The sequence below is a fragment of the Cellulomonas sp. ICMP 17802 genome, from assembly GCF_041295535.1.
Classification (GTDB): Bacteria; Actinomycetota; Actinomycetes; order Actinomycetales; family Cellulomonadaceae; genus Cellulomonas.
In genome coordinates, this window is the sequence record NZ_JBGFQZ010000006.1 from 57218 (window position 1) to 113528 (window position 56311).

57 protein-coding genes (2 of these 57 cut by a window edge) are annotated in these 56311 nt (G+C 73.2%); 25 read left to right on the forward strand and 32 right to left on the reverse strand.

The features are described 5' to 3' along the window. Positions 1-99: the final stretch of a septation protein SepH gene (gene sepH, locus AB5970_RS07965; protein ID WP_370503392.1), read on the forward strand. The gene continues 945 nt to the left of window position 1, outside the view; 99 of the gene's 1044 nt are visible here — the last part of the coding sequence; its start codon lies beyond the left edge, outside the window; its stop codon occupies positions 97-99. 14 nt (positions 100-113) lie between these two features. Here the strand turns inward: sepH and AB5970_RS07970 are convergent, their stop codons facing one another. The 4 genes from AB5970_RS07970 to AB5970_RS07985 are packed head-to-tail and all read right to left on the reverse strand — an operon-like array spanning position 114 to position 5305. Beyond that, positions 114-773 (reverse strand): thymidine kinase, encoded by a 660-nt coding sequence (locus AB5970_RS07970; RefSeq protein WP_370503393.1) that lies wholly within the window; start codon positions 771-773, stop codon positions 114-116. Continuing rightward, complete coding sequence (locus tag AB5970_RS07975; RefSeq protein WP_370503394.1) at positions 773-1957, reverse strand: alkaline phosphatase family protein; 1185 nt, start codon at positions 1955-1957, stop codon at positions 773-775. The genes AB5970_RS07970 and AB5970_RS07975 overlap by 1 nt, the downstream gene beginning before the upstream one ends. After that, on the reverse strand, positions 1954-2529 hold the full coding sequence (locus tag AB5970_RS07980) for a DUF5998 family protein (RefSeq protein WP_370503395.1): 576 nt from the start codon (positions 2527-2529) through the stop codon (positions 1954-1956). The genes AB5970_RS07975 and AB5970_RS07980 overlap by 4 nt, the downstream gene beginning before the upstream one ends. A 49-nt stretch (positions 2530-2578) precedes the next feature. Further along, positions 2579-5305, reverse strand: a complete 2727-nt coding sequence (locus AB5970_RS07985; RefSeq protein ID WP_370503396.1) for a GNAT family N-acetyltransferase — start codon at positions 5303-5305, stop codon at positions 2579-2581. A 127-nt stretch (positions 5306-5432) separates the two neighbouring features. On the opposite strand from AB5970_RS07985, the gene AB5970_RS07990 reads away from it, so the two are divergent. Then, positions 5433-7907 (forward strand): DNA gyrase/topoisomerase IV subunit A, encoded by a 2475-nt coding sequence (locus AB5970_RS07990; protein WP_370503397.1) that lies wholly within the window; start codon positions 5433-5435, stop codon positions 7905-7907. A 1-nt stretch (position 7908) separates the two neighbouring features. On the opposite strand, the gene AB5970_RS07995 is transcribed toward AB5970_RS07990, so the two are convergent. Together AB5970_RS07995 and AB5970_RS08000 are read right to left on the reverse strand one after the other, a co-directional pair. Then, complete coding sequence (locus AB5970_RS07995) at positions 7909-8655, reverse strand: lysoplasmalogenase (protein ID WP_370503398.1); 747 nt, start codon at positions 8653-8655, stop codon at positions 7909-7911. Between the two features lie 119 nt (positions 8656-8774). Then, positions 8775-9806: a GNAT family N-acetyltransferase gene (locus AB5970_RS08000; protein WP_370503399.1), complete on the reverse strand. Its 1032-nt coding sequence runs from the start codon at positions 9804-9806 to the stop codon at positions 8775-8777. Positions 9807-9867: 61 nt separating this feature from the next. Between AB5970_RS08000 and AB5970_RS08005 the strand changes: the two genes are divergently transcribed. Further along, a complete protein-coding gene (locus tag AB5970_RS08005; protein ID WP_370503400.1) occupies positions 9868-10347 on the forward strand; it encodes an AAA family ATPase in 480 nt (159 codons plus the stop codon). A gap of 7 nt (positions 10348-10354) precedes the next feature. On the opposite strand, the gene AB5970_RS08010 is transcribed toward AB5970_RS08005, so the two are convergent. Continuing rightward, positions 10355-12481 (reverse strand): DNA gyrase/topoisomerase IV subunit B, encoded by a 2127-nt coding sequence (locus tag AB5970_RS08010; RefSeq protein WP_370503401.1) that lies wholly within the window; start codon positions 12479-12481, stop codon positions 10355-10357. Positions 12482-12643: 162 nt separating this feature from the next. Here AB5970_RS08010 and AB5970_RS08015 point away from each other — a divergent pair, with 162 nt between their 5' ends. After that, positions 12644-12853: a DUF7455 domain-containing protein gene (locus AB5970_RS08015; protein WP_315096168.1), complete on the forward strand. Its 210-nt coding sequence runs from the start codon at positions 12644-12646 to the stop codon at positions 12851-12853. 78 nt (positions 12854-12931) lie between these two features. Here the strand turns inward: AB5970_RS08015 and AB5970_RS08020 are convergent, their stop codons facing one another. The 8 genes from AB5970_RS08020 to AB5970_RS08055 form a co-directional block, all read right to left on the reverse strand. Beyond that, complete coding sequence (locus AB5970_RS08020; RefSeq protein ID WP_370503402.1) at positions 12932-13210, reverse strand: YciI family protein; 279 nt, start codon at positions 13208-13210, stop codon at positions 12932-12934. Further along, positions 13207-13701: an SRPBCC domain-containing protein gene (locus AB5970_RS08025; RefSeq protein WP_370503403.1), complete on the reverse strand. Its 495-nt coding sequence runs from the start codon at positions 13699-13701 to the stop codon at positions 13207-13209. Before AB5970_RS08025 ends, AB5970_RS08020 begins: the two co-directional genes overlap by 4 nt. Further along, positions 13688-14041: an ArsR/SmtB family transcription factor gene (locus tag AB5970_RS08030; RefSeq protein ID WP_370503404.1), complete on the reverse strand. Its 354-nt coding sequence runs from the start codon at positions 14039-14041 to the stop codon at positions 13688-13690. Before AB5970_RS08030 ends, AB5970_RS08025 begins: the two co-directional genes overlap by 14 nt. Then, the gene (locus AB5970_RS08035; RefSeq protein ID WP_370503405.1) at positions 14038-14397 is read right to left on the reverse strand and encodes a VOC family protein; all 360 of its coding nucleotides are present in this window, start codon (positions 14395-14397) and stop codon (positions 14038-14040) included. The genes AB5970_RS08030 and AB5970_RS08035 overlap by 4 nt, the downstream gene beginning before the upstream one ends. A gap of 72 nt (positions 14398-14469) precedes the next feature. Beyond that, entirely contained in the window at positions 14470-16506 is a 2037-nt protein-coding gene (locus tag AB5970_RS08040; protein ID WP_370503406.1) for a DUF1524 domain-containing protein, read from the reverse strand. Positions 16507-16696: 190 nt separating this feature from the next. Further along, positions 16697-18286, reverse strand: coding sequence for an RNA polymerase sigma factor (locus AB5970_RS08045; protein ID WP_370503407.1), 1590 nt, complete (start codon positions 18284-18286; stop codon positions 16697-16699). Between the two features lie 218 nt (positions 18287-18504). Then, positions 18505-18900, reverse strand: coding sequence for a universal stress protein (locus AB5970_RS08050; RefSeq protein ID WP_370503408.1), 396 nt, complete (start codon positions 18898-18900; stop codon positions 18505-18507). Positions 18901-18997: 97 nt separating this feature from the next. Beyond that, a complete protein-coding gene (locus tag AB5970_RS08055) occupies positions 18998-20116 on the reverse strand; it encodes a DUF4192 domain-containing protein (protein ID WP_370503409.1) in 1119 nt (372 codons plus the stop codon). A gap of 122 nt (positions 20117-20238) precedes the next feature. Between AB5970_RS08055 and AB5970_RS08060 the strand changes: the two genes are divergently transcribed. Beyond that, on the forward strand, positions 20239-20793 hold the full coding sequence (locus AB5970_RS08060; protein ID WP_370503410.1) for a hypothetical protein: 555 nt from the start codon (positions 20239-20241) through the stop codon (positions 20791-20793). A gap of 9 nt (positions 20794-20802) precedes the next feature. Continuing rightward, positions 20803-21924, forward strand: a complete 1122-nt coding sequence (locus tag AB5970_RS08065; protein WP_370503411.1) for a polyprenyl synthetase family protein — start codon at positions 20803-20805, stop codon at positions 21922-21924. Between the two features lie 6 nt (positions 21925-21930). Here the strand turns inward: AB5970_RS08065 and AB5970_RS08070 are convergent, their stop codons facing one another. Continuing rightward, entirely contained in the window at positions 21931-22344 is a 414-nt protein-coding gene (locus AB5970_RS08070; protein WP_370503412.1) for an Rv2175c family DNA-binding protein, read from the reverse strand. Between the two features lie 144 nt (positions 22345-22488). Here AB5970_RS08070 and AB5970_RS08075 point away from each other — a divergent pair, with 144 nt between their 5' ends. Together AB5970_RS08075 and pknB are read left to right on the forward strand one after the other, a co-directional pair. Next, positions 22489-23640: a LysM peptidoglycan-binding domain-containing protein gene (locus AB5970_RS08075; RefSeq protein WP_370503413.1), complete on the forward strand. Its 1152-nt coding sequence runs from the start codon at positions 22489-22491 to the stop codon at positions 23638-23640. Between the two features lie 48 nt (positions 23641-23688). Then, positions 23689-25716, forward strand: coding sequence for a Stk1 family PASTA domain-containing Ser/Thr kinase (gene pknB / locus AB5970_RS08080; protein WP_370503414.1), 2028 nt, complete (start codon positions 23689-23691; stop codon positions 25714-25716). Positions 25717-25770: 54 nt separating this feature from the next. Here pknB and AB5970_RS08085 read toward each other — a convergent pair whose 3' ends face one another. The 3 genes from AB5970_RS08085 to AB5970_RS08095 all read right to left on the reverse strand — a co-directional run bounded on the left by AB5970_RS08085 (position 25771) and on the right by AB5970_RS08095 (position 29220). Beyond that, positions 25771-27123: a class II 3-deoxy-7-phosphoheptulonate synthase gene (locus tag AB5970_RS08085; RefSeq protein ID WP_370503415.1), complete on the reverse strand. Its 1353-nt coding sequence runs from the start codon at positions 27121-27123 to the stop codon at positions 25771-25773. Next, positions 27120-28340: a pyrophosphate--fructose-6-phosphate 1-phosphotransferase gene (locus AB5970_RS08090; protein ID WP_370503416.1), complete on the reverse strand. Its 1221-nt coding sequence runs from the start codon at positions 28338-28340 to the stop codon at positions 27120-27122. The genes AB5970_RS08085 and AB5970_RS08090 overlap by 4 nt, the downstream gene beginning before the upstream one ends. Before the next feature lie 79 nt (positions 28341-28419). Further along, positions 28420-29220, reverse strand: coding sequence for a lysophospholipid acyltransferase family protein (locus tag AB5970_RS08095; RefSeq protein ID WP_370503417.1), 801 nt, complete (start codon positions 29218-29220; stop codon positions 28420-28422). A gap of 133 nt (positions 29221-29353) precedes the next feature. Between AB5970_RS08095 and AB5970_RS08100 the strand changes: the two genes are divergently transcribed. Next, the gene (locus tag AB5970_RS08100) at positions 29354-29962 is read left to right on the forward strand and encodes a hypothetical protein (RefSeq protein WP_370503418.1); all 609 of its coding nucleotides are present in this window, start codon (positions 29354-29356) and stop codon (positions 29960-29962) included. A gap of 33 nt (positions 29963-29995) precedes the next feature. Here the strand turns inward: AB5970_RS08100 and AB5970_RS08105 are convergent, their stop codons facing one another. Beyond that, positions 29996-30943: an ROK family glucokinase gene (locus AB5970_RS08105; RefSeq protein ID WP_370503419.1), complete on the reverse strand. Its 948-nt coding sequence runs from the start codon at positions 30941-30943 to the stop codon at positions 29996-29998. 210 nt (positions 30944-31153) lie between these two features. On the opposite strand from AB5970_RS08105, the gene AB5970_RS08110 reads away from it, so the two are divergent. Further along, positions 31154-32968, forward strand: coding sequence for an AMP-dependent synthetase/ligase (locus tag AB5970_RS08110; protein ID WP_370503420.1), 1815 nt, complete (start codon positions 31154-31156; stop codon positions 32966-32968). Between the two features lie 4 nt (positions 32969-32972). Here AB5970_RS08110 and AB5970_RS08115 read toward each other — a convergent pair whose 3' ends face one another. Both AB5970_RS08115 and AB5970_RS08120 read right to left on the reverse strand, forming a co-directional pair. After that, positions 32973-33212 carry a hypothetical protein gene (locus tag AB5970_RS08115; protein WP_370503421.1) on the reverse strand — a complete coding sequence of 80 codons (240 nt, stop codon included), beginning with the start codon at positions 33210-33212 and terminating at the stop codon, positions 32973-32975. A 36-nt stretch (positions 33213-33248) separates the two neighbouring features. Beyond that, positions 33249-34538 (reverse strand): NYN domain-containing protein, encoded by a 1290-nt coding sequence (locus tag AB5970_RS08120; RefSeq protein ID WP_370503422.1) that lies wholly within the window; start codon positions 34536-34538, stop codon positions 33249-33251. Positions 34539-34643: 105 nt separating this feature from the next. Between AB5970_RS08120 and AB5970_RS08125 the strand changes: the two genes are divergently transcribed. Then, positions 34644-36557: a DEDD exonuclease domain-containing protein gene (locus AB5970_RS08125; RefSeq protein WP_370503423.1), complete on the forward strand. Its 1914-nt coding sequence runs from the start codon at positions 34644-34646 to the stop codon at positions 36555-36557. 8 nt (positions 36558-36565) lie between these two features. Continuing rightward, positions 36566-36847 (forward strand): Lrp/AsnC family transcriptional regulator, encoded by a 282-nt coding sequence (locus tag AB5970_RS08130; protein ID WP_370503424.1) that lies wholly within the window; start codon positions 36566-36568, stop codon positions 36845-36847. A 19-nt stretch (positions 36848-36866) separates the two neighbouring features. Here the strand turns inward: AB5970_RS08130 and trpD are convergent, their stop codons facing one another. Together trpD and AB5970_RS08140 are read right to left on the reverse strand one after the other, a co-directional pair. After that, on the reverse strand, positions 36867-37925 hold the full coding sequence (trpD, locus tag AB5970_RS08135; RefSeq protein WP_370503425.1) for an anthranilate phosphoribosyltransferase: 1059 nt from the start codon (positions 37923-37925) through the stop codon (positions 36867-36869). Continuing rightward, entirely contained in the window at positions 37922-38347 is a 426-nt protein-coding gene (locus tag AB5970_RS08140) for a hypothetical protein (protein WP_370503459.1), read from the reverse strand. Before AB5970_RS08140 ends, trpD begins: the two co-directional genes overlap by 4 nt. Before the next feature lie 322 nt (positions 38348-38669). Here AB5970_RS08140 and ctaE point away from each other — a divergent pair, with 322 nt between their 5' ends. From ctaE to AB5970_RS08165, 5 genes are all read left to right on the forward strand, one after another. After that, a complete protein-coding gene (gene ctaE / locus AB5970_RS08145) occupies positions 38670-39317 on the forward strand; it encodes an aa3-type cytochrome oxidase subunit III (protein WP_370503426.1) in 648 nt (215 codons plus the stop codon). Between the two features lie 70 nt (positions 39318-39387). Then, complete coding sequence (qcrC, locus tag AB5970_RS08150) at positions 39388-40173, forward strand: cytochrome bc1 complex diheme cytochrome c subunit (RefSeq protein WP_370503427.1); 786 nt, start codon at positions 39388-39390, stop codon at positions 40171-40173. Further along, the gene (gene qcrA / locus AB5970_RS08155; protein ID WP_370503428.1) at positions 40170-41210 is read left to right on the forward strand and encodes a cytochrome bc1 complex Rieske iron-sulfur subunit; all 1041 of its coding nucleotides are present in this window, start codon (positions 40170-40172) and stop codon (positions 41208-41210) included. Before qcrC ends, qcrA begins: the two co-directional genes overlap by 4 nt. Beyond that, positions 41207-42943, forward strand: coding sequence for a cytochrome bc1 complex cytochrome b subunit (qcrB, locus tag AB5970_RS08160; protein ID WP_370503429.1), 1737 nt, complete (start codon positions 41207-41209; stop codon positions 42941-42943). Before qcrA ends, qcrB begins: the two co-directional genes overlap by 4 nt. 122 nt (positions 42944-43065) lie before the next feature. Beyond that, entirely contained in the window at positions 43066-43692 is a 627-nt protein-coding gene (locus AB5970_RS08165; protein WP_370503430.1) for a superoxide dismutase, read from the forward strand. A 65-nt stretch (positions 43693-43757) separates the two neighbouring features. Here AB5970_RS08165 and AB5970_RS08170 read toward each other — a convergent pair whose 3' ends face one another. The 5 genes from AB5970_RS08170 to ctaC form a co-directional block, all read right to left on the reverse strand. Next, on the reverse strand, positions 43758-44147 hold the full coding sequence (locus tag AB5970_RS08170) for an META domain-containing protein (protein ID WP_370503431.1): 390 nt from the start codon (positions 44145-44147) through the stop codon (positions 43758-43760). Continuing rightward, positions 44144-44551 (reverse strand): META domain-containing protein, encoded by a 408-nt coding sequence (locus AB5970_RS08175; RefSeq protein ID WP_370503432.1) that lies wholly within the window; start codon positions 44549-44551, stop codon positions 44144-44146. The genes AB5970_RS08170 and AB5970_RS08175 overlap by 4 nt, the downstream gene beginning before the upstream one ends. 75 nt (positions 44552-44626) lie before the next feature. Further along, positions 44627-45025: a cytochrome c oxidase subunit 4 gene (locus AB5970_RS08180; RefSeq protein WP_370503433.1), complete on the reverse strand. Its 399-nt coding sequence runs from the start codon at positions 45023-45025 to the stop codon at positions 44627-44629. Continuing rightward, positions 45022-46830, reverse strand: a complete 1809-nt coding sequence (gene ctaD, locus AB5970_RS08185) for an aa3-type cytochrome oxidase subunit I (protein ID WP_370503434.1) — start codon at positions 46828-46830, stop codon at positions 45022-45024. Before ctaD ends, AB5970_RS08180 begins: the two co-directional genes overlap by 4 nt. Beyond that, positions 46830-47711, reverse strand: coding sequence for an aa3-type cytochrome oxidase subunit II (ctaC, locus tag AB5970_RS08190; protein ID WP_370503435.1), 882 nt, complete (start codon positions 47709-47711; stop codon positions 46830-46832). The genes ctaD and ctaC overlap by 1 nt, the downstream gene beginning before the upstream one ends. Before the next feature lie 247 nt (positions 47712-47958). Between ctaC and AB5970_RS08195 the strand changes: the two genes are divergently transcribed. Then, the gene (locus AB5970_RS08195; RefSeq protein ID WP_370503436.1) at positions 47959-49152 is read left to right on the forward strand and encodes a cysteine desulfurase family protein; all 1194 of its coding nucleotides are present in this window, start codon (positions 47959-47961) and stop codon (positions 49150-49152) included. Beyond that, complete coding sequence (locus AB5970_RS08200) at positions 49149-49370, forward strand: sulfurtransferase TusA family protein (RefSeq protein ID WP_370503437.1); 222 nt, start codon at positions 49149-49151, stop codon at positions 49368-49370. The genes AB5970_RS08195 and AB5970_RS08200 overlap by 4 nt, the downstream gene beginning before the upstream one ends. 45 nt (positions 49371-49415) lie before the next feature. Here the strand turns inward: AB5970_RS08200 and erpA are convergent, their stop codons facing one another. Together erpA and AB5970_RS08210 are read right to left on the reverse strand one after the other, a co-directional pair. Beyond that, a complete protein-coding gene (gene erpA / locus AB5970_RS08205) occupies positions 49416-49778 on the reverse strand; it encodes an iron-sulfur cluster insertion protein ErpA (RefSeq protein WP_370503438.1) in 363 nt (120 codons plus the stop codon). A gap of 112 nt (positions 49779-49890) precedes the next feature. Beyond that, complete coding sequence (locus AB5970_RS08210; protein ID WP_370503460.1) at positions 49891-51081, reverse strand: glycerate kinase family protein; 1191 nt, start codon at positions 51079-51081, stop codon at positions 49891-49893. 55 nt (positions 51082-51136) lie between these two features. Here AB5970_RS08210 and nadA point away from each other — a divergent pair, with 55 nt between their 5' ends. From nadA to AB5970_RS08235, 5 genes are read left to right on the forward strand one after another with little or no spacing between them, the layout of a single operon-like run. Further along, the gene (gene nadA / locus AB5970_RS08215; protein WP_370503439.1) at positions 51137-52327 is read left to right on the forward strand and encodes a quinolinate synthase NadA; all 1191 of its coding nucleotides are present in this window, start codon (positions 51137-51139) and stop codon (positions 52325-52327) included. 2 nt (positions 52328-52329) lie between these two features. Further along, positions 52330-52929, forward strand: coding sequence for a DJ-1/PfpI family protein (locus tag AB5970_RS08220; RefSeq protein WP_370503440.1), 600 nt, complete (start codon positions 52330-52332; stop codon positions 52927-52929). Continuing rightward, entirely contained in the window at positions 52926-53255 is a 330-nt protein-coding gene (locus AB5970_RS08225; protein WP_370503441.1) for an antibiotic biosynthesis monooxygenase family protein, read from the forward strand. The genes AB5970_RS08220 and AB5970_RS08225 overlap by 4 nt, the downstream gene beginning before the upstream one ends. 18 nt (positions 53256-53273) lie before the next feature. Beyond that, positions 53274-53792: an acyl-CoA thioesterase gene (locus AB5970_RS08230; protein WP_370503461.1), complete on the forward strand. Its 519-nt coding sequence runs from the start codon at positions 53274-53276 to the stop codon at positions 53790-53792. Positions 53793-53833: 41 nt separating this feature from the next. Continuing rightward, complete coding sequence (locus AB5970_RS08235; protein ID WP_370503442.1) at positions 53834-54757, forward strand: phosphotransferase family protein; 924 nt, start codon at positions 53834-53836, stop codon at positions 54755-54757. A gap of 3 nt (positions 54758-54760) precedes the next feature. Here AB5970_RS08235 and AB5970_RS08240 read toward each other — a convergent pair whose 3' ends face one another. Next, entirely contained in the window at positions 54761-56146 is a 1386-nt protein-coding gene (locus AB5970_RS08240) for a dipeptidase (RefSeq protein WP_370503443.1), read from the reverse strand. 26 nt (positions 56147-56172) lie between these two features. Here AB5970_RS08240 and AB5970_RS08245 point away from each other — a divergent pair, with 26 nt between their 5' ends. Next, a protein-coding gene (locus AB5970_RS08245; RefSeq protein ID WP_370503444.1) for a DUF3043 domain-containing protein crosses the window boundary here: on the forward strand, positions 56173-56311 show its start. The gene runs 446 nt beyond the window's last position; only the first 139 of its 585 coding nucleotides appear in the window; the start codon lies at positions 56173-56175; its stop codon lies beyond the right edge, outside the window.

The window sequence follows — 56311 nt, forward strand, 5'->3', positions numbered from 1 at the left end:
GCCGTCGAGCACGACGAGGCCGAGCGGCCCCGCAGCCGGCGCGGCCGGGCCAAGGTGCCGAGCTGGGACGAGATCGTGTTCGGGGCGAAGCCAGAATGACCAGAGGTCGGTAGCTAGAGGCTCAGCTCGTCGACCGACGCGAGCGTCTGGGCGCTGGTGGACGAGGCGCGCGCGGCGGCGGCGGTCATCCGGCGCATGTGGTGCCGGCGGCACAGCACCTCGTAGGCGACCTCGTCGGCACCCGCCTGGACGTCGCCGACCACCACCTGGGCGCCCTCGACGACCATGATCCCGCCGACGGTCCGGGCGTTGTGCGTGGCCCGCGCGCCGCACCAGCACAGCGCACGCACCTGCAGGATCTCCACGCGGTCGGCCAGCTCGACCAGCCGGGCGGCGCCCGGGAAGAGCCGGGCGCGGAAGTCCGTCGAGATGCCGAAGACGTAGACGTCCACCGCCAGCTCGTCCACCACGCGCGCCAGCTGCTCCACCTGCTCCGCGGTGTAGAACTGCGCCTCGTCGCCGATGAGGTAGTCGACGGGCCGCCCGTGCGTCCGGCGCGCGATGACGTCCGCCCAGAAGTCCGTGGAGTCGTCGACCTCGTGCGCGCGCTGGGTCAGGCCGAGCCGGGACGAGATGGTCGCGGCGCCGGCGCGGTCGTGCCGCGTGAACAGCACGCCGTCGCGACCGCGGGCCGCGTGGTTGTGGTGCATCTGGAGCGCGAGCGTCGACTTGCCGCTGTCCATCGTGCCGGAGAAGAAGACGAGCTCGGCCATCAGGCGACCACCACGCACGGGACGAGCATCTCGTGGGGGGTCAGCGACCCGTGCACACCGATGAGGTCGAGCGACCCGGGCGTCTGCGTGCGCGAGTCGACGACCGTCGCCCGGCCGGTCATGGCGACCACCACGTCGCCGATCACGGGCAGCACGTGCTCGGAGATCTCCCCGAACCAGGAGTCCGCCGCGGCCTCGGAGCGCGTCGCGACGACCGCCGACGCGCCGAGCACCTCGCGCCACCGGTCCGCCACGACGGTCGGCTCGGCGTCGGCCGCCAGGTGCAGGTGCAGCGCGCGGGGCTCCCCCGCGACCAGCTCGACGCCGGCGGACAGGGCGGGATCCGTCGCGACGTCCCACCGGGCCGCACGGTCCACGTCCACCATGCCGTGGTCGGCGGTCACCAGCAGGAGCGTGTCGCGCGGGAGCAGGCGCGCCAGCCGGCCGAGCTCTGCGTCGAGCTCGGCGAGGGCGTCGCCCCACTGCCACGAGCCCCAGCCGTGGTGGTGCCCGGCCTTGTCGACGTCGCCCCAGTACAGGTACGCCACGCCGGGCGCCCGCAGCGCGTCGACGGTGGCGTCCACGCGCGCCGCCAGCGACTCCGCGGCGCGGTACGTCGGACCGCGCAGCGCCGCCTCGGTGAGGCCCGAGCCGGAGAACCGCGCCGGGCCGATGCTCGTGACGGTGGTCCCCGCCGCGACCAGCTGCTCGAAGACCGTGAGCTCGCGCTGCCACTCGCGCGCGGGCGGCAGCCCGGTCCAGCTGACGAGGTTGCCCAGCTGCCCGGTCGCGGGGTCGCGGACCGTGTAGCCCAGCATCCCCGTGCGCCCGGGCGGCAGCGCGACCCCGAAGGTCCCCATCGCGGTCGCGGTCGTCGACGGGAACGTGCTGGTCAGCGGCGCGGAGTCACCCAGCCGGCGCCGCAGGAAGGGCGCGTGCCCGGCCCGCTCGGCCAGGTTGGTGTGGCCCAGGCCGTCCACCAGCACCACGCAGACGCGTGACGCCGAGGGCAGCCCGAGCAGCGCCTGCGAGCTCGCCGCGTCCGCGACCGTGTCCACCCCGATCGCCCCCGCCACCCCGGGCAGCACGCGACCGAGGCACGGGTAGCCGACGCCCGGAGCCACCAGGTCGGCGGACAGCAGCCCGGACGGTGCGGCGGTCGTCGGCACCTCGAGGTCGGTCATCGGACCCGTGCGCTGGCCGCCGACAGCTGGCGCGCGAACGCGGTCGCCGCGCGCACCGAGTCGACGCCCTCGGCCGCGGAGCTCACGCGGACCACGACGTCGTCGGGCGCGAGCGTGCCGGTCAGGCCGTGGTCGGCGTCGCAGCTCGGGTCGCCGCACGTGGCCGGCTCGAGGTCCACGCGGGAGACCGCGCCCCAGCCGATCACGAGCGTGAGCTCCTGCGCCGGCTGGCCGGGCACGTGCTTCTCGGGCAGCGGCACCACGTGGGTGAGCGCGACGGACGTCAGCTCGGCCAGCGGCACCGCCTCGGTCGTCGCGGACGCGGACGCCGACGGGTGCTCGGAGTCGGCCGGGTGGTCGTCGACGTGGGCGACCACCAGGCGCGTCGGGGTCAGGACCAGCACGGTGACGTGGCGGCGCACCTCGGCGGCGTCGAACGTCGTCTCGGGGTGGACCAGGTGAGCCACGACCTCCTCGTCGGCGAGGGCCACGTCGAGCACGTCGACGACGAGCTCCGGGTAGTAGCCGGCACGGTGGAGGTCATGGTGCAGGGCGGGAGCAGCAGCGGGCACCCGCCCATCCTCCCACCTCGGCGACCGTGTCCGGCGAGCGCGCACCCGGTCACACCCTCGACAGGCGACGGGTGGCGTCGGCCCGGTCCGCGCGCGAGACGGCCACGCGGGCGCCGAGCACGACCGCGCCGTGCTCCGAGACCACCACGGGGTTGAGCTCGAGCGAGCGCAGCTCGGGCAGGTCGTCGGCCAGCACCGCGATGCGCGCGATGACGTCCTCGAGGGCGGCGACGTCGAGCGCGGGCAGCCCGCGGTAGCCGAAGAGCCGGGGGGCCGCCCTCGCCGTGCGGATCAGCTCGGCCACGTCGACGTCCGTCAGGGGCGGGATGCCGTACGCGACGTCGCCCAGCAGGTCCGAGGCGTCGCCGGCGAGCCCGAAGCTGATGATCGGTCCGAACAGCGGGTCCTCCACGGACCGCACCACGCAGGCCGAGCCGTGCGGGGCCATCGCCTGCACCTCGAGCGGCTCGTCGCCGTCCGCGGCCTCGAGCCCCGCCGCGAGGGCGAGCACCTGGGCCACGTCGGCGCGCAGCTCGACCTCGTCGGCGACGTCGAGCCGCACGCCGCCGAGGTCGGCACGGTGCCGTAGGGCCGACGCCGTCGTCTTGAGCGCGACCGGCCAGCCGAGGCGCTCCGCGGCGGCCACGGCCTCGTCGGCGTCGCGCACCCGGAGCGACGGCAGCACGCTCAAGCCCACCGTCGCGAGCAGCTCCGCGGTCCGCTCGCTGTCGAGCTCGAGCGCCGCCTCGCCGGAACCCTCCGCGGCCAGCCAGCCGGCCACGAGCCGCCGCGCCGCGCGCGTCTGCGCGCCGGGAGGGTGCAGCGGTCGCCCGCGGTCCCCGGCGCGCCACTGCGCGTACCGCGCGGCGTGCCCGAGCGCCAGAGCCGCGTCCTCAGGCGTGCTGTAGGCCGGCACGGTCCAGGGCCGGCCGGCCTCGTCGGCCGCCGTGAGCTCGGGGGTGAGCCCGTGCAGGTCGTACATGCAGGCGACCGTGGTCCTCCCCGACCGGGCCGCGGCCTGCGCGACGGCCTCGTGCAGCACCGCGTCGGGTCCCCCGACGGTCGGGATCCGCACGACGACGACGACGTCGCTGTCCGGGTCGGCGTAGAGCTCGTCGACGGCCGCGCGGACGCGTTCGGGGTCGGCGTCCTCGGGCAGCAGCTGCACGTGCCCGCTGACCACCAGGCCGGCGGCCGCCGTCGCCTCGGCGACGAGCGCCGCCACCGACGCCGAGCTGGCCAGGATCGCGGTGCGTCGACCCGCGGGCAGGGGCTGGTGCGCGAGCACCTGCGCGACGTCGAGCATCTGGTGGGTGTTCTCCACGCGGACCACGCCGGACTGCCGCAGCACCTCGGCCAGCGTCCGGGGCGGCGCGTGGGTGGGCCGCACCGCGTGGCCCGGCGGCACCACCTGCCCGGACCGGCCAGCCGTCACCACGATCACGGGCTTGGTCAGGGACAGCCGCCGGGCGACGCGCGAGAACTTGCGCGGGTTGCCCAGCGACTCCAGGTACAGCCCGACCACGTCCGTGCCGTCGTCGTCGGCCCAGAACTGCATGAGGTCGTTGCCGGACACGTCCGCCCGGTGCCCGGCCGAGACGAACTGCGACAGGCCGATCCCCCGGCGCCCGACGGCCGCCAGCAGGGCCACCGCGAGCGGCGCGGACTGGCAGAACAGGCCGATCCGGCCGGGCGCGGGGGGCGTGTGCGCCAGCGAGGCGTTGAGCTGGAGGCCGCCCTCGCGAGTCGCGACGATCCCGTACGAGCCCGGTCCCACCAGCCGCATGCCCGCCCCGTGCGCCGCCCGGAGCAGCGCGCGCTGCCGGTCGAGCCCCTCGGGACCCTGCTCGGCGAAGCCCGAGGTGAGCATGACGACCCCCCGGACGCCCAGCCGGGCCAGGCCGCGCACCACGTCCGTGGCCTCGCCCGCGGGCACGGCGAGCACCGCCAGCTCGACCGGGGCGGGCACGTCGGCCAGCGTCAGGTGCGGGTCGGCGCCGGGTACCGCGACCGCGTGCACCACCACGGACGGGTCCCCCGCCCGCAGGTCGGCGAGCACCCGGGCGGCCAGCCGGCCCGCGAGCGTCTCCCCCTGGTCCGCGCCGGGACCGACCACCACGACCGACGCCGCGTGCAGGAGGTCGCGCATCGACCGGGCCTCCGCGCGGTGCTCCCGGTCCGCCATCACCGCGAGGGACCGGTCCGTGGGGTCGATGTCGAACCCCACCGCGACGATCCCGTCCTCGGTGACCTGGCGGACCACGTAGCCGGCGTCCCGGAACACGCTGATCATGCGGCCGTTCTGCGGCAGCACCTCGGCGACGAACCGCCGGACGCCCCGCTCGCGGGCCGCCGCCGCGAGGTGCTCGAGCAGCACCGACCCGAGCCCACGGCCCTGGTGGGCGTCGGCGATGTTGAAGGCCACCTCGGCCTCGTCGTCGTCGATGCGGTCGTAGCGCGCGACGCCGATGATCTGCTCGACGTCGTCGGGGTCCGCGCCGCTGGACACGGCGACCAGCGCGACGCGATCGGCGTGGTCGACGTTCACCAGCCGCTCGAGGTCGCGCTCGGGGAGCCGCTCGAGCGGGGCGAAGAACCGCAGGTAGGTCGAGCGCTCCGACTGGGCGACGTGGAACGCCTGCAGCGCGTCGGCGTCGGTGGGTCGCATCGGGCGCACGTGCGTCGTGGAGCCGTCGTGCAGCACGACGTCCGCCTCCCACGCGGACGGGTACGCGGGTACCGGTCGCGCGCGGTCGTCAGCCTCGACGTCTGCCATGTCGGCCACGGTAGTGCGGGCGACCGCCCACTGTGGCTTCGGGATCAGCGCGCCGCGGCCCGTCTGCCCCGCCGCACGGTCCACAATGGTCGCCGCACCGCAGTCCCGCCCCCGAGGAGCAGCACCCATGGCGCGTCGCCCCGCGACCCCCGACCTCCCGCCCGAGGACCTCGTCGAGCGCATCGTCGACATCGACGTCGCCGCCGAGATGGAGGGCTCGTTCCTCGAGTACGCCTACTCGGTCATCTACTCGCGCGCCCTGCCCGACGCCCGCGACGGCCTCAAGCCCGTGCAGCGCCGCATCCTCTTCCAGATGTCCGACATGGGCCTGCGCCCCGACCGCCCCTACGTGAAGTCGGCGCGCGTCGTCGGCGAGGTCATGGGCAAGCTGCACCCGCACGGCGACGCGGCGATCTACGACGCCATGGTCCGCCTGGCCCAGCCGTTCTCGCTGCGCCTGCCCCTGGTCGACGGCCACGGCAACTTCGGCTCGCTCGATGACGGCCCGGCCGCCCCGCGGTACACCGAGGCGCGCATGGCGCCCGCGGCGCTGGCCATGACCACGGGGCTCGACGAGGACGTCGTCGACTTCGTGCCCAACTACGACAACAAGCTCACCCAGCCCGAGGTCCTGCCCGCGGCGATCCCGAACCTGCTGGTCAACGGCGCGGCCGGCATCGCCGTCGGCATGGCGACCAACATGGCGCCGCACAACCTGGTCGAGGTCGTCGCCGCCGCCCGCCACCTGGTGCTGCACCCGGACGCCACGCTCGAGGACCTGCTGCGGTTCGTGCCCGGGCCCGACCTGCCGTCGGGCGGCAAGATCGTCGGGCTCGACGGCGTGCGCGAGGCGTACCGGACGGGCCGCGGCGCGTTCCGCACCCGGGCGACCGCGCGGATCGAGAACGTCACGGCGAAGCGCAAGGGCATCGTCATCACGGAGCTGCCCTACACGGTGGGCCCCGAGAAGGTCATCGAGAAGATCAAGGAGGGGGTGCAGAGCAAGAAGCTCTCGGGCATCTCCGACGCGGTCGACCTGACGGACCGCCAGCACGGCCTGCGCCTGGTCATCGAGATCAAGACCGGCTTCCACCCCGAGGCCGTGCTCGAGCAGCTCTATCGCTACACCCCGCTCGAGGACTCGTTCTCCATCAACAACGTCGCGCTGGTCGACGGCCAGCCCCGCACCCTCGGCCTGCGCGAGCTGCTCGTGGTCTGGGTCGAGCACCGGCTGGTCGTGGTGCGCCGCCGCTCCGAGTTCCGGCTGGCCAAGCGGCTCGAGCGCCTGCACCTGGTCGAGGGCCTGCTCGTCGCCATCCTCGACATCGACGAGGTCATCCAGGTCATCCGGACGTCCGACGACGCCGACACGGCCCGCGCCCGCCTGCGCAGCGTGTTCGACCTGTCCGAGCCCCAGGCCGAGTACATCCTCGAGCTGCGGCTGCGCCGGCTCACCCGGTTCTCCCGCATCGAGCTGGAGAAGGAGCAGCAGCAGCTGGCCGAGGAGATCGCGGAGCTGCGCGAGATCCTCGGGGATGACGCCCGCCTGCGCGCTCTCGTGTCGCAGGAGATGGCCGAGGTCGCCGCGACGTACGGCACGCCCCGCCGCACGATCCTGCTCGAGTCGGCCGGCGGCACGTCGGTCACCGGTGCCCCGGCGGCCCGCGGCACCGCCGCGCCCCTGGAGATCGCCGACACCCCGTGCTGGGTGCTGATGTCCGGCACCGGGCTGCTCGCGCGGACCGCCTCGGAGGAGCTGCCTGCCCGCGTCGAGGGTGCGCGCCGTGCCAAGCACGACGTGGTGTCGGCCGCGGTGCCCACCACGGCGCGCGCCGAGATCGGCGTGGTGACGTCGCAGGGCCGCGTGGTGCGCGTCTCGGTGCTGGACCTGCCGGGGCTCCCCCCGACCGACGGCGCCCCGTCCCTGTCCGGCGGCGTGCCGCTCGGCGAGGTGGTGACGCTGCTGCCGCGCGAGCGCGTGGTGGGTCTGACCTCGCTCGCGGCGGACGCCCCGACCCTCGCCCTCGCCACCGTGCAGGGGACGATCAAGCGCGTGACCTCAGGCGACGTCCCCGGCAACCGCGACGCCTGGGAGGCGATCTCGCTGAAGGACGGCGACGAGGTGGTCGGCGTCGCCGCCGTGGCCGACTCCGACGAGCTGGTGCTCGTGGCCTCCGACGCCTCGCTGCTGCACTTCCCGGCCTCCGCGGTGCGACCGCAGGGCCGCGCCGCGGGCGGCATGGCCGGCATCAAGCTCGCTGCTGGCCAGCGGGTGGTCGCGTTCGGCGCGGTCCGCGCCGACCAGGTGGCCGGCGCCGTCGTCGTGACCGTCGCCGGCGCCTCGGGCGCGCTGCCCGGCACGCAGGCCGGCTCCGCCAAGGTCACTCCGTTCGAGGCCTACCCGGGCAAGGGGCGCGCGACGGGCGGGGTCCGGGCGCACCGGTTCCTGCGCAACGAGGACGCGCTCATCCTCGCGTGGGTGGGTGCCGCCCCCGCGTGGGCGACCGGCTCGGCCGGCCAGCCGGTCGACCTGCCGCCGCTCGACCCTCGTCGGGACATGTCCGGCACCGCCCTGACGGCGCCGGTCCACGCGATCGGCTGACTCAGACCAGCGCCACCACGTTGTCGGGGACCGGGGGACGCTGGGCGGGCGCGCGGACCGGTCGCAGCTGGGGCGCGCGACGCTCGGTGGCGTTGCGGACCACCACCGCCGACGCCAGCAGACCCTGGCCGACGACGTACGTCAGCATCACCCAGAAGCCCTGGCCGGCGAGGTCCCACGACGGCACGAACGCGTCGAGGGCGATGAGGCTGTCGCTCACCAGGAACACCGCGCCGCCGACGGCCGCGAGCCGGCCGAGCCCCGTGGCCAGCACCGCCATCGCCGTCAGCACGCCCCCGTACACGGCCACGGGTACCAGCAGGGCGCCCGCGCCCGGCGCGCACACGGCGACCAGCCCGACGAGCACCGCGGCGTACGGCAGCAGCAGCACCGGGCGGCGCCGGAGCACCGAGCGCCCGGCGTGCGGGGCGAACGCCACGACGTAGGCCACCTGCGCGAGCAGGAAGAAGCCGACCATCACCAGGAAGGACGCGTCGTCGCCGACCAGCGACGGGACCAGGTCGCCCAGCCACGAGAACCCGAGCGCCACCAGCACCCACGTCACCAGGTGCCCACGCGGCCACCGGGTGGCGGACGCCACGACCGCGGCGAGCACCGGCATGAGGAGCCACTGGCTCACCCGCGCGAGGTCCTCGGCCCCGGTCGCCTCCGCCGTGAGCTGCACGACGACCACAGCGACGAAGACCGCGACCCACGTGCGCGCGGCGATGGACAGCGAACGTCCCACGGCGACCTCCTCGAGGCCGGACGACGTCGTCCGGCGACAGAAACGGCCGGACCTCGTCGTCCCGCCGCGCCGATGCTAACCCGCGCGGGGGCGGCCGCGAGGACGGTTCGCCGCGCGGCTCAGAGCTCGATCGAGAACAGCGTCGAGCTGTGGAACACCGCGTAGCCCAGACCTTCGTACAGGCGGTGCGCGCCGGACTGGTTCGCGGTGTCGACGCCCAGCTCGGCCATGTCCATCCCGTCTGCCCGGTAGGCGGCCATCACCGTCGCCAGCAGCGCGGGCGCCAGGCGACGGCCCCGCCACGCGCGCCGGACGCCGAGCAGGTCGGTGTACCCCGCCTTGTAGCCGATGACGGGCCAGTCGTGCTCGAACCGGCCCGACATCAGGTACCCGGCCACCTCGCCCGTGGCGTCGTCGACGGCGACGAAGCTCCAGGTCGGGGCGAACATGCTGCGCCCCTGCGACCAGTCCTCGGCCGTGCGCGGCTCGCTCCCCCAGTGGTCGGCGAAGGCCTCGTTGTGGGCCAGGCGCACCTGCTCGTCCAGGTCCGGGCGCCAGGGCACGATGCTCAGACCGGCCGGCACGTCGATCGCGGGTAGCTCGACGTCCAGGGGTCGCCGCATCTCGGCGTAGTACCGCGCCGGCGTGAAGCCGCCGGCGCGGAGCAGCCGGACCGTGGCCTCGGCGTTGTCGTCCGTGAACGCCGCGAGCCGGGCGGGCAGGTCCTTGCCGGACGCGGCGAGCAGCTGGCGCCCGCGCGCCTCCTCCCACGCCAGCAGCTGCCGCCCGATCCCCCGCCCGCGCCACTGCGGGTCGACGGCGCCGTCGAGGAAGGCTCGCACCACCCGGGCGTCGCCCGGCGGCTGGTTCACCCGCGCGTACGCCCGGATCACGCCGTCGGCGTCGACACCGGCCAGCGTGTCGCGGGCGTGGTCCTTCCAGGCGCCGTCGAACTCCTCGTCGATCTCCTCCTGCGACATCCGGTAGGGCGCGCCGTCGGCCTCCTCGACCGCGGTCACCAGCCGGGTGAGCGCCGGCACGTCCTCGCGGGTGAGCGGACGCCAGTCGAGGCCGGGCGTCCTGGTGGGCATCGGGAGCTCGGCGGGCGCGGCGGCGCGTTCGGCGATGGGCGCGAGGTCGGTGGCGGTCACGACGACCACCCTCCCCGGCGCCGCCCGGTCACGGCAACCGAAAAGGCGGCACGATGATCGCGTGCCGCCGCCACCCGCCCGCCTGGTGCTCATCTGCGGCCTGCCCGCCTCGGGCAAGTCCACGCTCGCACGACGGCTGGCCGCGCAGCTGCCCGCGATCCGGCTGGACAAGGACGCGTGGGTGACGCGGCTCGGCGGCGACGTGTGGGACCCCGAGCTCCGGGACCGCGTCGAGGGGCTGCTGTGGGACCTCACGCAGGAGCTGCTCGGCCTCGGGCAGAGCGTCATCCTCGAGTGGGGTCACTGGGCACGGGCCGAGCGGGACCAGAAGCGGCTCGGGGCGCGCGCCCTCGGGGTCGCGGTGGAGCTGCACTACGTCTCCGCACCGGTGGACGAGCTCGTCCGGCGGTCCGAGCGGCGCACCGCGACGGGCGAGTGGACGGCCGCGCCGATCACGCGCGAGCACTTCGACACGTGGGCGCCGCTCTTCCAGCCGCCCGACGAGGAGGAGCTGCGGCTGTTCGACGACCCCCTGCTCTAGCCCGGGCTCAGGCGTCGATGCGGCTGCGGTCCAGGCCGTCGGCGCCCGCGACGATGAAGTCCTTGCGCGGCGCCACGTCCGAGCCCATGAGCAGCTCGAAGACCTCCTCGGCCCGCTGGGCGCCCTCGACGGTCACCCGGCGCAGCGTGCGCTGGCGCGGGTCCATGGTCGTCTCGGCCAGCTGGTCGGCGTCCATCTCCCCCAGGCCCTTGTAGCGCTGGATGTCGTCCTTGTAGCGCTTGCCGGCGCGGTCGAGCTTCTTCAGCGTGGCCGCGAGCTCGGCCTCGGAGTAGGTGTAGACGTACTCGTTCTTGCGGCCGCCACCGCCGATGACCTCGATGCGGTGCAGCGGCGGCACGGCGGCGTAGACGCGCCCGGCCTCGACCAGCGGGCGCATGTACCGGAACAGCAGCGTGAGCAGCAGGGTCCGGATGTGCGCGCCGTCGACGTCAGCATCCGTCATCAGCACGATCTTCCCGTAGCGCGCGGCCTCGAGGTCGAACGAGCGGCCCGACCCGGCGCCGACCACCTGGATGATCGCCGCGCACTCGGCGTTCTTGAGCATGTCCGTGATGGACGCCTTCTGGACGTTGAGGATCTTGCCGCGGATGGGCAGCAGCGCCTGGAAGTCCGAGCTGCGCGCGAGCTTGGCCGTGCCCAGCGCGCTGTCGCCCTCGACGATGAACAGCTCGCTGCGCTCGACGTCGTCGCTGCGGCAGTCGGCCAGCTTGGCGGGCAGCGACGAGGTCTCCAGCGCGTTCTTGCGGCGCGAGATCTCCTTCTGCTTGCGCGCCGAGAGCCGCGCGCGCATCTCGCCCACGACCTTGTCGAGCAGCAGGGAGGACTGCGCCTTGTGGTCGCGCTTGGGCGACACGAAGATCGCGCCGAGCTCGGTGTCCAGCACCTTGGCGACGATGGCGCGGACCGGTCCGGTGCCCAGCACCTCCTTGGTCTGGCCCTCGAACTGCGGCTCGGCCAGCCGGACGGTGACCACCGCGGTCATGCCGGCGAGGACGTCCTCCTTCTCGATGCGCTCCGAGGTGTCGCGCGCCGAGATCTTGAGCCGCCGCGCGTTGGCGTCGACCGCCTTGCGCATCGTGCGCAGCAGCCCGGCCTCGAACCCGGCCAGGTGCGTGCCGCCCTTGGGCGTCGAGATGATGTTGACGAAGCTGCGGACCTCGGTGTCGTACCCCGTGCCCCAGCGCAGCGCGATGTCGACGTCGCAGGTGCGCGACACCTCCTGCGCCGTCATGTGGCCGCGGTCGTCGAGCACCGGGACCGTCTCGGTGAACGAGCCCGTGCCGGTGAGGTGCCACGTGTCGGTCACCGCGGTGTCGGGCGCCAGGTGGTCGACGAAGTCCAGGACGCCGCCGCTGTGCAGGAACGTCTCCTCGTGCGGGCCGTCCGCGCCCGGCGTGCCGGGGATCCCGCGCTCGTCGCGCACCGCCAGGGTGAGCCCGGGCACCAGGAAGCTGGTCTGCCGCGCACGCGTGACCAGCTCGTCGTAGGCGAAGACGGCCGTCTTGGGGAAGATCTGCGGGTCGGCCCAGTACCGGACTCGCGTGCCGGTGCGCGCCCGCGCGACCTTGCCGCCGATGGCCAGCTCGGAGCCGGAGACGAACGGCTCGAAGGGGTTGTCCGGGCTGAGGCCGCCGCGGTCGTCGAACGTGCCCGGCTCGCCGCGGTGGAACGTCATGCGGTGCGTGCGGCCGCCGCGGTCGACCTCGACGTCCAGCCGAGCCGACAGCGCGTTGACCACCGAGGCGCCGACCCCGTGCAGCCCACCCGACGCCCCGTACGAGCCCCCGCCGAACTTGCCGCCGGCGTGCAGCTTGGTGAACACGACCTCGACGCCCGTCAGGCCCGTCTTGGGCTCGATGTCCACCGGGATGCCGCGGCCGTTGTCGCGCACCTCCACCGAGGAGTCGGCGTGCAGGATGATCTCGATCCGGTCGCCGTGCCCGCCCAGCGCCTCGTCCACCGAGTTGTCGATGATCTCCCACAGGCAGTGCATGAGCCCGCGGCTGTCGGTGGTGCCGATGTACATGCCGGGGCGCTTGCGGACCGCCTCGAGCCCTTCCAGCACGGACAGGTGCCGGGCGGTGTAGCCGGACTGCGAGGAGGTCGTCGTCACGGGCCGATGGTAGTCGCCGGTGCCCACAGCCTCACGGCACCATGCCGCCGGCAACGGCCGTGTTGCGGGCTGGTTACAGTCCACTACGCGGTGAGCGAACCACCCGCCCCGGGTGCCATCGATCCGCGAGCGGGATGGTTCTATGTATTCGTGACCGGGACCATGACGCATCCACTGACCGCGGCCGACCGCTGCGACCGCTGCGGCGCACAGGCCTATGTCCGAGTTGTCCTCCCCGTGGGAGAGCTGCTCTTCTGCGCGCACCACGCGCGCGAGCACGCGCCGAAGTTCGCCGAGCTGGCGACGCACGTGCAGGACGAGACCGACCGCCTGCTGGCCGAGCACGGAGCCGGAGCCGGCGCCGCGAGCTGACGCAGCTCACCCCGACCTGACGACGCGAGGCCCGGACCTGATGGTCCGGGCCTCGTGGTCTGTCTGCGCCCTCCGACGTCAGGCGAGCACGTCCGTCCAGGCGTGCACCCGGTAGCTCCGGACGACGCCGTGCACGACGAACGGGTCGGTCGCCGCGAACTCCTCCGCCGCCTCGCGGGTGGTCAGCACACACATCGAGCCGTTCACCTCGGGCTGCTCGAACGTCCCGATGGCCACCAGCAGCCCCCGCGCGGCGTAGTCCTCGTAGTGCTCCGAGTGGGCCGCCATGTGCACGGGCGCCAGCGCGAGCACGTCGGGCCCGGACTCATAGAGCACGACGTACTTGACCTGGCTCACTCCGCGCCCGCCTCGACGTGGGCGACGAGGCGGTCGAAGATCATGCCCCAGCCGCGCACGTACGACCCGCCGCGGTAGCCCTCGGGCAGCGCGCAGGCCCCGCCCAGCTGCTCCTCGGTCATGCGCTCCCAGCCGCGGTGCTCCACCGAGACCCGCGTGAGCGCCGCGCCGAGCGGACGGAAGGTCAGCTCGACCTCCGTCGGCTCGGGGGTGAGCAGCCACGACATGGTGAACCCGTGCGGCGGGTCCCACGCGACCAGCTCGCCCCAGACCCGGGTGGTGCCGTCGTCCCAGGTCTCGACGACGCTCCCGCCGAGCCGGCCGTCCATGCTCACGTCGCGGACGCGGTCGCCGCCCGACGAGAACGGCTCGACCGGCCACCAGACGCCGATCTCCCGCACGAAGACGTCGAAGGTCCGGTGCACGTCGGCGCGGACGGTCGTGGCCTGGTGCACCGGCGGGGCGGCCAGCGCGAGCTCAGGCCGTCGCACGGTCGTCCCTCTCGGTGCCGTCCGCGTCGAGCACCCCGACCTCGACCTCGACCAGCCGCCGGGCCGCGTCGAGCGAGGCCGCCCACGTCTGGTCGAGGTAGGCGCGCAACCCCGCGAGCCCCTCGGGTCGCGAGCGGTAGAAGTTCCGCGTGCCCTCGGTCCGCCTCGTCACCAGCCCCGCGTCCTCGAGCACCTTGAGGTGCTGGCTCACCGCGCTGCGCGTCACGTCGAACTCCTCGGCCAGCCGGCCGACGGGCACCTCGTCGCGCGCGAGCAGCGTGAGGATCTGGCGGCGCCGCGGCTCCGCGAGAGCCTTGAGCACGGTGTCGGTCTGGCTCACGCCCACAGTCCTACCGCATGCCCGTCGGGGTCGGCGAGGATCGCGACGCTGCCGTTCTCGCCGGGCAGCTTCATGGGCTCCAGCAGGGTGGATCCTCCGAGCTCGGCCGCCTTGGTCAGAGTCGCGGCGAGGTCGTCCACCCGGACGTACAGCAGGATGCCCGGCGGGAGGCCGTCGGGGTCCGCGGCGCCGATCCCGCCCCCGATCGTCTCGGCCGGCGCTCCCGTCTCGATGAGGTTGTACCCGCCGAGCTCCGGGGGCGCCTCGCTGCTCCAGTCGAAGAGCTTGGTGTAGAAGTCGCGTGCTCGGTCCGGGTTCGTGCTGGTGATCTCGAACCACATGACGGCGTTGCCCATGTCCCACCTCCGGTCGGTGCGCTGATCGGTCTATCGTCAGCCTTCACTAACCGTTAGTCAACACTGACGGTGTCAGCAGGTCGCGAGCATCGTGCCGAGCGCGTCGAGCTCGGCCGCGGTGACGGTCAGCGCCCCGGCCTTCTTGATCCTGGTCCAGGCGGTGGCGTACGCGCACCACTCGCCGACCGCGGGCGGCTTCCACTCGTCGGGGCCGCGAGACCCCTTCGACTGGTTCAGGGCGTCCTCCACCGCGACGAGCGCGTCCGGGTCGGACAGGTTGTTGGCGTATGCCTGCTTCTGCGCCGCGTCCCAGGTCCAGGCGCCCGAGTCGTGCGCGTTCTTCAGCGGGACCAGGTGGTCGATGTCCAGGTCAGAGGCCTGCGTCCAGGTCACACCCGTGTACGGGTCGATCCAGGTGCCCGAGACGACGACGCATCCGGCGGGGTCGAGGACGACCGGGGTGATCGACTCGGCGATCAGCACCTCGGCCCGGGTGTCCTGGCAGTCGCCGTCGGCGTCGACCCAGTGCCGCCACGTGGCGCGGTCGTAGGCCACCGCGGGCTCGCCCGCCGGGCGGACCTGCAGCCCGGCCGGCTCCCCCGTGGGCGTGGGCGAGCCGTCGGTGAAGTACCCGAGCACGTCGATCAGCACGTGAGTGCTGGTGGGCGTGTACAGCGTCACCCGCCCGCCCGAGCCCAGCGTGCCGAGCGCGGCGTTGGCGATGGTCTGACCCGCACCCGTGAAGTTGACGCTCGACGAGCTCCCCGGTGTTCCCTGCTGCTCGGGGAAGAGCTGCAGGTAGCCCGCCGCCGCCGTCTGGGTCGCGGTGGCATTCACGAACACCGCCGACACGCCGGTCGACGGCACCCCGACCCGTCCCAGCGGAGCGACCGCGGTCTGCGACCCGGCCGCGAGGGCGGCGCCCTGGCGGCTGTCGACGAGCCGTCCCGGCGTGACCGGCACGAACAGGCCGGCGGAGCTCGACTGCGCGGCGTCGTCGGTGAAGTACCCGACGACGTCCACGACGACGTGCGCGCCGCTCGAGGTGTAGAAGGAGACCTTCCCGTCCACGCCGACGGGGACGATCACCAGGTTGGCGACCGTCTGCCCGGCGCCGGTGAGGTTGATGTTCGACGTCGTGCCGAGCGCGGTGGCGCCGCCCGTCGGCACCACCTGCACGAAGCCCGCCGACCGCGACTGGGTGGCCGTCACCGTCATGGCGACCGACGAGACGCCGCTGGCCGGCACGCCACCGCGGCCGGTGAGCCCGACGGTGAGCGACTCGCCCGCGGCCGGCATCGGGTGCGGGTCGAAGGGCGGCGGACCCGGCGGGGGCGGCGGGGGCTGAGGGGTCGACGGATGGCCGGGCAGTGCCTGGCACGGGATCAGGTCGTTGTCGCCGTCCAGCCGGGCGACGTCGCCGTAGTACGGGTAGTACGTCCAGAACCAGGAGTTGGCGTCCGCCCAGGTGCCGAAGTCGCCGCAGTTGCGGACGTCCCCGGGGTTCGCGGGTGCGGTCGGCCCGCTCGGCGGTGTCAGCGCGGGCAGGCCCGTGCGGTCGCGGGAGTCCACCACCCGGGTGGGGCTGAGCGCCTGGTAGCGCCCGCCGGTGCTCTGCGGCGCAGCCGCGAAGTACCCCGAGACGTCGGCCACGAGGTCGCCGCCGGCCACGTCGTACAGCGTCACCCGGCCACCGTCGCCGACGGGGACGGTCACCAGGTTCGACGCCGTCTGACCGGCGTAGAAGACGTTGATGTTCGACGAGGCGCCCGGGGTTCCCGCGCCCGTCGGGATCACCTGGACGTACCCGAGCTGGCGCGGGTTCGTCACGACCACGTTGAGCGCGACCGCGGTCACCCCCGTCGCCGGGACACCCCCACGTCCGGTCACCTGCAGCTCGACCAGTGCTCCGGCAGCCGGTCGCGCGAGAGGCGCGCCCACGCCGGTGCGGGTGTCGAGCACCCGGGTGGGCGCGAGGGGTACGTACCGGCTCAGCGCGGCGGGGTCGGCGGCCTCTGCGGTCGTGGGGATCGCCGCGGATCCCACGACGAGCAGGAGCGCGAGGATCGCTGCGCGGGCGACGAGTCGGGTCCGTCCGGGGTGGTGCATCGTCGTGCTCCTGGCATCGAGGCGGGATCGGCCGCCCAGCTCGGCAGGATCGAGAGCCCGCAGGACGCCACGCGCACCCTAGATGCGCGCGTCGACGCGGTCGCCGGACGATTCACGCACTTCGGATGTGATCCCGGACACAGCGATGCCCCGCACGCCTGAGGCGGTGCGGGGCATCGTCGGTCCGGACTCAGTCCAGGTAGTCGCGCAGCACCTGGGACCGCGACGGGTGGCGCAGCTTCGACATGGTCTTCGACTCGATCTGGCGGATCCGCTCGCGCGTGACGCCGTAGACCTTGCCGATCTCGTCTAGGGTCTTCGGCTGGCCGTCGGTCAGGCCGAAGCGCATCGAGACCACGCCCGCCTCGCGCTCGGAGAGGGTGTCGAGCACCTGGTGCAGCTGCTCCTGCAGGAGCGTGAAGCTCACGGCGTCCGCGGGGACGACCGCCTCGGAGTCCTCGATGAGGTCTCCGAACTCGCTGTCGCCGTCCTCACCGAGCGGCGTGTGCAGCGAGATGGGCTCGCGGCCGTACTTCTGGACCTCGACCACCTTCTCGGGGGTCATGTCGAGCTCCTTGGCGAGCTCCTCGGGCGTGGGCTCGCGGCCCAGGTCCTGGAGCATCTGCCGCTGGACGCGGGCGAGCTTGTTGATGACCTCGACCATGTGCACCGGGATGCGGATGGTGCGGGCCTGGTCGGCCATGGCGCGGGTGATGGCCTGGCGGATCCACCACGTCGCGTACGTCGAGAACTTGTAGCCCTTGGTGTAGTCGAACTTCTCGACCGCGCGGATCAGACCGAGGTTGCCCTCCTGGATCAGGTCCAGGAACAGCATGCCGCGGCCGGTGTAGCGCTTGGCCAGGGAGACGACGAGGCGCAGGTTGGCCTCGAGCAGGTGGTTCTTGGCCCGGCGACCGTCGTTCGCGATCCACTCGAGCTCGCGCTTGATCTTGGGCTCCATCGTGATGCCCGCGTTCAGCCGCTCCTCGGCGAACAGGCCGGCCTCGATCCGCTTGGCGAGGTCCACCTCCTGCTCGGCGTTCAGCAGCGCGACCTTGCCGATCTGCTTGAGGTAGTCCTTGACGGGGTCAGCGGTGGCGCCGGCCGTGACGACCTGCTGCGCGGGAGCGTCGTCGTCGTCCGCGTCGGAGTAGACGAAGCCGCTGTCCTCGCTCTCGTCCTCCTTGGCCGCCGGCTTCTTCTCGTCGCCGTCCTCGGAGTCCTCGTCGTCGGAGTCGGTGGCGTCCTCGACGACCTCGACTACGTCGACCGCCTCGACGACGACCTCCTCGATGGCCTCGAGATCGATCTCCTCGCCCTCGACGACCTCGTCCTCGGCGGGCTCGGCCGCGGCGTCACCCTTCGCCGCGGCGGGCGCGGCCTTCTTGGCGGCGGCGGTCTTCGCCGCTGCCGGCTTGGCGGCCGCCGTCTTGGCGGCGGTCGTCTTGGTGGCCGCCGCGCGGGCGGTGGCCGGCTTGGCCGCGGGAGCGGCCTCGTCGTCGGACGGCAGGACGGCCTTGGTCGACGGGCGCGCCTTGGCACTGGTCGCCGCGACTGCGCGAGCAGCGACGACGGGCTCGTTCACGCCGATGCCGGCGGTCGCGAGGCCACGGACGACGGCGCGAAGACGCTTGGCGTCCTGGACGTCCGCCTGCTCGCACGCGGTGCGCAGCTCCTCGGCGCCCACGGTGCCGTGGGTGCGCCCGCGCAGGACCAGGTCCTGGAGGGCAGGGTGCTCGAACTCACGCGGAAGAGCGGGATGCGGGGTCTGGGACGACACGAACGACCTTTCGGCAGCGCGACACCCGGAACGGGGCCGGGAGGTAGATAGACATTGTACCGACCGCAGGGGCCGCTCGGCGCGATCACGGGCACGACGACACGGCCGTCAGGGACGGCTCCGGGGGGATACCCGTGCTCAACGAACGGGACCGGCCAGAGATTCCCAGCCCCGCCGGGCCGGACCACGGTCCGCGAGGAGAACCCCCGGCCGGACCCTCAGACCGGACCCGGCTTGACGGTGAGCACCGGGCAGGGGGCGTCGAACAGCACCCGCTGGGCGTTCGCGCCGAGGATGAGCTTGCCTACCGGGCTGCGTCGGCGCAGGCCGAGGACCACGAGCTGGGCGCCCACCTCCTCCGCGGTCGCGATGAGGTCGTCCGCGACGTCGCCGCCGCTGAGCAGCCGCACCTCGTGGTCGACGCCCGCCGCCGCCAGGTCCGACCGGACCCGGTCCAGCTCCGCCTCGACCGCGTTGCGCTGCTCCTCCGGCTCGTCCGGTCGCGCGCTGACCACGACCACGACCCCCGTGCCGCGCTGGCGCGCCTCCTCGATCGCCGCTCCGAGAGCCGCCCGACCTTCCGGAGTGGCCAGATAGCCGACCACGATGCCCATCGGTCCTCCCCTCGTCCCGCGGCAACTCCGCCGTGACCGTGACGCTACCGGAGGCTGAGGGTCGCCACGAGCGCACCGCGTGCGATCTCGCCGCAGGTCAGTCCGGGTGCCGGACCCAACCCGGCGGGATCGCCGCCCGCAGCGCGTCGTCGAGCAGCCCGGCGAGCCGGTAGTCGGGCTGCGCGTCGAGCGCTCCGTCGAGCAGGACCCGGGCCCGTGCACCGTCGCCCTGCCACCACGCGAGCACCGCGAGCAGGGTCAGGGCCGGCGCCTGCGCGCCCGCCCGGCCGCGCGCGACCACGGCCTCGAGCACCGCCTCGTGCAGGCCGGTGGCCCGAGCGGGAGGGACGACACCCCGGTGCGGGTCGATGATCATGGCCATCGCACCCTCGAGGGCGGCGTCCAGCCCCTCGGCCGAGCCCCGGACGCACCGCTCGGGCAGGTCACCGGTGCCGGGCACCAGCGCGACCAGCACGCCGTCCCGCACCGCCTTGTCGGCCAGGCCCACCTCGAGCCGGCCCCACGGAGAGCCACCCGAACCGGGCCCCTCGGCGGCGACGAGGGCCACCGCGGCACGCCACGCGGCGATCGACTCCAGGCGCCACCGCCCGAGCGCGTCCGGCCCCGCCACCAGGGCGTCCTGCCACCGGCGCTCCCACCGGCGCCGGACGCGGGCGACCGACCGCCGGACCTCCCCGACCTCCGGGCGGATCCGCGCGAGGTCCTCGCGCGAGTCGGCGACCGCCGAGCCCGCGAGCACGAGCGTCGCCCCGACCTGCGTCGCGTCGAGGTCACGCAGCGGCCGGCCACCCGGCGGACAGCAGTCGTCGGTGCAGTCGAGCGCGAGGTAGCCGTCGGCCGTGACCACCCAGACCAGCACGTCGCCGAGGGGCTGCGCCGCGGCCTCGCGGAAGTGCCGGGCGGCCTGGTGCGCCGGGCCGTCCTCGCCGCGGGGGTCGCGCTCGGTGTAGAGGACGAGGATGGCGCGCCGCGCCGTGTCCCGGTCGAGCAGCGAGACGAGCGACCGCGCCAGGGTCGGGCCGTCGGTCGGGTCGGCCAGGTGCGGGAGGTCCACCCGGACGACGAGCCCGACGGCGCCGCGCGGTGTGCGCAGGCTGACGGCGACGGCGCTGTCCCGCGGGCGGAAGCCGAGCCGGTGCGGGACGAGCGCAAGGATCTCCCGGGGCTCGTTCACCCGGAGCGTGGTGGTCTGCATGGCGCCACCCCACCCGACCGTGGTGCTCCCCCGGTGGGTCACCGACAGATCTGTGCAGGCGCCGCCCGACGCCGGGGCATGTGGGCGGCTCGACACCGGGGTCGGGCGGCTAACCTGTCCCGATGTCCAGCCACACCGCCGCCTTCGCGCGCGCCCGATCCGGCCTCGCCGCCGTCGTCGTGACGCTCGCGGTCGCCGTGTCGGCCGCCGGGTGCTCGACCAGCAGCCCCGGCCGGGAGGCCCCCACGAGCAGCGCCGTCGCGCTCGGCACGCCCGCGCCCGCTCCGTCGGAGACGCTGCTCACCGAGGGCGCGGACTCGTCGCACTCGGCGGTCGGCCAGGTAGCCGACGGCTTCCCCACGGCGCTGGTGCCCGTCCCGGACGGCGCCGAGGTGCTCGTCTCGTCGGCCGAGCCGGTCGACGGCACCGACCTCACGGAGATCAGCCTCAACCTGCGCACGGCCCAGGACGCGGCGGGCCTGCTCGCCGCGGTCCGGGCACCGCTGCTCGCGGCCGGCTTCACGGAGGGCACGCCTCCGGCAGCCGAGCCCGGCCTGGCGGCGCAGTCGACGTTCTCCCGCGGCGACGGCTCGGAGCTGCTCGTCGTCGGCATCCTCGACCGCGCCGACGAGCGCACGCTCACCCTGGGCGGGCGGGTGCGCACCCCGGCGCCGTAGGCTGCCCGCGTGAGTGCAGCGACCCCCACCCTCGTCGACGTCGAGGACGTCCGACCCCGCATCGACGAGCTGCTGACCAGCCACGTTGCCCAGCTGCGCACCGTGCTGGCCGCGGCGAGCGAGGACGCGGACGTGCTGGCCGACGCGGTGGCGCAGATCCTCACCGGCGGCAAGCGCCTGCGCGCCGCCTTCTGCTACTGGTCCTGGCGCGCGCACGGCGGCGTGGCGGGCACGGCCGAGGCCGCCGCGGTGCTGCGGGTGGGCGCGGCGCTGGAGCTGTTCCAGGCCGCGGCGCTGTTCCACGACGACGTGATGGACGACTCCGACACCCGACGCGGGTTCCCGGCGGCGCACCGCGCCTTCGCGGGGCTGCACGCCCAGCACGGGCTCACCGGCGACGCCGAGCGCTTCGGCATGTCCGCCGCGATCCTGCTGGGCGACCTCACGCTGATCGCGAGCGAGCAGGAGTTCGCCGGGGCCCTCGCCCTGCAGCCGGTCCAGCGTGCCGAGCGGGCGCGCGCGGTCTTCGACCTCATGCGGACCGAGGTCACGGTCGGGCAGTACCTCGACGTCCTGGCGCAGGCCCTGCCGTGGGGCGACGACCCGGCGCGCGACGAGACGCGCGCCCGCGAGGTCATCCGCGCCAAGGCCGCCCGCTACAGCGTGGAGCACCCGATCGTGCTCGGCGCGGCGCTCGCGGACGCGGACGAGCGCGAGCTCGAGGCCTGCCGTCGGCTCGGCCTGCCCCTGGGCGAGGCGTTCCAGCTGCGCGACGACCTGCTCGGCGTGTTCGGCGACCCGCAGACCACGGGCAAGCCCGCGGGCGACGACCTGCGCGAGGGCAAGCGCACCGTGCTGACCGCGCGCGCGGTGGCCCGCGCCCGGGCCGTCGGCGACGACGCCACCGTGCAGCTGCTGCGCGACCGGCTCGGCGACCGCTCGCTGTCCGACGCCGACGTCGCCCGGCTGGCCGCCGCGATCGGGTCGACAGGCGCTCCCGACGACGTCGAGACGCTCATCGACGACCTCGCCGGCCGCGCCTTCGCGCTCATGGACGGCCGGCCGTGGACCGAGCCCGCGCGCACCCAGCTGGTCGGCCTGGCGCACGCGGCCGTCGACCGGCGCGCCTGACGACGCTCAGAGCTCGGCGGCCGCCCGCCGTCGGATCTCGGTCTTGCGGCCGGCCCGCAGCGCGTCGATGGGCGTGCCCGGCAGGGAGTCGTCCGGCGTGAAGAGCCACTCGATCGCGGCCTCGTCCGAGAACCCGGCGTCCGACAGCACGGTCAACGTGCCCTGCAGCGAGGCGAGCACCGTCCACGGCTGGTCGGCGTCGGGCTGCGTGGGCTGAGCGGGATTGGCCAGGTGGCCGGGCACCAGGAACGCCGCCGGGACGGAGAAGACCCGGGGGTCGCCGCGCCGGACGCCGACCAGCTTGCGCTCCTGCACGATCCGGCGGACCTTCGACGCGTCGAGGCCGATCCGGTCGGCCACGTCAGGGACGGTGAGCCACTCGTCGACCAGGCGGTCGAGGGCATCTGAGGAATCGTTCACCCGACAAGAGTACGCATCCGGGAATTACACCGGCGCAATTCCCCCGCGCGCTTTCCCCACTCTCGGTATTCGGATACGTTCGCATTCTGTCACTCCAGTCACACAGGCAACATCCGTTCACTTTCGCACCATGAGGTAGGTCCCATGTCCCAGCACGCCACCGCCCGCTCCGACGGGTTGCGCCGCGTCGCCTCCGGGACCGGCGCCACTCTCGCTCTGGCCGCCGTCGCCGTGACCGCGACCGGGGGCGCCGCCCAGGCCGACGACGCCTACACGGTCCGCGGCGGCGACACGGTCAGCCACATCGCGGCCCGCAGCGGCACGACCGTCGCCGCGATCACGCGCGCCAACGCGCTGGCCGACGCCTCGCGCATCCGCATCGGCCAGGTGCTCACCATCCCCACGGGCTCGTCCGCGGCACCCGCGCCCGCTGCGCCGGCACCCGTCGCCGCCACCTACACGGTCGCCGCGGGCGACACGGTCAGCCACATCGCGGCGCGGCTCGGCACCTCGGTGGCGGCGATCGTCTCCGCCAACGGCCTCGACTCCCGGGCGTTCATCCGCATCGGCCAGACCCTGACCATCCCCGGGGTCGCGGGAGCCGCCACCTCCGCCCCGGCGCCGGCCGCACCCGCGCAGTCCAGCGGGTCGGTCGCGTACACGGTGCGGTCCGGGGACACGGTCACCGCCATCGCCGCCAAGAACGGCACCACCGTGGCCGCGATCGTGGCCGCCAACGGCCTGGACTCGCGCGCCCGCATCCGGATCGGCCAGACGCTCACGGTCCCCGTGCCCGTCGCCGCGCCGGCCTCCGTCGGCAGCACGTTCGCGGGCCGCACCTACGCGGACTCCGTGGTCGCCGCGGCGAACGCCAACCTGGCGACGCTGCGCGCGTCGGCGGTCCCGTCAAAGGCCCAGATGCAGGCCACGGTCGCCGCGACGGCACGCGCGATGGGGGTCGACCCCGCGCTCGCGCAGGCCGTGGCGTTCCAGGAGTCCGGGTTCAACCACGCCGTCGTCTCCCCGGCCAACGCCATCGGCACCATGCAGGTCATCCCGAGCTCGGGCGCCTGGGCGTCGGACCTGGTGGGGCGCCCGCTGAACCTCGTCGACCCGGCCGACAACGTCACCGCGGGCGTCGCCATCCTGCGTGCGCTGGTGGCCTCCTCCCCCGACCTCCCCACCGCGATCGCCGGCTACTACCAGGGCGCCACGTCGGTGCAGCGGAACGGCATGTTCGCGGACACGCGGCGCTACGTGGCGAACGTCCAGACCCACATGACGCGGTTCCACTGAGGCCGCGCCTGCGGCACTCGGCGGGCCGCCGACCGTAGACTCCCTGGCGTGGGAGCCACCGTCACCGATCCGCTCGTCGGCCGCCTGGTCGACAGCCGGTACGAGGTCGTGTCCCGCATCGCCCGGGGCGGCATGGCCACCGTCTACCTGGCCGTGGACCGGCGGCTGGACCGCGACGTCGCGCTGAAGGTCATGCACGCGCACCTGGCGGAGGGCACCACCGGCTCGGACTTCGTCGCCCGCTTCCGGCGCGAGGCCCGCACGGCCGCACGCCTCACGCACCCCGGTCTGGTCGGGGTCTACGACCAGGGCGTCGACGGCGAGACCAGCTACCTCACGATGGAGTACATCGACGGCTCCAACCTGCGCCGGTACATCGGCGAGCGCGGTGCGCTGACCGTCGGCGACGCGCTGCGGATCGGCGAGCACGTGCTGGACGCGCTCGCCGCGGCCCACCGCGTCGGCCTCGTGCACCGGGACATCAAGCCCGAGAACGTCCTGCTCGCCACGGACGGCCGCGTCAAGCTGGCCGACTTCGGGCTGGCGCGCGCGGTCACCGAGGTCACCTCCACCACCACCGGCACGGTGCTCGGCACCGTCGCCTACCTGGCCCCGGAGCTGGTCGTCCGCGGGGTCAGCGACGCCCGCACCGACGTCTACGCCTGCGGGATCCTCCTCTTCGAGATGCTCACGGGCCGCCAGCCGTTCACCGGCGAGACCCCGATCCAGGTCGCGTTCCAGCACGTCAACAACGACGTCCCCGCGCCGTCGGAGCTCGCCGACTGGCTGCCCATCGAGATCGACGACGCCGTGCGCGCGCTCGCCGCGCGCGACCCCGACGACCGCCCCGTGGACGCCGCGGCCGCCCTGGCCCTGCTGCGGCGCACGCGCGCCGCGCTCGACGACGAGACGCTCGCGCGCCACGCCGACGTCGCGCCCTCGATCGTGCTGCCCACCGCGACGGACCCCGACGAGACCGACCTCGAGGCGGACGACGCCGGGTCCGACGAGGTCGACCTGGACCAGACCGGGCTCGACGAGTCCGCCGACGACGACCAGGACGAGACCACGCTGCTCGAGACCGGCGACGGCCGCGGCACCACCGTGGCCCTGCCGATCGGCCTCGGCGTCTCCACGCAGGCGGTGGCCGAGCCGCCTGCGCCGACCCGGCACCACCGCGCGCGCTGGATCGTCCTGCTCGCCCTGCTCGCCGCCCTGATCGGCGGCGGGGCGTGGTGGTACCTGCAGATGGGTCCCGGCGCCTACACGACGGTGCCGACGATCATCGGCCAGGACCAGGCGCACGCCACGCAGATCCTGACCAACGCCGGGCTGGTCCCCAAGCCCGTCTCCGACTTCGACGGCACGGCCCCGGTCGGCGAGGTCTTCAAGGCCGAACCCGGCCAGGGCGAGCGCATCCGCAAGGCGGGCGCCGTCACCTTCACCATCTCCAAGGGACCCGACTACGTCCAGGTCCCCGCCGGCGTCGTGGGCAAGCTCCAGGCGGATGCCGAGGCCACCTTGCTGGCCGCCGACTTCCGCGTCGACTACGCCGAGCCCCAGTTCAGCGACACGGTGGTTGCGGGCCTGGTCATCAGCGCGATCCTCCCCGGGGGCACCGCGGCCGACCCGGGCGTCCAGGCGATCCGCCACGACGTGGTGACCCTGACCATCTCCAAGGGGTTCGCGCCCGTCGCCATCACCTCCGTGGTCGGCATGACCTTGGACGACGCCACCGCCGCGATCCAGGTGGACCTGCTCAAGCTCGCCCCCTCCGAGGCGTTCAGCGACACCGTCGCGGCCGGCCTGATCATCGACCAGACGCCGATCGCCGGGACCGAGGGGCACCGCGGCGACACGATCACGGTCACGGTGTCCAAGGGGCCGGAGATGATCCCCGTCCCGAACGTGGTGGGAGCCGGGATCGCGGCAGCCACGACGACCCTGACCGGGCTGGGCTTCGAGGTCGTCCGCAAGGACTACCTCGGCGCGCCGGGAGGCTTCGTCCTCAAGCAGAGCGTCCCCGCAGGCCAGGCAGCCCCCAAGGGCAGCAAGATCACGCTGACCGTCTTCTGACGACGACGCCCCGGACCGCACGCAGCGGGCCGGGGCGTCGTGGTCGTCGGTGCGTCAGGACGCGCGGAGCAGCTCCACCACCTGGAAGGCCATCTCCAGCGACTGCTGGTGGTTCAGGCGCGGGTCCACGAGCGTCTCGTAACGCCGCGCCAGGCCCTCGTCGTCGATCTCCTCGGTGCCGCCGAGCACCTCGGTGACGTCGTCGCCGGTGAGCTCGATGTGCAGGCCGCCGGGCACGGTGCCCAGGCCGCGGTGCACCTCGAAGAAGCCGGCCACCTCGTCCATGACGTCGGAGAACCGCCGGGTCTTGTAGCCGGACGCGGAGGTGATCCCGTTGCCGTGCATCGGGTCGCAGACCCACGTCACGGGCCGACCGTCGGCGGTGACCTTCTCCACGAGCGCGGGCAGCAGGTCCCGGACCTTGCCGGCACCCATGCGCGTGATGAAGGTGATCCGCCCGGCCTCGCCCTGCGGGTTGAGCTTGTCGATGAGCGCGAGCGCGTCGTCGCCGGAGGTCGTCGGGCCCAGCTTGATGCCCAGCGGGTTCTGCACGCGCGAGAAGTAGTCGACGTGCGCGCCGTCGAGCTGCCGGGTGCGCTCGCCGATCCACACGAAGTGGCCCGAGCAGTCGTACGGCAGCCCGGTCCTCGAGTCGATGCGGGTCAGCGGGCGCTCGTAGTCGAGCAGCAGACCCTCGTGGCTCGAGAAGAAGTCCACCGAGCGCAGGGCGTCGAAGTCGGCGCCGCAGGCGGCCATGAAGCGGATGGCGCGGTCGATCTCGGCCGCGATCTCCTCGTACCGGGAGTACGCCGGGTTGGCCATGAAGCCGCGGTTCCACTCGTGCACGCGCAGCAGCGAGGCGAATCCGCCCGTGGTGAACGCGCGGATGAGGTTCAGCGTCGACGCGGACGTGTGGTACGCCTCGAGCAGGCGCTGCGGGTCCGGCGTGCGGGCCTCGGGCGTGAACTCGTAGCCGTTGATGATGTCGCCGCGGAAGGCCGGCAGGGTGACGCCGTCGCGGGTCTCGGAGTCCGAGCTGCGGGGCTTGGCGTACTGCCCGGCCATGCGGCCCATCTTGATCACCGGCAGGCTCGCGCCGTAGGTGAGCACGACGGCCATCTGCAGGATCGTCTTGATCTTGTTGCGGATGTTGTCGGCCGTGGCCTCACCGAACGTCTCGGCGCAGTCGCCGCCCTGCAGCAGGAACGCCTCGCCGCGCCCGGCGGCGGCCAGCTGGGCGCGCAGGTGGTCGGCCTCGCCCGCGAACACGAGCGGGGGCAGCGTCGACAGCCGCGACGTCACGGCCTCGAGGGCCGTGGCGTCGGGCCACTGCGGCTGCTGCACGGCCGCCATGGAACGCCACGCGTCGAGCCCCGCGACGACCTGCGGGTCCGGCTCGACGCTCATGAGTGGCTCGCCGGGACGAGCGGCTGTCCGATGTCCTCGAGCAGAGCGCCGAACCACGCCTGCGACACGTCGAAGGCCTTGCCGCCCGCGATGCGCGGGAACTCGATGGCGCGCAGCACGTCGCCCTGCTCCTCGTCGTGCCCGATGACGCCGGACTCGCCGCGCAGCGCGCACTCGACGGCCAGGTCGGTCATGGACTTGATGAGGCGCAGGTCCTCGGCGTTCGCGGCCGCGGCGCGCGAGTAGTAGCCGGACTTCTGCACCATGACCTTCTCGGCGCCCAGCTTCTCGGCGAACTGCTTGGCGAACCACTGGCCCGGGTTGATCGTGTCGAGGCGCACGTGCCCGAAGGCGTCGCGCAGCACCTCGGTGCCGGACGACTCGAGCTGCTCGACGATCTCGTGCATGCCCGCGCCCTCGGACAGGAAGATGTTGACGTTGCCCTGCTCGTCCATGATCGTCTTGAGGCGCTGCGCCTCGGCGTCGATGTCGAGCGCGAGCTCGGGCAGGAAGACGGCGTGGATGTCCCAGCGCTCGCGCGTGAGACCGATGCCGGGCACCCACTCCTGCGTGTCGAGCCACTTGCGGTAGTCCGCCGCGGCCGCCGCCGTGAGCCACCCGCAGTGCCGCCCCATGACCTCGTGCACGATGAGCATGCGGGGGCCGGAGCGGTGCTCGCCGATGATGTTCGCGGCGAAGCCGGCGGCCTCCTCGGCCGCGGTCCACGCGCCCAGCGACTGCTTGATGGGCACCACGTCGTTGTCGATGGTCTTGGGCAGGCCCACCACCGTCAGCTCGTAGCCGTTCTCGTGCAGGTAGGCCGCCAGGTCCGCCGCGGTGGTGTTCGTGTCGTCGCCGCCGATGGTGTGCAGCACGTCGACGCCGTCCGCCTTGAGCCGCTCGGCCGCCACCTGCAGCGGGTCCTCGCCCTCCTTGACCAGGCCGCGCTTGACGCAGTCGGCCGCGTTGGTGAGCTTGACGCGCGAGTTGCCGATCGGCGAGCCGCCGAACTTGTGCAGGATGCCGGCCTTGGCGCGCGTCTCGTCGTCGATGACGATCTTGTCGCCGCGCAGCAGCCCGTAGTAGCCGTGCTCGTAGGCGATGATCTCGATGTCGGGAGCGATCTCCGTGTACCGCTCGATGAGCCCGCCGACGGCGGACGACAGGCACGGAGCGAAGCCACCTGCGGTCAGGAGGGCGACGCGACGAACCGACATGAGAAACACCTCTCGTTGACGTGTTCGGCGCGCGCGGGGTGGCGGCGCGCCACGGGAGCCGGCGCTCAGGCCGACCGCGTCATCCTACTGACGTCTCGGACTCACCCTCGGGCGGGACCGGAACCTGGACGTCCGGCACGGGACGCCCGCCGGGCGCGGCCGGCAGGTGGTCGGCGACGTCGCCCGCGACGGCCGGGTGACCCGTCGCGATGCGCGCCTTCTGGGTGGCCGCGTAGACGTCCACGTACTCCTGGCCGGACAGGCTCATGATCGCGTACATGATCTCGTCGGTCACCGAGCGCAGGATGAACCGGTCGTTCTCCATGCCCTGGTAGCGGCTGAAGTCGAGGGGCTCGCCGATGACCATCCCGATGCGCATGACCTTGGGGATCCGCCGGCCGGGGGGCTGGGCCTCGTCGGTGCCGACCATCGCCACCGGGATGACCGGCGCGCCGGACTCGAGGGCGAGCCGCGCGATGCCCGTCTTGCCGCGGTAGAGGCGGCCGTCCGGGCTGCGCGTGCCCTCGGGGTAGATGCCGAACAGGCCGCCGTCGGCCAGGCGACGCAGGCCGGTGCGCAGCGCCGCCTCGCTCGCCTTGCCGCCCCCACGGTCGACGGGGATGGTGCCGACGCCGCGCATGAACCCCGCGGTCAGCCGACCCTTGACGCCCGAGCCGGTGAAGTACTCCTGCTTGCCGATGAACACGAGCTCGCGGTCGAGGACGAGGGGCAGGAAGAACGAGTCGATCACCGCGAGGTGGTTGCTCGCCAGGATCGCGGCACCCTCCTCGGGGACGTTCTCCGCACCGCGCACCCACGGCCGGTAGACCAGGTGCAGCAGCGGACCCACGAAGACCCGCTTCATCAACCAGTAGAACAACGGTTCACCTCTCGACCCGACACACGGACAGTCCGTCCACCCGAGCCCTGTGCTCGCACCCGGCGACCCCCTGCGGCAGGCGGGGCCGAGCACGAGCCACCCCGACTGCTCGGTCCGACTCTAGAGTGCTCCTATGGCACCACGCCCTGACGAGCCCGACGACGGCGTCCAGCCGGCGGGCGCGGACGTGCCGCCATCCTCCTCCGACGGGGCGCCGGACGACGCCGGAACCACGGACGAGGAGGCCTGGGCCGCGATCGTCGCGCAGCTGAGCGACCTCGACGGCTACGACGGCGAGCCCGAGACCACCGACTCCCCCGACGAGCCGCCCGCGCAGGCCACGCCCGCCGCCGGGCTGGCGTTCCCGGTCGCACCCTGGGTGGCCGACCGGCGGGTGGTCCGCCCCGCGCAGGAGCCGACCGGCCAGGCCGAGCTGAGCGGTCGCGACTGGGACGGCACGTCGCAGTACGACGAGGCCGAGGCGGGGGCCGACGACCGGGAGCACTTCGTCCCGCCCGACCCCGGCCCGGTGCTCGGCGGCGACCCGCTGCTCACCATGGCGTGGTTCGCGGCGGCGGGCATGCCGATCTTCCTGCTCGTGGTGCTGGTCGCGTGGCGGAACGCGCCGGCCGCTCTCGTGCAGGCCGCGGCCGTCGTCTTCGTGATCGGCGTCGGCGTGCTGGTCTGGCGCATGCCCCACCGGCGCGACCCGGACGACGACGACACGGGCGCCGTGGTCTGACCCTGCCGGGCGGTGGCTGCTCGGCACCCGTCGTCAGAGTCGCGCGAGGTCGGCCGCGCCGACCATGCCGGCGTCGTTGCCCATCGACGCGACGACGATCTTCGCCTCGGGCCGGTGACCCCGGCCGGAGAGCTGCTCCGCGAAGCCGTTGCGCGCGGAGGCCAGCAGCAGGTCGCCCGCGTCCGCGACACCGCCGCCGACGACGATCAGCGCGGGGTCGAGCAGCGCGGTCGCGGACGCCGCGCCCTCGCCCACCCAGCGCCCGAGCTCGGCGAGCAGCTCGACGGCCAGCGGGTCGCCCTCCTGCGCGGCGCGCGTGACCTGCGGGCCTGTGAGCTTGTCGACGTCGCCGCCCGCGAGCTCGAGCAGCCGCGTCGCGCGGTCGGGCTGGATGATGACCGTGGCCTGGGCGTCGCGCACCAGGGCGCTGCCCGAGGCGTACTGCTCCCAGCAGCCCTCGTGCCCGCAGCCGCAGTAGTGCCCGCCGGGCACCACCCGCATGTGCCCGATCTCGGCGGCGACGCCCCAGGCACCGCGCACGAGCTTGCCGTTGGACACGATCGCGCCGCCCAGGCCGGTCCCGACCGTGAGCATGAGCATGTCGTCCACGTCGCGGGCGGCACCGAAGCGGAACTCGGCCCAGCCGGCGGCGTTGGCGTCGTTCTCGACGACGATGAGCACGTCGTCGTCCCCGAGGATCGCCTGCACCTTCTGGCGCAGCGGGTAGTCGCGCCACGCGATGTTCGGCGCGAAGAGCACGGAGGACCGGTCGGCGGACACGAACCCGGCCGCGGCGACGCCCATCGCGCTGACCTCGTACGACTCGCTGAGCTCGGTGTAGACCTCGGCGATCGCGCGGTCGATGCCGGCCACGTCGTCCGGAGCGGTGTCACGACGGGTCTGCGCGAGGATCGTGCCGTCCTCGTCGACGACCCCCGCCGCGATCTTCGTCCCGCCGATGTCGACACCGATGGCGTGCATGTTCGTGTGTGCTCCTACGCGCTCGTACCGTGCTCGCGACCGTCCGGTGCGGGCTCCCACGCTAGCCGCCTGCCCGGGCTCCCGCGCTCACGTCGCGCGGGCGGGCCAGGCAGGTCCGCCGCAGAGCGTACCCATTCGGGTGCTGCCTCCGGGGGGCCGGACGTCCCGTATCCTCGGGGCACACTTCGCCCCTCTGTCACTGGAGCCAGCATGGACGAGTTCCACACGCCGTTGCGTCTTGAGGTCGATCCCTCGAACAACCTCAACGACCTGCTTGCCGAGCGTGTCACCGGGACCCCCGACCGCGTGGTCGTCGAGCACAAGACCCAGCAGGACGGTCCCTGGATCCCGCTGACCGCCCGCGAGTTCGACGCCGAGATCGTGGCCGTCGCCAAGGGGCTCGTCGCCCGCGGCGTGCAGCCCGGCGACCACGTCGGGATCATGTCGCGCACCCGCTACGAGTGGTCGCTGCTCGACTGGGCCGTCTGGGCCGCGGGAGCCGTGCCGGTCCCCCTCTACGAGACCTCCTCGGCGGAGCAGGTGCTCTGGATCCTCACCGACGCGGACGTCTCGCTGCTGATCGTCGAGACCGCCACGCACGCCGCCGTCGTCGACGAGGTCCGGGCCGACACGCACCACCTGCGCGAGGTCCTGATCATCGACGACGGCGCGGTCGAGTCGATCGTCGCCGCGGGCGCCGACGTGCCCGACGAGGAGATCACGCGCCGCCGCGGGCTGGCGACGCTCGCGGACGTCGCCACCGTCATCTACACCTCCGGCACCACCGGCCGCCCGAAGGGCGTCGAGCTGACGCACGGCAACTTCTACGAGCTCACCGTGAACGCGGTCGCCGACCTCAACGAGGTGGTCGGCGAGGCCGGTGCGCGGACGCTGCTGTTCATGCCGCTCGCGCACGTGTTCGCGCGGTTCATCGAGGTGCTCTGCGTCCCGGCCGGCGCCGTCCTGGGCCACAGCCCGAGCACGGCGACCTTGCTCGAGGACCTCGCCTCGTTCCGGCCGACGTTCATCCTGGCCGTGCCGCGCGTGTTCGAGAAGGTCTACAACTCGGCCGAGCAGAAGGCCGCCGCCTCCGGCAAGGGGTCGATCTTCCAGCGGGCCGCCAAGACGTCGATCGTCTACTCCCGGGCCCTCGACAACCCCCACGGGCCCAGCCTCTGGCTGCGGCTCCAGCACAAGGTGGCCGACGTCCTGGTGCTGCACCGCCTGCGCAACGCGCTCGGCGGCCAGGCGCGGTGGGCCATCTCGGGCGGCGCGCCGCTGGGCGAGCGGCTGGGCCACTTCTACCGCGGGCTCGGGCTCAACGTGCTCGAGGGCTACGGCCTGACGGAGACGACCGCCCCCGCGACGGTCAACCGGCCCGGACGGGGCACCAAGATCGGCAGCGTCGGGCTTCCCCTGCCGGGCAGCGGGGTCCGGATCGCCGCGGACGGCGAGATCGAGGTCAAGGGCGTCCAGGTGTTCCGCGGCTACCACAACAACGAGTCCGCGACCGCGGAGTCGCTGCACGACGGCTGGTTCCGCACCGGCGACCTCGGCTCGCTCGACGACGAGGGCTACCTGCGGATCACCGGGCGCAAGAAGGAGATCATCGTCACCGCCGGCGGCAAGAACGTCGCGCCCGCCGTGCTGGAAGACCGTCTCCGCGCGCACCCGCTGATCAGCCAGGTCGTCGTGGTCGGCGACCAGCGCCCCTTCATCGGCGCCCTGGTGACGCTCGACCCGGAGGGCGTGCCGGGCTGGCTGGCGGCGCACGGCAAGCCGGCCATGTCGCTCGCCGAGGCGGCCAAGGACGCGGACGTCCTCGCCTCGCTGGACAAGGCGGTGGAGAAGGCCAACAAGGCGGTCTCGCGGGCCGAGTCGGTGCGCAAGTACCGCATCCTCGACACCGACCTCACCATCGCCAACGGCTACCTCACGCCGAAGCTCAGCATCCGCCGGTCCGAGGTGCTCAAGGACTTCGCGGGCGAGGTCGACGCGCTGTACGACGGCCCGTCGCGCGACTGACGGCTCACACCGCACGCACCAGACGCAGGGGCGGGACGAGACCCGACGCCGCGAGCACGCCGATGGCGTGCTGCTCCGCGGCATCGAGCTCGACCGCCCCTGCGGCCACGTCTGCGGCCGCGCCGAGGGAGTCGACGTGCGCCGCCGGGGGTGCCGACGACCGCACCGGGATGGTCAGGAACGTGACGACGCAGTCCGCGCACGCGGCCCCGCGCTGGGTACAGGTGTCGCAGTCGATGATCATGCCGCGGACGCTAGCGACGCCCACTGACAGCGCCGGTCAGAGGTGCTGCAGGCGGGCGACCAGCGTGCTGGACGGAACCACCCACGCCCCGTCGGCCTCGACGTCGCGGACGACCTCCTGGTCGCTGGTGACGACCACCAGCACGCGACCGGGCGGCTCGGCGGAGACCAGCCGGCGGATGAGGTCGTCGGCGATCTCCCCGACGGCGAAGAGCACGCGCACGCCACGGGCGTAGCCCCCGGGCGGACCCTGCTGCCCCTCCTTGCCGTCGAAGCAGCACGTGATCTCGGCGCCCGTGCGCGCGGCGATCACGGCGAGGCCGTCGACGAGCCGACGGCGCTGCTCGGCGAGGGACAGCTCGCCGAATCCCGACTTGGAGACGTTGTACCCGTCGACCACGAGGTGCGCCCACGGCTGGCGCAGGAGCTCGTCGAGCAGGGCGGGGTCGTCGATGGACCGACCGCGCGACCCCCGCCTGACGGCCGCGGGCTCGTGCGTGGGACCCACCAGGTCCGCGGGCAGGTCGGCGACGGGCGGCAGCGCGAGCTCCGCGCGGAGCCCGCTCGCCGCGTCGACGATGGTGTCGAGCAGCAGCCGGACGCGGACGTCCGCCAGCTTGCGCGCGGCACGGAGCTCGGCGCGGGCGGCGGTCCGCTCGGCCTGGGAGACCCGGCGCTCCTCGAGCGCCTGGCGGAGGTCGTCCTGCGCGCGGGCCTGCGCGAGCTCGGCGCTGTCGAGGACGGCGCGGGCCTCGTCGGCGGCCCGGCGGCCCTCGCTGCGGGCGCGGTCGGCGTCGGAGCGCAGCCGTCTCAGCTCGCGCTGGAGCGCACCCAGCTGCTCCTGGGCGGCGCGCGCCTCCTCGCGGGCGGCCGCGGCATCGGCCCGCAGCCGCTCGGCGTCGGCCTGGGCGCGCTCGAGCCGCACGCGCGCCTGCGCGGCGTCGGCGTCGGGAGCCGCCTCCTGCGCGGGCACCAGGCCGTGCCAGTCCCGGGTCCCCAGCAGCCACGCACCGACGGCCAGCCCGAGCGACGGCTCGGCGGGCTCCGGCTCGTCGGCACCCAGCGCTGCCGCGGCCTCGGGGTTCGCCTGCGCCCACACCCGCGCGACCCGGGCCCGGAACGCGTCCTCCTGGAGGGCCGACCAGAGCGGGCCGGCCCCGGCCGAGGCGCGGCGGCGGGGCGCGAAGCGGTGGACGGCCCGCAGCGACGGCGGCACCTCGGCCGGCTCGGCGGCACCGAGGGCGTCGGCCGCGACCTGCACGAGCGCGGTCCGCAGGGGGGCCGGCACGTCGCCCGTGCCGTCGTCGGTCCCGTCCGCGCTGCGCATGCCCAGCACCCTAGGCGGGCGGAGGACGCCACGCGGCCCGGCGGGTCCGCGACGCACCGGGCGAGGAGCCGGGTCGTGTCGGTGGCCGTGGGTAGCGTCCCAGCCATGTCGCCCGTCCGCCGTCTGCGCCCCGTCTGGGCGGACGCGACCCCGGACCCGGCGGCGCGCCCGGTGCAGCCGAGCCTGGACGACCTGGGCACCCCGCTGTCGGACGTCGTGTTCGTCGTCGTGGACCTCGAGACCACCGGCGGCACGCCCGCCGACTCGGCCATCACCGAGATCGGCGCGGTCAAGGTGCGCGGCGGCGAGGTGCTCGGGGAGTTCCAGACGCTGATCGACCCCGGGGGCCCGGTGCCGCCGTTCATCCAGGTGCTCACGGGCATCACCACCACGATGCTCATCGGCGCCCCGCCCATCGAGGAGGTGCTGCCCAGCTTCCTCGAGTTCTCGCGCGGCGCCGTGCTCGTGGCGCACAACGCGCCGTTCGACATCGGGTTCCTCAAGGCCGCGGCCGCGCGCACCGGCCACGCGTGGCCCGGGAACAAGGTGGTGGACACCGTGCGGCTCGCCCGCCGGGTGGTCACGCGCGACGAGGCACCGAACCACAAGCTCTCGACGCTGGCGGCCCTGTTCCACGCCACGGTGACGCCGAACCACCGCGCGCTCTCCGACGCCCGCGCGACGGTCGACGTCCTGCACGCCCTGCTCTCCCGGATGGCTCCTCTCGGCATCACCCACCTCGAGGACCTGGCGACCGCCACCGACCCCGTGCCGGAGGACGTGCGCCGCAAGCGCACGCTGGCCGACGGCCTGCCGGACGGCCCCGGCGTCTACCTGTTCCGCGGTCCCGGCAACGAGGTCCTCTACGTCGGCACGTCGACCACGTCGCTGCGCCAGCGGGTGCGCACCTACTTCACGTCGGCCGAGAAGCGCAGCCGGATGATCGAGATGGTGCGCGTCGCCCACCGGGTCGATCCGATCCCCTGCGCGACCCCGCTCGAGGCCCGGGTCCGCGAGCTGCGGCTCATCGCCGCCCACTCGCCCCGCTACAACCGCCGGTCCCGCTTCCCCGAGCGCATGCCGTGGGTCCGCCTCACGTCCGAGCCGTACCCACGCCTGTCGGTGGTGCGCGAGGTCAAGGACGAGCCGGGCGCCACCTACATCGGCCCGTTCTCGTCGGCGTCCACCGCGCAGCTGGCCGTCGACGCCCTGCACGAGACGTTCCCCATCCGCCAGTGCACCCGTCGGCTCCCGCTCGTCGCCCCGGCCGGCTCGTCGGCCTGCGTGCTCGCCGAGATGGGCAAGTGCGGTGCGCCGTGCACCGGCCACCAGGACGTCACCGGCTACGCCGAGGTCGTCGAGCGCGTGCGGCGGGCGATGCTGGCCGACGCCACCCCCGTGGTGGCCGCGCACGCCGACCGGATCGCCTGGCTCGTCGCCCAGGAGCGGTTCGAGGAGGCCGCGACCGTCCGCGACCGGCTCGGCGGCTTCCTGCGCGGCGCCAGCCGGGCGCAGCGGTTCGCACCCCTCGCGGCGTGCCCCGAGCTGGTGGCCGCCCGGCGCTCCGACGACGGCGGGTGGGAGCTCGTGCTCGTGCGCTACGGCCGGCTCGCCGGGACCGCCCGCGTCGACCGACGGACCGACCCCCGGCCCGCCATCGCCACGCTGCAGGCCACCGGCGAGCAGGTCGAGGCCCCGGTCGCGCCGGCCCCCGCGGCTCACCCCGAGGAGACCGACCTCGTCCTCGCGTGGCTCGAGAAGCCCGGCGTCCGGCTCGTCGCCGTCGACGTGCCGTGGGCGTGCCCGGTGCGGTCGGCCGAGGCGCTCGGCGACCCGGCCACGGCCGTCGCGACCCTGGTCACGCCGCGTCTCGCGCCCGAGGGCGGCCGACTGATCCCGCTGGTCACGGCCCTCGAGGCGCCGCGGGAGCTGGACGTCGCCGAGGCGCGGCCCGTCACGCTCGAGACCGACGACGCGCGGGTCATCCCGATCAGCATCCGCGCGCCCCGCACGGCATGATGACGAGCATGCTGACCGCCATCGTGCTCATCGACTCGGACGCCTCGAGGATCCCGGAGGTCGCCGCCGCGATCGCCGACATCCCGGGCGTCAGCGAGGTCTACTCCGTCACCGGCGAGGTGGATCTCATCGCCATGGTCCGCGTGCGCGAGCACGACGACCTCGCGGACGTCATCGCGGACAAGGTGAGCAAGATCGAGGGCGTCATCCGCACCCAGACGTACATTGCGTTCCGGACGTACTCGCAGCACGACCTGGAACAAGCGTTCGCCCTCGGGCTCGAGGACTGATCCAGGAGAGCGCAGCGCCCTACGCGCTGCTCGCCGCCCGCCAGCGCTGCAGGACGTCCGCCGCCCCGCCGCTGTCCAGCGACCGCCGGGCGTGCTCGCTGCCTGCGGCCAGCCGCTCGACCAGGGTGCCCTCGGCGGTCCCGGGCAGGGTCGCGTCGGCGACGAGCGCCGCGGCGGTGTTGAGCACCACGGTCTCGCGCACCGCGCCGGGCTCCCCCGCCAGCAGGCGCCGCGCGACGTCGGCGTTGTAGTCCGCCTTGGCCCCGCGCAGGGACGCGAGCTCGATCCGCGCGACGCCGAGGTCCGACTGCCAGTCGACGACGGACTCCGTCACGGCGCCGTCCCGGACCTCCCAGAGGCGGGTCGGGCCGGTCGGGGCGATCTCGTCGAGACCGTCCTCGCCGCGGAACACCATCGCGCTGACGCCGCGCTCGGCGAGCACGCCGGCCATCAGGGGCGCCATCCGCGCGTCGGCCACGCCGATCGCCGCGGACCCGGGCTGTGCGGGGTTGGTCAGGGGCCCGAGGAAGTTGAACGCGGTGCCGATGCCCAGCTCGGTGCGGGCCGCCGCGGTGTGCCGGAACGAGGGGTGGAACACCTGCGCGAAGCAGAAGGTGATGCCGACCTCGGTGGCCAGCTCGGCGACGCGCGCCGGCGGGTGGTCGAGCCGGATGCCGAGCGCCTCGAGCACGTCGGCCGACCCCGACGACGACGAGGCCGCCCGGTTGCCGTGCTTGACCACGGTGATGCCGGCCCCGGCGATGACCAGGGCGGACATGGTCGAGATGTTGACGGTGTGCGAGCGGTCGCCGCCGGTGCCCACGATGTCGAGGCTCCGCCCGGGCACCGAGATGCGCACGGCGTGGGCGAGCATGGTGTCGGCCAGGCCGAGCAGCTCGGCGACGGACTCGCCCTTGGTCTTGAGGCCGACGAGGAACGCGGCCACCTTCGGCGTCGATGCCGCGCCGCTCATGATCTCGGCCATGGCCCACGACGTCTGCTCGGTCGTGAGGTCCCGCCGGGCCGTGAGCGTCGCGAAGAGGTCGGGCCAGCTCGACGCGGCGGGCGCGTCGGTCATCGCGTGACGGCCTGCGCCTCGACCAGTGCCGCGACGGCCCCGTGCAGCACGACCGGGTCGAGCGGGCGGCTGACGACGGCGTCGGCGTTGGACCAGGAGGCGAGCCACGCGTCCTGCGGGCGACCGGTGAGCACCAGCGTCGGGGGGCAGCGGTAGATCTCGTCCTTGAGCTGGCGGGCCAGACCGAGGCCGCCCACCTTGTCCGCCTCGCCGTCGAGGATCAGCAGGTCCAGCCCGCCGGCCTCGGTCGTCGCGATGACGGCGGCGGCCGTGGCCACCTCGACCCAGTCGATGTCGCCAGCGCCGCGGCGCAGGCGCCGACCGACCGCGAGCCGCACCTGCGCGCGGGCGTCCACGTCGTCGCTGTACAGGAGGATCCGCGGGCCGGGGGTGGCTGCGGGGCCGGGCTGCGCCGTGCTGATGGAGCTCATGTGGAGTGGTCCTCACTCGTCGTCGACGTGCGTCCGAGGGCATCTTGGCACGGCTCCTCCCACCTCGGCGGGGAGGCCCGCGATCGGGTCGCGCCCACGCATAGCACGGGCGCCGCGACGCGCCGCACGCCGAGGCGAGCCGACACGCGCCCGGCACTCGTCCGACACGCTCGCAACGGTCCGGAGCCGGCCCGAGTTCCGCGTGATTCCCGGCCGCCGTCTCGCGCGCGAGGGCCCAGATCCTGACGGTGTGACATTTACCTGTGGCCACGCTGAGGGTCCAACGTCCCATGCGGGGGCGTCATCAGCCATAATGACGATCGTGTCGACCGCAACGGCTGCCCCGCGCACCAGCCCCCACGTGAGCGTCAACCGACCGAACCCCGTCTCTGTGGGGACGATCGTCTGGTTGGCCAGCGAGCTCATGTTCTTCGCCGGCCTCTTCGCCATGTACTTCACGCTGCGTGGCGCAGCGCCGGAGGCCTGGGCGGAGAACACCCCGAAGCTCAACGTCACGTTCGCCGCGATCAACACGACCGTGCTGGTCCTGTCGTCGGTGACGTGCCAGATGGGCGTGTGGGCCGCCGAGCGGTTCCAGCCCGTGCGCACCGGCTCGATCTTCGCGGTGAACCGCTGGGGCATGAACGAGTGGGTGTCGCTCACCTACCTCATGGGCGCGTTCTTCATCGGCGGCCAGATCTACGAGTACGCCGGGCTGGTCAGCGAGGGCCTGACGATCTCGTCCAGCCCCTACGGCTCGGTGTTCTACCTGACGACCGGCTTCCACGGTCTGCACGTCGTCGGCGGACTGCTCGCCTTCCTCTTCCTGCTCGGTCGCTCCTTCAGCGCCAAGCGCTTCGGGCACCACGAAGCCACCACCGGCATCGTCACGTCGTACTACTGGCACTTCGTCGACGTCGTGTGGATCGCGCTCTTCGCCGTGATCTACCTCTTGAAGTAAGGAGCACCGGGCGCCCGCGCCCGTCGCTCCGTAGTCCCCTATCCCCCACGTGCGAGACGAGGATCGATCCGTGAAGGCACTCGCAGCCCGCAGGCAGGATCGGCGTGCGCCGATCGTGCTGCTCCTGCTGGCGCTGCTGCTCACCGGTGGCCTGTACGCGGTGCTGGCACCGACGTCGGCCGATGCGACGCCTGTGCAGGCGAGCACCAACGACATCGCGACCGGCGAGAAGCTGTTCCAGGCCAACTGCGCCACCTGCCACGGACCGGGCGCGTCCGGCACCGACAGCGCGCCGTCCCTCATCGGCGTGGGCGCCGCAGCCGTCGACTTCCAGGTCGGCACGGGCCGCATGCCCATGCAGATGAACGGCCCGCAGGCGCAGGTCAAGCCGGTGCAGTTCAGCCAGGACCAGATCAACCAGCTCGCCGCGTTCGTCGCGTCGCTGGGTGCCGGGCCCGCCATCCCCACGCCGGAGCAGGTGGACCCGAGCCTCGGTGACCCCGCCAGCGGCATGGCGATCTTCCGCACCAACTGCGCGATGTGCCACAACGCGGTGGGTGCGGGCGGCGCCCTGAGCCAGGGCAAGTTCGCTCCGAACCTCTGGGCCACCACGCCCACCCACCTGTACGAGGCCATGCTGACCGGCCCGCAGTCGATGCCCGTGTTCAACGACGCGAACATCACGCCCGAGGAGAAGCGCGACATCATCGCGTTCATCGACCAGCAGGGCGGCGCGTCCCCCGGCGGTCTCGACCTCGGCGCCCTCGGTCCGGTGAGCGAGGGCCTGTGGGCCTGGGTCGTCGGCATGGGCCTGCTCATCGGCGCAGCAGTCTGGATCGGAGCGAAGTCCTCGTGAGCAACCACGACACCGGCCACGAGGCCAGCAACGAGATCACCACCCGCGAGCCGGGCGTCCTGCCCGACCGCTTCGAGGACCCGGGCCACCCCGAGCACCACGACCGCATGGGTGACCTGGACCCGAAGGCCAACAAGCGGGCCGAGCGGCAGGTCGTCTTCCTGTTCGCCACCTCGGTGCTGGCCACGATCGGGTTCCTGATCGCCTACTTCGCCCTGCCGCCGGGCCCCGACGCCGGCAGCATGCGGACGTCGAACCTCGCCCTCGGCCTCGGCCTGGCGATCTCGCTCCTGGGCATCGGCCTCGCCGCCGTGCACTGGGCCAAGGCGCTCATGAACGACCACGAGAAGTCCGAGGAGCGCCACCTCCAGCAGAGCGACCCCGAGACGCGCGCCGGCGCGGTCGAGGCGCTCAAGGAGGGCGCCGCCGACTCGGCCATCGGCCGCCGCGGCGTGCTGCAGGGCGCCATGATCTCGGCCCTGGCGCTCTTCCCGCTCGCGATCATCGTGCCGATCGTCGGCAACGTGGGCGGCGACTGGAACGTCTCGAAGTTCCGCCACACGCTCTGGAAGAAGGGCACGCGGCTGGCCACCGATCCCACGAACCGGCCCATCAAGGCCTCGGACGTGACGATCGGCTCCGTCTTCCACGTCATCCCGTACGACCTCGAGAAGGCCGCGCACCCGCTGGACGAGAAGGCCAAGGCCGTCGTCCTGCTGGTCCGGCTCGACCCCTCGGTGCTCAAGGAGTCCGAGGAGAAGAAGAGCTGGTCCTACAACGGGATCGTCGCCTACTCGAAGATCTGCACCCACGTGGGTTGTCCGGTCGCGCTGTACGAGCAGCAGACCCACCACCTCCTCTGCCCCTGCCACCAGTCGACGTTCGACGTGAGTGACGGAGCGAAGGTCGTGTTCGGACCGGCGAAGCGGCCCCTGCCGCAGCTGCCGATCACCGTCGACGACGAGGGCTACCTGATCGCGCAGAGCGACTTCAACGAGCCCGTCGGACCGAGCTACTGGGAGCGTCTGACGAAATGACGACGACATCCACGCCCACGCCCGTCGAGAAGCTCGCCGCGGGCACGGCCGACTACCTGGACCAGCGCACCGGCATCGGGACCGCGGTCAAGACGTTCGCGCGCAAGATCTTCCCCGACCACTGGTCGTTCCTGCTGGGCGAGATCGCGCTCTTCAGCTTCATCACGATCCTGATCTCGGGCGTGTTCCTCACGCTGTTCTTCGTGCCCAGCATGAACGAGGTGCACTACGACGGGCCGTGGGCGTCCCTGCAGGGCGTCCAGATGTCCGAGGCGTTCTCCTCCACGCTGCACCTCTCGTTCGAGGTGCGCGGCGGGCTGCTCATGCGGCAGATCCACCACTGGGCCGCGCTGATCTTCATGGCCGCGATCGTCACGCACATGATGCGCGTGTTCTTCACCGGCGCGTTCCGCAAGCCCCGTGAGGTCAACTGGGTGGTCGGCTTCCTGCTGCTGATCCTCGGCCTCGCGGCGGGCTTCTCCGGCTACTCGCTGCCGGACGACGTGCTCTCCGGCAACGGCCTGCGCATCACGGACGGCGTCGTGCGGTCCATCCCGATCATCGGCAGCTACACGTCGTACTTCCTGTTCGGCGGCGAGTTCCCGGGTCAGGCGCTGATCCCCCGACTGTTCACGGTGCACATCCTGCTGGTGCCCGGCATCATCCTGGCGCTCATCGGCCTGCACCTCTTCTTCGTCGTCCTGCACAAGCACACGCAGTACCCGGGGTCGGGGCGGACGAACAAGAACGTCGTCGGCTATCCGCTCTTCCCGATCTACGTGGCGAAGGCCGGCGGCTACTTCTTCACCGTGTTCGGCGTCATCGCGCTGATGGCGGCGACGATGACGATCAACCCCGTGTGGAACTACGGCCCGTACGACCCCTCACCGGTGTCCGCGGGCGCGCAGCCTGACTGGTACATGCTCTTCCTCGAGGGATCGCTGCGCCTGATGCCGGGCTTCGCCGAGGTGGTGATCGGGCACTACACGCTGTCGCTCAACGTGATCATCCCGGCCATGGTGGTGCCGGGCATCCTGTTCACGCTGCTGGCCGCGTACCCGTTCATCGAGGCGTTGGCCACGGGCGACAAGAGCGAGCACCACGTGCTCGACCGCCCGCGCAACCGCCCGTTCCGGACGGCGTTCGGCGTCTCGCTCCTCACGGCGTTCTTCATCCTCGTGCTGGCGGGCTCCAACGACCTCATCGCGACGCACTTCCACCTGTCGATCAACGACATCACGTGGGCCTTCCGCGTGCTGATCTTCGTCGGCCCGTGGTTCGCGTTCTGGGTGACCAAGCGCATCTGCCTCGGCCTGCAGCGCAAGGACCGCGAGTTGGTGCTGCACGGCCACGAGACGGGTCGCATCGTCCGGTTCGCCAACGGCGAGTACATCGAGGTGCACAAGCCGCTGGACGCGCACGAGCGCTGGCTGCGCGTGCAGCACGACGCCATCCGCCCGATCGAGATCGAGCCGGCGGAGGACTCCCGCGGGGTGCGCCGCAAGGGCTACGCGCTCGACCGGATGCGCCAGCGGCTCTCGCAGACGTTCTACGAGGACCGCGTCGAGCCGGTCACGCCGGCCGAGCTGGCGGCGTCGCACTCGCACGGCGAGCACGACTCGCTCGAGGGCAGCCCCGAGCACGCACCGGCTGAGCTGACCGGCGCCGTCGGCGGCGGCCAGCACCTGGTGGACCCGCAGGATGAGACGGCCCCCGACGGGCGGAATCGCTGATCCTGAGCAAGAGTTGACCGTGGAGTCGGGCGGCTCGCCGTAACGGCGAGCCGCCCGTTTCTTCGTACAGAGCGGACCGCGGCACGCGGTCCCGGACCGACGCAGGAGAGGTGTACTCACGCATGGCTGACTACTCGCTTCCGGATCTGCCCTACGACTACGCGGCCCTCGAGCCGCACATCTCGGGCCGCATCATGGAGCTGCACCATGACAAGCACCACGCCGCCTACGTGACGGGCGCCAACACGGCGCTCGAGAAGCTGGCCGCCGCCCGCGCCGCCGACGACTTCGCCGCGGTGAACCTGCACGAGAAGAACCTCGCGTTCAACCTCGGCGGCCACGTCAACCACTCCGTGTTCTGGCAGAACCTCTCCCCCGAGGGTGGCGACAAGCCGACCGGCGAGCTGGGCGCGGCGGTCGACGAGTTCTTCGGCTCGTTCGAGGCCTTCCAGAAGCACTTCGCCGCCAACGCGATCGGCATCCAGGGCTCCGGCTGGTCGATCCTCGCGTGGGACTCCATCGGGCAGAAGCTCGTCATCGTGCAGCTGTACGACCAGCAGAGCAACATCGCGCTGGGCCTGGTCCCCGTCGTCGTCCTCGACATGTGGGAGCACGCGTTCTACCTCGACTACGTGAACGTCAAGGCGGACTACGTCAAGGCGTGGTGGAACATCGTCAACTGGGCCGACGCGGCCGCGCGGTTCGACCGCGCGCGCACCCAGACGGCGGGCCTCATCGTCGCCGTCTGACACGCACCGACCACCGAGGGCCGGCACCCTGCCTGGGTGCCGGCCCTCGGCGCGTCCGGGCCGCGTCAGGAGTTCGGCTGCAGCGTCCCGATCTCGATGCCGAACTCGTCGGAGAAGACGAGGTTCCCGCCCTGCACGGTCGCCTTCACCGACTCGGACAGCCACGTGTCGACGCTCTGGCACGCCATGCGGGTGATCGCCCACGGGCTGAACGCCACCTGGTCGCCGTCCTGCTCCCACGTGCCGACGATCCGGTTGCAGCCGTCGGTGCCGGAGGCCGTGCCGTCCTCGGCCAGGTCCAGCGAGGACACGCCCTCGGTGTCCTGGATCCCCCAGATGCCCGCGACGTCCCGGACGGTCCCCGGCTCGGTGCCGGTGATCCCCGCGGCCGTGCAGCCCGCCAGGAGGGCCACCCACGCGGTCGCGCCGGCGACCAGAAGGACCGCGCGCCTCACGAGGTCTTCTCCAGCGTCCCGATCTCCTTGCCCTTGTCGTCCATGACCGTCATCTCGCTCCCGGAGACGGTCGCTGACGCGGCCCCCGAGAGCCAGGTGTCGACGTCCTCGCACGCCATCATCGTGGCCGCGAACGGGCCGAACTCGACGTCGGCGCCGTCGATCTTCCAGGTGCCGTTCATCTGGTTGCAGCCGTCGCTGCCGGAGACGGTGCCGGCCTTGACCAGGTCGAGGTAGACCAGCGGGTCCGAGTCGGGCTGCGACCACTTGCCCGTGACGTCCTGCGACGAGAGCGCGGCGGCGGAGCCGGAGCCGCCGGGGCTGCCCGCGCACCCGACGAGCAGGGCCGCGACCGCCGCGGCGAGGAGGGTCGAACGGGCCACAGACCGGGACGAATACCTCATGTCGCCGACGCTAGCGCAGACGACGCGAGAAGGCCCCCACCGGGATCGGCGGGGGCCTTCTCGAGAGACGTCGGATCAGTGCGCGTGCTGGCCGCGGGAGAACTCGAACACCCAGCCGACGAGGCCGATGACCCCGAGCGCGACGCCGATGTACGAGAGCCAGAACCCGACCGCGAGGCCGGCGAACGTGATGGCGGCGGCCACGCCCAGCACCAGCGGCCACCAGCTCCAGGGGCTGAACACGCCCTGGTCCCCGGCGCCCTGCTCGATCTCGCCCAGCGGGTCGTCCTCCGGGCGGTCGTCGATGCGCCGGGCCAGCAGCGCGAAGTAGGCGCCGATCATGCCCACCAGGCCGCCGACCAGCGGGATGCCGACCGTGCCGACCGGCTCGCCGTGGCTCCACGCCGCGTAGATCAGGCCGACGGGGACGAAGAACAGCACCCCGTAGAGGAAGAGCTTGGTCTCGAGCTTCATCGCGTGCCCTCCTCGCCCGTGGCCGGACGCTCCTCGACGATCGTCGCGGTGGACTGCTCCTGCTCACCCGTGCCGTTCACCACGCGGTCGGTCGCGACCTCGCCCTCGCCGCGCCGGTCCGCCTCCCAGTCCAGCGCGCCGGGGTTGGGCTCCACGTGGTCCATGGCGGCGACCTCGGGGTGGTGCAGGTCGAACGCGGGACGCTCGGAGCGGATCCGGGGCAGCGACGTGAAGTTGTGCCGCGGCGGCGGGCAGCTGGTGGCCCACTCGAGCGACGCGCCGTAGCCCCACGGGTCGTCGACCGTGACCAGGGGCGCGTTGCGCCACGTGGTGTAGACGTTCCAGAGGAACGGCAGCGTCGAGGCCGCGAGGATGACGGCGCCGATGGTGGACAGCTGGTTCATCCACGTGAAGCCGTCGTCGGGCGAGTAGTCGGCGTACCGACGCGGCATGCCCTTGACGCCCAGCCAGTGCTGGATGAGGAACGTGGTGTGGAAGCCGATGAACAGCATCCAGAAGTGCAGCTTGCCCAGGCGCTCGTCGAGCATCCGGCCGGTCATCTTGGGCCACCAGAAGTAGAAGCCCGCGAACATGGCGAACACGACGGTCCCGAACACCACGTAGTGGAAGTGGGCGACCACGAAGTACGAGTCCGACAGCGAGAAGTCGAGCGCCGGGCTGGACAGGATGATGCCGGTCAGGCCGCCGAACAGGAACGTGACCAGGAAGCCGATCGTCCAGAGCATCGGCGTCTCGAACGTGAGCTTGCCGCGCCACATGGTGCCGATCCAGTTGAAGAACTTCACACCGGTGGGCACCGCGATGAGCATGGTCATGAACGAGAAGAACGGCAGCAGCACCGAGCCGGTGACGTACATGTGGTGCGCCCACACGGTCACGGACAGCGCGGCGATGGCGATGGTCGCGTAGACCAGGCCCTTGTAGCCGAAGATCGGCTTGCGGCTGAAGACCGGCAGGATCTCCGTGATGATGCCGAAGAACGGCAGCGCGATGATGTAGACCTCGGGGTGCCCGAAGAACCAGAACAGGTGCTGCCAGAGGATGGCGCCGCCGTTCTCGGGGTTGAACACCTGCGCACCGAGCCGGCGGTCGGCGCCGAGCGCGAAGAGCGCGGAGGCCAGCGGCGGGAACGCCATGAGCACCAGCAGCGACGTCACCAGGGTGTTCCAGGTGAAGATCGGCATCCGGAACATCGTCATGCCGGGCGCGCGCATGGTGACGATCGTGGTGATGAAGTTGACGGCACCGAGGATGGTGCCGAAGCCGGCGAGCGCGAGGCCGAAGACCCAGAGGTCCCCGCCGAGCCCGGGCGAGTACACGGTGTTCGACAGCGGCGCGTACGCGAACCAGCCGAACGACGCGGCGCCCTGCGGCGTGAAGAACCCGGCGCCGGCGATGGTGCCGCCGAAGAAGAACATCCAGTACGCGAGCATGTTGAGCCGCGGGAACGCGACGTCGGGCGCACCGATCTGCAGCGGCATGATCACGTTGGCGAAGCCCGCGAACAGCGGGGTCGCGAACAGCAGCAGCATGATCGTGCCGTGCATGGTGAACGCCTGGTTGTACTGCTCACGCGACTGGAAGATGTCCATGCCGGGCGCGAACAGCTCGGCGCGGATGAGCAGGGCCAGCACGCCGCCGATGGCGAACCAGACGAACGACGTGATCAGGTACAGGTACCCGATCGTCTTGTGGTCGGTCGAGGTGATCCACTTGATCACCGTGCGTCCGAGGGTCTGGCGCGAGGGCGCCAGGCCGGGGATGTGCTCCGCGACGGCGGCCATCACTTATCGCCTTCCTTCGGAGCGGAGTCCAGGTCCTGCTGGCGGCTGTACTCGAGACCGAGCGAGCCCTCCTGACCCTTCGCCTTGAGCTCCTCGATGTGCGCGTCGTAGTCCTCGCGCGACACGACCTTGACGTTGAACAGCATCGACGAGTGGTACTCGCCGCAGAGCTCGGCGCACTTGCCCAGGTAGTCGCCGATCTGCGTCGGCGTCACCTGGAACGAGTTCGTCTTGCCCGGGATCATGTCCATCTTGTAGAGGAACGCGGGGATCCAGAACGAGTGGATGACGTCGCGGGAGTTGAGCGTGAACTCGACCCGCTCGTTGACCGGCAGGTACAGCGTGACCTGGTCCTTGAGCACGCCGGTGCCCGCGCTGCCGACGTTCTGCGCGTGCTGGCCGGTGTCGTACGCGTCGTCGTCGAGGTAGTTGAAGTCCCAGCTCCACTGCTTGCCGATGACCTGCACGTGCACGTCGGCGTCGGCGGAGGTGTCCTGGACCGCGGTGGTGTCGCGGTTGGTGTAGTAGAAGAGCACCCCGACCATGATGATCGGAAGGATCACGTACATGACCTCGAGGGGCACGTGGTACCGCAGCTGCACGGGGAGGGTGTCGTCACCCTTGCGCTTCCGGTAGACCGCGACGCACCACAGGATCAGGCCCCAGGTGATGAGGCCGACGACGAGCGCCGCGATCCACGAGCCGACCCAGAGGTTGGTGATGCGACCGGTCTGGTCGGTGATCTCGTGCTCGGAGCTGCCGGGGAGCCAGCCGCGCTGCACCTCGGCGGAGCATCCGCTGAGGGCGACGGCGACGACGGCAAGCAGACCGGCCAGCAGCAGGGCTGGTCGCCGCGTGCGACGGGGGGTGTCCGGATGCAACGGGGGGACCTCTCACTCGCGTCCCGTCGACGGCCCGCGTTCGCTGCAGGACACCACCCGGGACCTTCGTCCTCGACCCGTGCAGCCTAGCGCGCCGACCACATCCTTTCGTCCTGACGACACCCCTTGACGACACCGTGTCAGCACCATCACATCTCAGGTCCTTCACCGGATCCGACCGCCGCACGGTGCTGCGAGGGCGGCCGTCCCGCGCCTGGTCACGGCTCCACGGGGTTACGGTGCCCCCGTGAGCAGCCAGCCCGACCGCGGTCCCGCCGCCGCCGGCACCCCCGCACCTGTGACGCACGCCACTGCCGGGCGGGTGGTCCTCGACGCCGGCGGCCGCGCTCCGCTGCTCCCGGAGGCCCGCTCGGCCTTCCTCGAGGCGCTCGACCAGGGCTGGGCGGACCCGCGGCGACTGCACGCCGAGGGGCGGCGGGCCCGGATGCTGCTCGACGGGGCTCGGGAGGCCATCGGGGCGGCCGTGGGCGCCCGCACGCAGGAGGTCGACCTCGCCCCCTCGCACACGGCCGCCCTGCACGGCGCCGTCCGGTCGGTCGCGCGCGGCCGACGGCGCGCCGGCGCGGACGTCGTCGTCGGCGCGGTCGAGCGCGCGGCCGTGCTCAACGCGGCGGACTTCGCGGGCAACCGCCTGACGATCCCGGTCGACCGGCACGGACGGGTGGACGCCGACCTGTTCGCGGGCGCGGTCGCCCGGCCGGGCGTAGCCCTCGCCGCGCTGCAGCACGCCAACGGCGAGGTGGGCACGCGGCAGCCCCTCGGGCCCGTGCACGCCGCCGCCCGCGCGGCCGGGGTCCCGCTGCTGGTCGACGCGGGCGCGAGCCTGGGGCACGTCGACGTGGGCGACGCGTGGGACCTCCTGGCGGCCGACGCCGGCGACTGGGGCGGACCGGGCGGCCTCGGCGTCCTGGTGACGCGCTCCGGCGTCCGACGCTCCCCCGACTGGCCCGAGGACGAGGACCGCTGGTTCCCCGGCGGCGTGAGCGTGCCCGCCGCCCTGGCCGCGGCCGTGGCGCTCCAGGCCGCGCTCTCGACCCGGTCGGCCGACGACGACGCCCGGCGCGCGCTCGTCGACACGATCCGGACGCGCGTGGCCGCCGAGGTCCCCGACGTGGACGTCGTCGGCGACCCGACCGACCGGCTGCCCCACGTCGTGACCTTCTCGTGCCTGTACGTCGAGGGCGAGGCGCTGCTCGCGGCGCTGGACGCCCGCGGCTTCGCGGTGGGCTCGGGGTCGGCCTGCACGTCGAGCGCGCTGGAGCCCAGCCACGTGCTCGCCGCGATGGGTGCCCTCACGCACGGCAACATCCGCCTCGCGCTCCCCCGCGGCACCTCGGCGGCGGACGTCGGCCGGTTCCTGGACGAGCTGCCCGGCATCGTCGCCGGGGTGCGGCAGGCCTGGGGCGTGGGCGGGCTGTGACCACCGTCGACGCGCGCGGGCTGCGCTGCCCGGCCCCGGTGATCCGGCTGGCGCGGGCGGCCGCCGACGCGCCGCCCGGCACCGAGCTGACCGTGCTCGCCACCGATCCCGCGGCGGTGCACGACGTACCCGCGTGGGCGCGGATGCGGGGCCACCAGATGGTCGGCGCGACCGAGCAGGACGGCGTGCACGCCCTGACGGTCCGGACCCACGCATGACGCAGGCCCGGCCCCCTCGCGGGGACCGGGCCTGTGGACGTCAGATCAGCTGAACGAGCCGCCGCACGCGCAGGCGCTGCCGGCGTTCGGGTTGTCGATCGTGAAGCCCTGCTTCTCGATCGAGTCGGCGAAGTCGATCGTCGCGCCCTCGAGGTAGGGGACGCTCATGCGGTCGACGACGACCTCGACACCGTCGTAGTCCTTGAGGGCGTCGCCGTCGAGGACCCGCTCGTCGAAGTAGAGCTGGTAGATCAGGCCGGAGCAGCCGCCGGGCTGGACGGCGACGCGCAGACGCAGGTCGTCGCGGCCCTCCTGCTCGAGGAGGCTGCGGACCTTGGAGGCGGCGAAGTCGGTGAGGAGGACGCCGTGCGTCTCGGTCGCGGTCTCGGTCGCGGTGGTCTCGCTCATGGTCTCTCCTGGGTGCTCGGCGGACAGCCGTTCTGGTGCGTCAACCCCTGGCAACAGCACCGGCCGCGAGGTTGTTCCCGTCCAGGGTACGACCCCCGCGGGCCGATCCCGCTCAACGTGACCAGGTTCTCGCCACGCGTGCGGCCCGGGCCGCGAGGGTCTGGGCGGGCGCGGCCAGCGCGGCGCTCACCTGCTCGGGGGTCTCGCCCACCGCGTAGGCCGCCGTGATGCCCGCCGCGGACAGCTCGCGACGCCCGACCAGGACCTCCCCCGCGAGGACGACGGTGGGCACGGCGTGCGCCAGCGCGCGCGACGCGACCTCAGCGGCGACCTTGCCGTGCAACGACTGCCAGTCGAAGCGCCCCTCGCCTGTGACGACGACGTCGTGGTCGGCGATGAGCGCGTCCAGGCCGACGGCGTCCGCCACGACGACCGCCCCCGGCACCAGCCGCCCGCCCAGCAGCGCGAGCACGAACCCGAGGCCACCCGCCGCGCCTGCGCCCGGGAGGGCGGTCAGGCGGGACGTCGCCGACGTCGCGCGCGCGCCGGCCAGGAGGTCCGGACGGACGGCGTCACCGAGGGCCGTCGTCGCCGCGTGCGCCAGGTGACCGAGCGCGCGCTCGAGCTCCTGCGCCTGCTCCGGCGTCGCGCCCTTCTGCGGGGCGAAGCCCGCGCTCGCACCGTGCAGGCCGAGCAGGGGCACGTCGACGTCGGTGGCGACGAGCAGCTCGATCCCCCGCAGCCGGTCGCGCAGCTCCCGGAGCCCGACGAGGTCGTCGGCCGTGACCGCACCGAGCGCACCGCCGCCGGCGTCGAGCACGTCGCCCAGCCCGCCGACGCCGAGCGCGCGGGCGAGCGAGACCAGCGTCCCCGCCCCGGCGTCGTTGGTCGCGGAGCCGCCCAGCCCGACGACCACGCGCCGGGCACCCGCGTCCAGGGCGGCCGCGAGCAGCTCACCGACGCCGCGGCTGGACGTCCGCGTGGGATCGCGCTGCAGGGCCGGGACCAGCGGCAGCCCGACGGCCTGCGCCGACTCGAGGTAGGCGGTCGTCCCGACGAGGAGCATCACCGCCGGGACCGGCTCCCCCACCGGCGACGTCACGGTGACGGGCAGCAGCTCACCGCCCAGCGAGGAGTGCAGGGTGGCGACGAAGCCCGGTCCGCCGTCCGAGAGCGGGCACACGGTGACCTCGTCGTGGGGCGCGGTCGCACGCCACGCCCCGGCGATGGCCTGCGCAGCCTCGTCGGCCGTGAGGCTCGAGCCGAAGCTGTCCGGGGCGATGAGCACGCGCACGCCGTGCATCGTGGCACGGCGGTCGACCGCGAGCGTGCACGCCCTCGTGTGCGAGGATCGCGGCGTGAGCGTGAGCACCTTCTCCGAGCCGGCTCCGTCGGCCCTCCTGCTGCTGGGACGCGGTGTCGACCTGGCCTCCGAGCGCGGTGTCGAGTGCGTCGGCGGCCTGCCCGCACCGAGCGACCCGGACCTGGTCGAGCGCGCCCGCGCGGCCCGTGCCGCCCTGGGCTCGCGCGCCTTCGTCCTGGGCCACCACTACCAGCGCGACGAGGTCATCGAGTTCGCCGACGTCACGGGCGACTCGTTCAAGCTCGCGCGCGAGGCGGCGGCCCGGCCCGAGGCCGAGTTCATCCTCTTCTGCGGCGTGCACTTCATGGCCGAGTCGGCCGACATCCTCACGTCCGACCACCAGCAGGTGATCCTCCCGGACCTCGCCGCGGGCTGCTCCATGGCGGACATGGCGGCGATCGACCAGGTCGAGGACGCGTGGGACGTGCTGGTCGACGCGGGGATCGCCGACTCGACGGTGCCGGTCACCTACATGAACTCGGCGGCGTCGATCAAGGCGTTCACCGGCCGGCACGGCGGCACCATCTGCACGTCCTCCAACGCGCACGTCGCGCTGCGCTGGGCGTTCGACAAGGTCGGCGGCGTGGGCGGCACCGGCAAGGTGCTCTTCATGCCCGACCAGCACCTCGGACGGAACACGGCCGTCCAGCAGCTCGGCCTCTCGCTCGACGACTGCGTGGTGTTCGACCCCCGCAAGCCGGGCGGCGGGCTGACCACGCAGCAGCTGCGCGACGCGCGGATGATCCTGTGGCGCGGGCACTGCTCGGTGCACGGGCGCTTCTCGGTCCGCAACGTCACGGACATGCGCGCGGCTGTCCCCGACGTGACCGTCATCGTGCACCCCGAGTGCCAGCACGAGGTGGTCCTCGCGGCCGACCTGGTGGGCTCCACCGAGTACATCGTCAAGGCGCTGGACGCCGCGGCGCCGGGGAGCTCGTGGGCCGTCGGCACCGAGCTCAACCTGGTGCGTCGGCTCGCCGCCGCCCACCCGGACAAGAACATCCACTACCTCGACTCCACGGTCTGCTTCTGCTCGACCATGAACCGGATCGACCTGCCGCACCTGGTCTGGGCGATGGAGTCGCTGGTGGCGGGGCGGCCGGTGAACCGGATCGTGGTGGACGCCGACGACGCCCACTGGGCCCGGGTGGCGCTCGACCAGATGCTGGCCCTGCCGGGGTACTGAGCATGTCGACCGGGCACCACCTGCGGGTGGGCATCTTCGTCTTCGACGACGCCGAGGAGCTGGACGTCGTCGGCCCCTACGAGGTGCTCTCCTACTGGGCCCGCACCTCGGACCTGCGTCCCGAGGTCGTGACGTTCTCGGTCGACGGCTTCGGGGTGCGCTGCGCCAAGGGCCTGCGGCTGGTCCCCGACCTCAGCGCGGCCGAGCTGGGGCCCGTGCACGTGCTCGTCTACCCCGGCGGCTCGGGCACACGGCCGCTGCTGCGCGACTCGGAGCACCTCGAGTGGGTCCGGACGATGCGCGCGTCGACCCCGCTGATGACCAGCGTGTGCACCGGCGCCCTGGTCTACGCCGCCGCCGGTCTGCTGTCCGGCCGGCCGGCGACCACCTACTGGAGCGCGTTCGACGAGCTCGCGACGCTGGACCCGAGCATCCTGGCCGACACCGAGGCGCGGTTCGTCGACGACGGCGACGTGGTCACCTCCGCGGGCGTGTCCGCGGGGATCGACATGGCCCTGCACCTGGTGGCCCGCCTGGAGTCCGTCGAGGCCGCGAAGGCGGTCCGCCGCGGCATCCAGTACGACCCCGAGCCCCCGGTATGACGGGACCGCTCGGCGCACCCGTGGTCGAGCACGCCCTGCTGCCGGTCCGCGCCGGCGACGAGGGCGCGTTCGAGCGGGCGCTCGCCGAGGCCACCCCGCTGGTGGCCGGCATCCCCGGCTTCCGCGGCATCCACGTCTCGCGCGGGATCGAGCGCCCGGGGACGTACCTGCTCCTCGTCGGCTGGGACTCGGTCGAGGCGCACGAGGTCGGGTTCCGCGGGTCACCGCAGTACGCGCGCTGGCGGGAGCTCCTGCACCGCTTCTACGAGCCGTTCCCCGTCGTCGAGCACTTCGTGACCGTCGTCGCGGAACCTACTGCCGAGTAACATCGCGCCGTGACCCGGATGATCCAGCTGGCACTGGCCAGCGCCCGCCCGCGAGCCGCCGTCCCCGGGCGCGGGCTGCTCGACCCGTCGGTGACGCGCCTGCGGGTCCGGCTCGGTGACCTGGACTTCTACCGGCACGTGAACAACGGCGTGTACCTGGCCCTCATGGACGTCGGTCGGGCCAACTTCCTGGCGGACCTCGGCGCGTTCGGTCACCTGCGCGAGCGCGGCTGGTACCCGGTGGTCGCCGCGTCGACCGTGACGTACCGGCGCTCGCTCACCCTCGGTCAGCGGTTCGAGATCTCGACGCGGGTGCTCGGGTGGGACGCGCGGGTGGTCTACCTGGAGCAGACGTTCTCGCGGAACGGGGAGCACATCGCCCGCGGGATCGTCGCCGGCCGCTTCCTCTCCAGGAGTGGCGACCGCGTCCCGGCGCCCGACGTCGTCGCCCTGCTCGGCGGACCGGGCGTCGACAGCCCGCCGCTGCCCGACGACGTCGCCGCCTGGGCACGCGCGGTCGACGTCGCCGCGCGGTAATCGCGTTCGTCGACGAGCGAGGCGTCCCTAGAGTCCCTCGGGTGGACCTCTCGCACCTCGGTGTGCCGACCGGGCCGATGATCCGCGTCTCCGGCGGGTTCGCCCACCGGACGTACCGGCTCGACACCGACCAGGGGTCGTTCGCGGTGAAGGAGCTGGCCCGCGCCGACGGCCGCCCGACGAGCGACGTCGACGACGTCTTCCGGCTGGAGCGGGCGGCCTTCGCCGCCGGCATCCCGATGCCCGAACCGGTCTCGGCCGACCAGCACACGCTCGTCCACCGCTGGGTCGACGGCGAGAGGGTGCCCGAGGCGCCGGTGTCGCCGGCGTACGGGTGCGAGATCGGCGAGATCCTGGCGCGCCTCCACGCGCTGGACGTCGCGTGGACCCACGTGCCCGACGAGCGCCCGGCGTCACGGGACTGGCCCGAGCTCGCCCGGCGAGCGGCCGCGACCGGGCAGCCGTGGGCCGCCGAGCTCGCGTCCAGCATCGAGACGTTCCTCGCGATCGCGCGTCTCGTCGACACGTGCGAGCGGCCGGGCCCTGTCGTGCTGACCCACCGCGACATCCACCCGTGGAACCTGCTCGCCCGAGGGGGTCGTCCGGTGGTGCTCGACTGGGAGCTCGCCGGCATGCTCGACCTGGCCGCCGAGCTCGGGTCGACCGCCTTGAGCCTCGCGAAGGGTCCAGGCCTCGAGCACGTGGAGCCCGCGATCTTCCGGTCGGTCCTCGACGGCTACGTCGCCGGGGGTGGGTCGCTGCCGCCGCCGGGTCTGGGCTGGTTCGTGTTCACGATCGGCGGCTGGTTCGAGCACACACGGCGAAACGTCCTGCGCTGCCTCCGCGGGGTCGAGCCGAGCAGCGGCCCCGACCTCGCGCTCTCGCACGAGATCGTGCGCGACGGGCTGCGCGGCCTCCCCGACCTGTACGGCCGGCTCCCGGAGCTCGAGGCGCTCCTGCCGTGACGGTCAGCGGGCCGCGAGCCGCTCCAGCAGCAGGGCCTCCGCCAGCACGACCTTCTCCAGCTCGCCCAGGTGCACCGACTCGTTCGCGCCGTGCGCGCGACCGTCCGGGTCCTCGACGCCGGTGACCAGGATGGACGCGTCCGGGTAGACCTCGAGCAGGTCGGCGATGAACGGGATCGACCCGCCGACGCCGATGTCCACGGGGTCGGTGCCCCACGACTGCGCGAACGCCCACCGCGCCGCCTGCATCGCCGGGGAGTCCAGCGGGGCCTGGAACGGCTTGCCCTGCTCGCCGTCGGTCACCGTGACGCGGGCGCCGAACGGGGCGTGCTCGACCAGGTGGGCGCGCAGCGCGGCCATCGCCGCCGCGGGGTCCTGGCCCGGGGCGAGCCGGACGGACAGCTTGGCGGAGGCGCGCGGCGTGATGGTGTTCGACGCGCTGGCCACCCGGGGGGCGTCGAAGCCGATCACGCCGATCGCCGGGCGGGTCCAGAGCCGCGCGGTGATCGGGCCCGTGCCCGCGAGCCGGACGCCGTCGAGCACGCTGGCGTCCGCGCGGAACGTCGCCTCGTCGTAGTCCACTGTCGGGTCGGCGGCGCGCACCAGGCCCTCGACCGCGACGTTCCCCTCGTCGTCGTGCAGCGTCGTGATCAGGCGGGCCAGGAGGGTCGGCGCGTCGAGGATCGCCCCGCCGTACATGCCCGAGTGCACCGCGTGCTCGAGGACCGCGACCTCCACCACGCAGTCGACCAGCCCGCGCAGCGACGTGGTCAGGCCCGGCACGCCGACGGCCCAGTTCGACGAGTCGGCGACGACGATGACGTCCGCCGCGAGCAGCTCGCGGTACTCGTGCAGGAACGCGGTGAACGTCGGCGAGCCGATCTCCTCCTCGCCCTCGACGAAGACCGTGACCCCCACGCCGAGCTCGTCGCCGAGCACGCGCAGCGCGCCCACGTGCGCGACGACGCCCGCCTTGTCGTCCGCCGCACCGCGGCCGTACAGGCGTCCGCCGCGCTCGGTGGGCTCGAACGGCGGGCTGTCCCAGTCGGCGTCGTCGCCCGGCGGCTGCACGTCGTGGTGGGCGTACAGCAGGACGGTCGGCGCACCCTCGGGCGCCGGCCGGCGGCCCACCACGGCCGGCGCTCCGCCGGGCACGGAGAGCACCTGGACGTCGTCGAGACCCGCACCCCGCAGCAGCGCCACGACGGCGTCGGCGCTCGCGGCCACGTGCGCCTGGTCGAACTCGGCGTTCGACACGCTCGGGATGCGGACGAGGGCTTCGAGGTCGGCGCGCAGGGCACCGAACGCGGCGGCGGTCCGGGAGCGCAGGGCGTCGGTGCGGTCGCCGGGGAGGATGGTCTGGTGCGAGGAGGCGTCGGTCACGGACAAGCACGCTACTCGACTACCCTGGCGGGGTGTTCGGACGCAGCAACGACCCCCAGCCCGTCTCTCCCGCTCTGACGGAGAGCAGCACGCCGTCGCCCACGGATCCGGGCAAGGGGCGTCCGACGCCGAAGCGCAAGGTCGCCGAGGCCGCGAACAAGCGCCCGCTGG

Coding starts and splice junctions, on each gene's coding strand:
- AB5970_RS07970 (WP_370503393.1), bottom strand. CDS start 773: ATGGCCGAGCTCGTCTTCTTCTCCGGCACGATGGACAGCGGCAAGTCG.
- AB5970_RS07975 (WP_370503394.1), bottom strand. CDS start 1,957: ATGACCGACCTCGAGGTGCCGACGACCGCCGCACCGTCCGGGCTGCTG.
- AB5970_RS07985 (WP_370503396.1), bottom strand. CDS start 5,305: ATGGCAGACGTCGAGGCTGACGACCGCGCGCGACCGGTACCCGCGTAC.
- ctaE (WP_370503426.1), top strand. CDS start 38,670: ATGACGATCGTGTCGACCGCAACGGCTGCCCCGCGCACCAGCCCCCAC.
- AB5970_RS08130 (WP_370503424.1), top strand. CDS start 36,566: ATGCTGACCGCCATCGTGCTCATCGACTCGGACGCCTCGAGGATCCCG.
- AB5970_RS08220 (WP_370503440.1), top strand. CDS start 52,330: ATGTCGACCGGGCACCACCTGCGGGTGGGCATCTTCGTCTTCGACGAC.
- qcrB (WP_370503429.1), top strand. CDS start 41,207: ATGACGACGACATCCACGCCCACGCCCGTCGAGAAGCTCGCCGCGGGC.
- erpA (WP_370503438.1), bottom strand. CDS start 49,778: ATGAGCGAGACCACCGCGACCGAGACCGCGACCGAGACGCACGGCGTC.
- trpD (WP_370503425.1), bottom strand. CDS start 37,925: ATGACCGACGCGCCCGCCGCGTCGAGCTGGCCCGACCTCTTCGCGACG.
- AB5970_RS08090 (WP_370503416.1), bottom strand. CDS start 28,340: ATGTCGGTTCGTCGCGTCGCCCTCCTGACCGCAGGTGGCTTCGCTCCG.
- AB5970_RS08120 (WP_370503422.1), bottom strand. CDS start 34,538: ATGCGCAGCGCGGACGGGACCGACGACGGCACGGGCGACGTGCCGGCC.
- AB5970_RS08225 (WP_370503441.1), top strand. CDS start 52,926: ATGACGGGACCGCTCGGCGCACCCGTGGTCGAGCACGCCCTGCTGCCG.
- AB5970_RS08040 (WP_370503406.1), bottom strand. CDS start 16,506: ATGCACCACCCCGGACGGACCCGACTCGTCGCCCGCGCAGCGATCCTC.
- AB5970_RS08015 (WP_315096168.1), top strand. CDS start 12,644: ATGACGCATCCACTGACCGCGGCCGACCGCTGCGACCGCTGCGGCGCA.
- AB5970_RS08125 (WP_370503423.1), top strand. CDS start 34,644: ATGTCGCCCGTCCGCCGTCTGCGCCCCGTCTGGGCGGACGCGACCCCG.
- AB5970_RS08085 (WP_370503415.1), bottom strand. CDS start 27,123: ATGAGCGTCGAGCCGGACCCGCAGGTCGTCGCGGGGCTCGACGCGTGG.
- AB5970_RS08075 (WP_370503413.1), top strand. CDS start 22,489: ATGTCCCAGCACGCCACCGCCCGCTCCGACGGGTTGCGCCGCGTCGCC.
- AB5970_RS08050 (WP_370503408.1), bottom strand. CDS start 18,900: ATGGGCATCGTGGTCGGCTATCTGGCCACTCCGGAAGGTCGGGCGGCT.
- AB5970_RS08035 (WP_370503405.1), bottom strand. CDS start 14,397: ATGGGCAACGCCGTCATGTGGTTCGAGATCACCAGCACGAACCCGGAC.
- AB5970_RS08230 (WP_370503461.1), top strand. CDS start 53,274: ATGATCCAGCTGGCACTGGCCAGCGCCCGCCCGCGAGCCGCCGTCCCC.
- AB5970_RS08165 (WP_370503430.1), top strand. CDS start 43,066: ATGGCTGACTACTCGCTTCCGGATCTGCCCTACGACTACGCGGCCCTC.
- AB5970_RS08100 (WP_370503418.1), top strand. CDS start 29,354: ATGGCACCACGCCCTGACGAGCCCGACGACGGCGTCCAGCCGGCGGGC.
- AB5970_RS08115 (WP_370503421.1), bottom strand. CDS start 33,212: ATGATCATCGACTGCGACACCTGTACCCAGCGCGGGGCCGCGTGCGCG.
- AB5970_RS08210 (WP_370503460.1), bottom strand. CDS start 51,081: ATGCACGGCGTGCGCGTGCTCATCGCCCCGGACAGCTTCGGCTCGAGC.
- AB5970_RS08175 (WP_370503432.1), bottom strand. CDS start 44,551: ATGAGGTATTCGTCCCGGTCTGTGGCCCGTTCGACCCTCCTCGCCGCG.
- AB5970_RS08105 (WP_370503419.1), bottom strand. CDS start 30,943: ATGCACGCCATCGGTGTCGACATCGGCGGGACGAAGATCGCGGCGGGG.
- ctaD (WP_370503434.1), bottom strand. CDS start 46,830: ATGGCCGCCGTCGCGGAGCACATCCCCGGCCTGGCGCCCTCGCGCCAG.
- AB5970_RS07990 (WP_370503397.1), top strand. CDS start 5,433: ATGGCGCGTCGCCCCGCGACCCCCGACCTCCCGCCCGAGGACCTCGTC.
- AB5970_RS08180 (WP_370503433.1), bottom strand. CDS start 45,025: ATGAAGCTCGAGACCAAGCTCTTCCTCTACGGGGTGCTGTTCTTCGTC.
- AB5970_RS08110 (WP_370503420.1), top strand. CDS start 31,154: ATGGACGAGTTCCACACGCCGTTGCGTCTTGAGGTCGATCCCTCGAAC.
- AB5970_RS08060 (WP_370503410.1), top strand. CDS start 20,239: ATGTCCAGCCACACCGCCGCCTTCGCGCGCGCCCGATCCGGCCTCGCC.
- AB5970_RS08055 (WP_370503409.1), bottom strand. CDS start 20,116: ATGCAGACCACCACGCTCCGGGTGAACGAGCCCCGGGAGATCCTTGCG.